This is a genomic window from Fibrobacter sp. UBA3629 (assembly GCF_002374005.1).
Taxonomy (GTDB): domain Bacteria; phylum Fibrobacterota; class Fibrobacteria; order Fibrobacterales; family Fibrobacteraceae; genus Fibrobacter.
Genome location: NZ_DFLC01000006.1, coordinates 1 through 57,671, shown reverse-complemented (window position 1 = coordinate 57,671; position 57,671 = coordinate 1). Strand labels below are relative to the sequence as shown.

The window sequence follows — 57,671 nt, the reverse complement described above, 5'->3', positions numbered from 1 at the left end:
TGGAATGTCGGTGTCGGTTTTAGCGGCTTCTTCAGCACGGAAGTTTGCATTCCCAATATTCCGGGCTCCTGCGATGACTACGGTGGAGACCTCTTCGGTGGCGCAATGGAGTTCGGTGGATCTTTGAACTACCACTTCAACAACAACCTCAGCTTGATTGCCGAAGCGAACATCGACATTCGCTTCTACATGGCCAACCTCGGTCGGTTCAGCATCTATGATAGCTATGGATATTCCTACGACAGCGACGTGACCTTGGATGCCTTTGTCTTTGGTCTCCAGGTTCCGGTGCTTGCCCGTTACAACTTCACCCCGACCATCTATGCCGAAGCCGGTCTGCAGTTGGAACTCAACCTCGGCACGGGCATCAGCTTCTCCGACGAAGACGGCACGGAAGTGACAGGCATGACGGAAGCGATGATGAAAGACAAGTGGATCTACAATTACTTCGATGCCCAGTCCTTCGTGGCTTCGATTGTCATCGGTGGCGGTACCACGATCGATGTCGGCAAGTTCTATACCGATGTTGGTGTCCGCGTCATCATCGACTTCCTGCCTTACATCAAGCTTGATGACATATTCACCAATTCTGGTTACGAAGAAAGCTCCGCCAAGTCCTGGCAGATCCAGTTCTACATGAACCCCTGGTTCAAGTAATCGGCTAACGATTCAGGAATTCGGCTCCGCTTCGGCGGGGCCTTTTCGTTTGCTGTTGCGATGGTTATTGCTGCAATAAAAAACACCCTCGCGAGGGCGAGGGTGTAAATATTTGCCTTGAAGCGGCCGCTTACTTCTTGTTCTTCTTGGGCGGGTGCGCGGCAATCTTCTTTGTGCCCTTGGCCTTGGCGGTTGCGGCCTTTGCAGCCTTCTCTTCGGCTTCGTAGACAGCCTGTGCCTGACGGAGAGCGTCGGTCGGGTCGATTTCGATGGCTTCGGAAGCTTCGTCCACGAGTTCGGCGAATTCGTCGTACCAGTCAGCGAAGATTTCCACTTCGAGGTGGTCGACGCCCGGAACTGTGAGGCGTGCACCGCAGGCTTCGCCGATGCGGTCGAGGAACTTCGCCATCTGCGGCTTCAACAGCGTGAGGTCGAGTCCGTCGAGGTCCTCGGGTTCAAAGTACACGGCGTCGACATCGCTGTCGTCGTCCTTCGCCTTCTTGCCCTTCTTGCACTTGCAGTCTTCGCCGCAGCACTTGCATTCCACGTTCTCGTTGCCGTAGAGCGCCATGTACTCTTCGTCGTCCATGCCGCTGTCGTAGTAGAACTCGTCGTCTTCGAGGTAGAGTTCTTCCACGAAGATTCCCTTTGCGCCGAGCGTCTTGGCCGCGGCAATGAATTCCTTGAGGTCGCCGCCGAAGTAGCGGGTCGATTCTGCTTCCTCGTTCAGGGTCTGGACGGGAATGGGGGAGAGCTTCTGCTTCTTGAGGTAGTCGCAGATTTCGTCAGTAATGGATTTCTGAATCTTAGCCATGGGGCCTCCTATACGTGATACTTCTTGAGGCTCGGGGCCTTTTCTTCGATAAGCTTCATGATGCGGGCGACAGCGTCGGCGCCGTTGGCCGTGTCCTTCACGCTCACGAGCGGCTGGAACAGCGGGCTGTTGAACAGCGTGCCGAGAGGAATCGGGTTCTTGCGGCAGAACGTGATGTCGATGAAGTCGCGTGCGTCCTTCTGCAGGTTGTGCGCCTTCTCCTTGTCGCCGGCCTGGAAAGCCTTGTAGAGTTCTACGAAGGTCTTCGTGGCCTCGGGGATGTTGCCCGAAGCGCTGATGAGGCCCGTGCCGCCCATTTCGAGGAGGTCGGCGAACAAGCCGTCTTCACCGCTCATCACGGCGAAGTCCTTGCCCTTCGTTTCCTTGATGACGCGCATCGTGTCTTCGTGGAATTTTTCGCCAAAGCCGAATTCAACAGCCTGCTTGAGGCCGATGATGTTCTTGTCTTCGGCAAGCTCGATGAGGGTGTCGGGATGCACGTAGCTGGAGGTGCGGCCCGGAACGTTGTAGATAACGATTTTGGCACCCGTCTCGCTGCTGAGCGTGCGGTAGTGCTTCAGGAGGCCTTCCTGCGGCGGGTTGTTGTAGTAGCCAGTCACGCAGAGGACTGCCACCGGGGCAATCTTCTGCACGTTCTCGATCATTTCGATGGATTCGCGGGTGCAGTTGGAACCGGCACCGGCAATCACGGGCACGCGGCCGTCCACGTAGTCGAGCGTAAACTTGATGACATCGAGGTGCTGCTGCGGAGAGACCGTCGCACTCTGACCCGTGGTCACGGCAGGGAGCACGCCACTTGCGCCGTTTGCAATCACGTCGTCGATCATCTGTCCCATCTTCTTGTAGTCGATGGAGTTGCGAAGGTTCTTGGGATCGTCGTTCTTGAGCGGGGTGAACAACGCGGGGAAAACACCGGTAAGTTGAGAAGCGTTAGTAATCTGCATAGTGCCTTAAATATACTAAAAGGCGAGAGTCGCGGCAAAAGCTATTTTGTTTTTGATATGGATGGCCGCGAAAAAAACTATATTTGTCGCCTGATTACAATAACGGGCTTTTGAACCATGAACGCAGAAATTGAGAAACGCCGCACTTTCGCCATCGTAAGCCACCCCGACGCGGGTAAGACCACCATCACCGAAAAGTTCCTGTGGTACGGGAACGTCATCCGCGAGGCGGGTCACGTTCGCGCCAAGGCGAACCGCAGCTACACCGTGAGTGACTGGATGAAGATCGAGCAGCAGCGCGGTATTTCGGTTTCGAGTTCCGTGTTGAACTTCCCGTTCGAAGGCTGCATGTTCAACCTCGTCGATACCCCGGGGCACCAGGACTTCTGTGAAGATACCTACCGCGCCCTGACCGCCGTGGATGCGGCCCTCGTGCTTATCGACAGCGTGAACGGCGTGGAAAAGCAGACCATCAAGCTCATGGACGTGTGCCGCATGCGCCACACCCCGATTATCACGTTCATCAACAAGATGGACCTCGATGGTCGCCATGTGCTCGACCTGCTCGACCAGATTGAAAACGTTCTGCACATCAAGACGGCTCCGTTTACGCTCCCGATTGGCGTGGGCAAGCTTTTCAAGGGCGTGTATTCCATCGCTGAGAATACGTTCCATACCTTCAACAAGGAAGAAGGCCATCAGGAAATCATCCAGATGGAAGGCCCGGACGATCCGCGCCTCGTGGAAATGTGCGGCGAGAACTGGGTAAACCAGTTCAAGGAAGAATACGAGATGGTCACGGGCGGCATGGACCCGTTCGACCACGAGAAGTTCCTGAAGGGCGAGATGTGCCCCGTGTTCTTCGGTTCTGCCGTGAACAACTTCGGTGTGCGCCAGTTGCTGAACGCTTTTGCGAAGCTCGCGCCGCCCCCGATGGTGCGCGAGACCGACAAGCGCCCCGTGAGCCCCGACGAGGATGCCTTCAGCGCATTTGTGTTCAAGATTCAGGCCAACATGGACCCCAAGCACCGCGATCGCACGGCCTTCCTGCGAATTTGTTCGGGAAGCTTTACCCGCGGGGAGAAGGTTTTTCACGTGCGTACCGGTCGCGAAATCCGCCTGGCCGCCCCGACGGCGTTCCTCGCGAAGGACAAGGAAGTCATCGACCACGCCTGGGCGGGCGACATCGTGGGTATCAACGACCCGGGACTGTTCCGCATCGGCGACACGCTCACGGACGGCGAGAAGATGAACTTCACGGGCATTCCTGACTTCGCTCCGGAACACTTCGCCCGCGTTACTTTGTTGAACCCGCTCAAGTCGAAGCAGATGGCGAAGGGCCTTGCCGAATTGAGCGAAGAAGGCGCAACGCAGTTGTACGAACCGCTCAAGTCCGCGATTCCGGTTATCGGCGTGGTGGGCGAGCTGCAGTTCGACGTGCTCAAGTTCCGCCTGCAGAGTGAATACGGCGCCGACGTCTCGCTGGACCGCGTGCCTGCCCACGGAATCCGCTGGGTTTCTGGCCCCGAGAAGGACGTGGGCAAGTTCGCCGAGGAATACGCGATGGACTGCATGATGGACAAGGAAAGGAACCTCGTGTGCCTCTTCCCGAACGAGTATCGTCTGAACCTCGCGATGAAGAACTACGAGAATTTGAAGTTTGCCGAGACGTCGCAGGGTTAACCCTTGCGGGTTCCGGTGGTCTAGAGCCGCTGTTCTTTACTATATTGTTGGGTGATTGGTTTAAATAAAGGAGTTCTCTATGAAATTGAGATTTTTTGCAGCGGGTGTAGCCGTTACGGCGGTTGCCCTGCTGTCTGGTTGTGCCGGAAGCGTAAATGCGACACGGTCGATTGAATATGCATCTGCCAATAAGGCGATTGCCGAGGAGGCGAAAGCGGATCCCGCACAGGTCGAATCGACAAATGCGAAACTCGATTCCGCAAAGGCCTTGCAGGCAAGTGGAGAAGACGAGCAGGCTGCCGCCCTTGCCGAACAGAGTGCCCTTGAATACAGGCTTGCCGTTGCGACGGCCGAGCGCGATGCGGCAAAGAAGGAAGATGAACGCGTCGAGAAGGAACTTCGTGGCGATGTCGAACGCAAGCTCATCTACCAGAACATCCTTGACCAGGAAACGAAAAAGGCGGAGGCGAAGTAATGAAGACAAGGAATCTGTTTGTTATTACTGCCCTGGTGGCATCCGCTTGCTTTGCTGCCGAAGAAGCCATGGCCGAGGCTCCTGCTGTTGAAGCCCCTGCGGCCGAAGCCCCCGCTGCAGAACCGAATGCCGTTGAGGCGTGCAAGGCGTCTATCGATGCGGCGTCCAAGGATGTTCCCGCAAATGCCGTTTCTGCAAAGTATTCTCTCGCAGCCGCAAAGGCTACTCTCGCCGACCTGGAAGCGGCGTTCAATGATGACCCCGAATCCGATGGCGTAAAGGCTCTTGCGAACAAATGCGACATGACGGCGAAAATTGCTGCGGTCCAGGCCGAAACGCAGGCTCTCCGCAACCATACCGCCGAGAACTGGGAAAAGCGTGCAGCGACAGCGCGCTCCATTGAAGCCATCCAGGAACAGATTGGCCAGGCCCGTAGTGGTAAGGTAAACGACCTCGAGGCTGAAAAGGCCAAGATGAAGGACCAGGAAGCCCGCCTCCAGGCCGAAATGCAGCAGAATCAGGAAAAGTTCCAGGCTGAAGCTGCCGCCAAGGAAGCCGCCCTCAAGGCTGCCAGCGAGCGCGAAGCCAATCTCCAGAAGCAGCAGGCTGCCTTGCAGCAACAGCTTGAAGCTGAGAAGAAGGCCCTTGCCGAGGAGCGCGCGAAGGCCGAAGCCCGCCAGGCCGAAGCCATGAACAAGCTGAACGAACTCCAGTCCAAGCTCATCCAGGTGACGAAGGACGCCCGTGGTATTATCCTTTCCATGTCCGACATCCTGTTCGACGTGAACAAGGCTTCCCTCAAGGCTGATCTCAAGACGAGCCTCGCGAAGGTGGCGGGAATCCTCTCCGTGTACCAGCAGTTCAATGTCTCCATCGAAGGTAACACGGACAACACGGGTTCTGCCGAGCATAACATGAAGCTCTCGCAGCAGCGTGCCGACAACGTGAAGAACTTCCTCGTGGAACAGGGCATCGACGCAGGCCGCCTTACCGCCAAGGGGCTCGGGATGACCATGCCCATTGCCGACAACAAGACGAAGGAAGGTCGCCAGAAGAATCGCCGCGTGGACCTCGTCATTCAGGACAAGGCCCTGCAGAATGCTGAACCTGTGGCTGAACCCGCCGCACCTGCTGAAGGTGCCGCTCCGGCCGCTGAACCTGCAAAGAAGTAAGGTTCCGTATGGCAAAGACAGTCACCGCCATGGAGGCGAGGCAAAACTTCGGCAACTTGCTGAACCAGGTCTCGCTCTCGCAAGAAGAAATCGTGATTGAACGTGCGGGCAAGCCGCTTGCGCGTCTCGTGAACGTTTCATCTTCGCGTTCCGGCGGTGAACTGGACTTTCGCGATATCGGCAAGCTCCCGAACGGCATCTGGGAGGAACGTTAGATCGCGGGCGTCTTGAAGCGACCCCTTGCCACGTAGCCCAAAACTTTGTATATTCTATGGCATGAGAAAGAACCTTAACCTTCGACTTCTACTTGGTATCGCGCACGGAGCGAGGTTTTAGGCTATTTCGTTTTAAATAGGAATTAACTTAAAGGGCCCGCTTCCGTGACGAAGCGGGTTCTTTTTTATGGCAAAATGCTATTTTTGAACAGGAAAAGGAACTTTGCGGCGCATGGAAGTCGGCAAGGAGATGAAAAATGAGCGAAAATAAGAACACGATTGAAAGACAACCTTTCTTTTACGATGTCACCCTGCGTGACGGCAACCAGGCGCTCCCGAAGCCCTGGAACAACGCCCAGAAGAAGGACGTATACCTGCAGCTCTTGAAGCTCGGCGTGCAGGGTGCCGAAGTCGGCTTCCCGGCTTCGAGCGAGATGGACTTTGAATCGTGCAAGGAACTTGCCCAGCTGACCGCCAAGATGGCTGAAGAAGGCGACGAAGTCGCAAAGCGCATCGTGGTTTCGGGCCTGGCCCGCTGTGTGGAAAGCGATATCCAGCGCTGCTGGGAAGCGGTGCAGTACGCTCCGCACCCGCGTATTCATACCTTCCTCGCCACAAGCCCGCTCTCGATGGAGTACGTGCTGCACCTGACCCCCGAACAGGTCAAGGAGAAGGCGGTGCATTGCGTGAAGTTTGCAAAGTCGCTCGTAGGTAGCAAGGGCGATGTGGAATTCAGCGCCGAGCATTTCGGTGACTGTCTCGAAAACATGGATTTCGTGATTGACGTGCTGAAGGCCGTGGTCGAAGCCGGTGCGACGACCATCAACCTGCCGAATACGGTGGAACGCTACCGTCCGTTCCTGTATGTGAACCAGATTAAGCAGGTGTACGAGGCGCTCCCGAAGGACGTCACGATTTCGGTGCACTGCCATAATGACCTTGGCATGGCGACGGCCGCCACCGTCGAAAGTTTCTTCGTGGGGGCAACCCAGCTGGAAGTCGCGCTGAACGGCTTGGGCGAACGCTGCGGCAACACGAATTTTTACGAAGTTGCGGTCGCGCTGCACAACTCCGGCGTACAGACCGGCCTGCACATGGAACGCATCTACGAGACGGCCATCTTGATTTCCCAGTGGTCCGGCATCAACATCTACAGCCGCGCCCCGCTGATTGGCGCCGAAGCCATCGTGCACCGTAGCGGCATCCACCAGGATGGCGCCTCCAAGACGAAGGACATGAAGAAGGGCGCCTACCGCCCGATCGACTACTCCATCATCGGCCGCCACCAGAACGACGCCCTGAGCTTCACGAGCCAGAGCGGCCGCACCGCCGTGTACGAGATTATCACGAAGTTCGGCTACAAGATGACGCTCGCCGAAGCCGCCGAACTGCAGCCGATCCTGAAGTCCTACAGCGAAAAGGAAGGCGAACTCAGCGCCGAGCGCGTGCTGGACGTGTTCCGCGAGCAGCGCGTGAACGTGAACGGCCGCCTGGTGTTCAACAACATCGAGGTTATCCCCGACGAGAACCGCTTCATTTTCCACTTCAAGAAGGACGGCGAACCGCTGGTGAGGTCCATTACGGCAGAAGGCCCGATCGAGGCCGCCCTCATGCTCATGCGCGAAATCGGCATGCCGGTGGAACTCGTGAAGTACCGCCAGCTTGTGGTACCTGAAAAGGACAAGTTGTGGGCTGGCCGCGGGCTTAGCCGCATGCTCCTGAAGGCGGGCGATGTTGAGGTCGAAGGCCGCGGCGTCAGTAGCGATACGCTCAAGGCCAACATGCGCGCCCTCTTCGGCGGCGTGAACCTCCTGTACAAGAAGGCCTAATTGTCATCCCCGCGAAGGCGGGGATCTTTTAAGAAAAGGAAATCCACATGCTCGAACAACTCAAGCGCCCGTTCAAGAAGCGCTACAACAAGTACCGCGGTAAGCTGGAAGGCTTTGTCGGGCCTGTCAGGGAATCGGCGTCGAAGTTGCTCGCGATGATCCCGAAGGGGGAGGCCTTCGCGGGTTCCGAAGATTTGGGCGAGGAATCCGGCGAAGCAACTCCGGGCAAGAAGCCCGGGCTGCTTGCCAAACTCAAGGATTTCAAGAAATCGCTGAAGGGACTTTCTGATTTCCAGAAGCTCATCCTGTTGACCATCGCGGTCGTGCTCCCTGCGGGCATCCTCATCGCGGTGGCGTTGGCTGGCTTCCTGCGCCGTAAGAAGTAGTTTTTTTTGTAAAGAGGAGGAGAAAAAATGAAGTCGGTTTCAAGGTTGTCTTCGTGGAAGTTGCTGGCCCTAGTCGGGGCTTTTGCTTGCACAATGCTTGTCGCTTGCGGAGACGATGGAAGCGATGTCTTCCTGACGCGCTCTGACACGGAGTCTTCGGATGTTTCGTCATCTTCCGCCCAATCATCCTCGTCTTCGGACAGGTATTCTTCGAGCGTGAGGTCTAGCAGCGCTCGCTCCAGCAGCAGTATAAGCGTGGCTTACGCGGAACCTTGTAGAGACGAGTACTTTGATGATTGCGAATACGGAACCCTGGTTGACGAACGTGATGGGCAATCCTACAAGACCGTAAAAATCGGTGACCAGTGGTGGATGGCCGAGAACTTGAATTTTGCCTACCTGCAGCCGACCGAAACTCGAGATTCCTCCAGTTTTTGCTACGATGACGATGCTTTGAATTGTGAAAAATATGGTCGCTTGTATTTATGGGGCGCAGCGATGGACAGTGCCGCTATTTATAGCGATGACGGCATAGGATGCGGGTATATTCACGATTGCAATCCCGCTGAGAGGGTGCAGGGTGTTTGCCCTCAGGGTTGGCATGTGCCTACAAGGGCTGAATTCATGGTTCTTTATGAATCCGTAGGCGGTTATGACGATAATGATGTTGCAAAGAAAAAATTGATGGCGGTCGATGAATGGCGCGACTGCGGTGCTGGGTGTACAGACTCCTACGGGTTCACTGTTCTGCCCGTAGGCTATTTCGATGAAAAGTATGAGGACTTGGGCAGCAATGCGCTTTTCTGGAGTTCTACTCCATATGATGAGGGGTCTTCTACTGATAACGCCTACTATATGTATGTCAATTTTTATATGGGTTTTGGTACTGCTGACAAAGATGATGCCAACTCTGCGAAATCGGTCCGTTGCTTAAAGGACTAAACTTGATGCTCTCTTCCCGTTTGCCTAAAGATCTTTCTCCGTCGCCGTTTTTTGTGTTCTGTCTAGCTATTTGTTCCATTGTCGGAATAAAGTAACGCTCAGTAGTGAACTTATTGTATATTTACGGAAAAAAGGAGGATTTTGTGAAAAAAAGTCTTTTGCTTCTTGGAACCGGCATCTTCTTGACGGCGCTTTTCTCCGCTTGCGGCGATAACGGTTCGTCTACGGATGTTGACGATTCGTCTTCCAGTGTCGCTGACGACAACGGATATTCGTCATCTTCCGTTTGGGCATGGGATACCCTTCCAGCGGCACTGCAATATATGGCAGATTCGCTACCCGAAATGAATCCGACGACGCCACCTTGCAAGACGGATAGCACGGATACTTGCGAATATGGATCCTTGACTGACGATCGTGATGGTCAAACTTACAAGACCGTAAAAATTGGTGACCAGGTCTGGATGGCGCAAAACCTGAACTTCGAAACGGGGAACAGCGTTTGCTTTGGAGACGCCGATTCCAATTGCGTTGAGTACGGGCGCTTCTATACATGGGCGGAGGCGATGGATAGCGCCGCCGTTTTCAGTACGAATGGTGAGGGTTGCGGGCATGAGCATGAATGTTCGCCGACTTACCCCGTACAGGGCATTTGCCCCGAAGGTTGGCATTTGCCTACAAGGGATGAATGGTGGATTTTGCTTCGAGCTGTGGTTGACACGAGTTTTAGAGGTAATCAGTTGGATACCGCAGGTTCCATGGCAGGAATGGTGTTAAAATCAACGAGTGGCTGGAACGCTAGCGAATATGGCGGATGGTACATCCCCTGTAATGATTCGATTTTTTGTTTTGTTCCTAGTGGAAACGGAACGGATGAATATGGGTTCACGGCATTGCCTGTAAGCAAACAGTCTTTGTTGGGGGAATGGGAATATGGTGATGATGCCTCCTTCTGGAGTTCTTCGGAGTCTGATGAAACTCCTGGTTGTGCTGGTGTAATGGGGCTGACAGGTGCGTATTTTAAGGCTTCGCTGTTCGACTCTAGAATGTATAATCGAAAGAGTATTCGTTGCCTTAAGGACTAGCTATTAATCACTTCCTATGCTTTCTTCCCGCTTGCCTAAAGATCTTTCCCCGTCGCCGTTCTTTGCCGAATTGGAACGCGCGAAGGCCGATGTGTGTGCGGAATGTGCAGGCTCAAACGCGCTCCCGTTTATCGACATGACGGTAAGCAGCCCGGTCAAGGCTGGCTTGCCGATAGACTTGAATGCGGCGGTGGAGGAGACGCGCAAGGATTTCGGTTGCTGGAATCCGGATGCGGCGGGGTGGAAGTCTGCACGCGAGGCGGTGGTGGAGTACTATCGCGAACGCGGCGGTAACTTTACCGCAGGCCAGATTATTCTGACTGCTAGTACGAGCGAAGCATACTCTGTTTTGTTCAAGACATTCTGCGATCCGGGCGATGTAATCCTCACGCCGATGCCGGGCTATCCGCTGCTCGATACGCTTGCCCAGCTGGAACATCTGGAATGTGCACCGTACTTTTTAAGTCTTAAACGGGAGAATAAAAAAAAGATCCCCGCCTGCGCGGGGATGACATCGGGCGTGGATTTTCGATTCATACTCGATACTGATAGCTTGCTGGCTGCGCCGGAAAAGGCGAAAATCCTGCTGCTCGTTTCGCCGCATAACCCGACGGGGCACTGCGTTTCCCGCGAAGAATGGAATGCGGCGGTTCGCTTTTGCGAAGAAAACGACATGATTCTTGTGGTGGACGAAGTCTTCGGTGATTACGGTTTTTCGCCGGAGGTCCGCCGTAGTTGGGAATATGTGTTTGGCGGAAAGAGAGATTCCCGCCTTCGCGGGAATGACTGTGGGCGAGAGTCTCTTTGGGATGCCGGTGGCGGCGACTTCATTAACCTTCCCGAAGACGGCCCCAAGTGCCCCATATTCTGGCTGAACGGCTTAAGCAAGGCCGTGGGTTCCCCGCAGCTCAAGCTCGGCTGGATGGCTTTCTACGCGCCCCGCGAACGCTTTGAAGAAATCCGCGCGGCACTCGAATTCGTGGAAGACGCCTACCTGAGCGTATCTGCCCCGGCACAGGCTCTCGGCTTCGCGCTCCTCAAGCAGTCCGCCGCCTACGAATCGCGCGTCAAGGGACGCCTTTTGCAGAACTGGCAGACCCTTCGTGAAGCCTTCCCGTCCAAGTACTGCCCCGAGGTCCTCGGCGGCTGGTATGCGGTTATCCGCCTGGGCGAAGACGACGAGGAACTCACACTCCGTTTACTCCGCGAAAAGCACGTGCTGGTGCAGCCCGGGTTCTTCTTCGACTTTGACGAAGATGGCTGGGTGGTTATCTCGCTCCTGCAGGAACCGGCGCTGTTTAAGGAAGCAGTAGCGAGGATGCGCTCGCTTGCGGATTCCTAGTACCTGAAAATTTGTATATTACACGCGGAAATTGAACAGGTCGTAACGTGGAAAAGAAAAAGATTTTGCTTATCAACTGGCGCGACATCAAGAACCCGGAAGCGGGTGGCGCCGAACTGTACTTTCACGAGATTTTCAAGCGCATCAACGCTCGCAACTATGAGGTGACTGTCCTTTCGCATAGCGTGAAGGGCCTGCCCGACGAAGAGGTGGTCGACGGCATGCGCACCATCCGCACGGGCAACAAGTTCCTGTTCAACTACACAGCGCACCGCTATGCCCGCAAGCACCAGCACGAATACGACCTCATCGTGGAGGACCTGAACAAGATTCCGTTCTTCACGCCGTGCAACACGAAGGTCAAGCGCCTCCACATGGTGATGCACTTTTTCCGCAAGTCGATTTTCCGCGAGACGTTCTTCCCGATGGCGCTGTACGTGTACTTGATGGAACGTGCGGTGGCGCTCTTCTACAAGGGCGAGAACTTCCTCGCGATTTCGCAGAGCACCGCCGACGAGATTGCCGACATGGGAATCAAGCCCAGGTGGACCGAGGTGGTGGAGCCGGGCATCGATACGGTGTACTTCCATCCGACACAACCCAAGGCTGACCCTCCGGTGATTTCTTACGTGGGCCGCCTCATGAAGTACAAGAACGCGCAGTTCGTGATCAACGCCATGCCGCGCCTCCGCGAACTGGTGCCGGGCGTCGTACTTGAGGTCGCGGGTGGCGGGGACTACCGCGCCGAACTCGAAAAGTTGGTCGATAAGCTTGGCGTGCGTGATTCCGTGAAGTTCCTCGGACGCGTATCCGAAGACGAAAAGCGCGACCTCCTGAGCCGCTCCTCCCTTTTCATAAACCCCTCGTTCAAGGAAGGCTGGGGCATCAACAACATCGAGGCGAACCTCTGCGGAACGATCTCGATGAGCAACAACGTCGCTGGCCTCAAGGATTCGGTGGTGGACGGCGTGACCGGCCTCCTGTACGAGAATGACGATCCCGAAGGCTTCTGCGAGAAGGCCGCGGCCGTTCTGCATGACAAGGCCCGCCTTGCCGAACTCGAAAAGAACGCCCGCGAGCGTGCCCTGACCATGAGTTGGGACGCAATGGCCGAAAAAATGGAAAAAGTTGTTGAAAAAGCGTTTGTATAACGTTTTTTGACACAAAATTTTGTTAAATTTCCGCCCGTGATTGCCCCCTGCGGTTCATCGCTGCGGCGAAAACCGCCCTGCTCCAGATTCCTGAGTCGGACTCAAGTCCGCTGGATAGGAGCCCCTGGCCGTCAAGCTTCCCTAGAAGCGCTATTAAGATGGCCCTAAACTACACACACTCGCAATCACCCCTACGGCGGGTCTTTTCCAGCCTTCCGTTGTGGCTTAACCCTTATTTATGAGGTGCCCAGATGGAAACATACATCGCAATTGCTCTGTCGCTCGTCGCAGTGATTCTGAGCATCGTTATCCTGACTAAGGTTAACAAGGTTCTCGACAATCTCCATACTCCGATTGTTAAAAAGCTCACCCCGGACATGAACTTGAAGCCGAATTCCCGTCGCCCCGTAAGCGCACAGGACATGGCTCAGCGCGGTGACCGCAACAACAAGGACCATGGCAAGGATCGTCAGAACAACAAGGAAGCTCGCGGTGACAAGCAGGCCCAGCCCGCCCAGAACCGTGACCGCAACGAACAGCGCTCCGACCGTGGCCCGCGCCGTGACCGCCGTGAAGGCCGTCCCGACCGTCCGCGTCGTGAATTCAACAAGCCGGCTGCCGAAGCCGCAGCTCCTGCCGAGGCCGTCCAGGCTCCGGCCGCCGAAACTGCCGCTCCCGTTGCAACCGAAGCCCGCCGTCCGCTCGCTCCGCGCATCCCGGTTGAAACTCCGGCTGCCCCTGCCGCTCCGGCTGTCGAAGCTCCTGTGGCCGCTCCCGCAGCCGCCGAAGCTCCGGTGATTGCCACTCCGACCGAGTTCGACCCGAACAAGGTCCGCTATGGCCGTCGCAACGTGATTAAGAAGCTCCCTGAGCTCGCTGACGAAGCATAATCGCGGTAGCCAAGCGCACAACAGGCGAAAAGCTTGAAAAAAGTCCCCTGGTCCTAGACCGGGGGATTTTTAGTTTGTGCGAAATACGGTGGTGTAGGCTACAGGCGCCTGCGGGCCTGCGCGTTAGAATTTTTCGTCGTAGCGGTCGCTGTAGCCGTCGTCGTAGCCGTCTTCATAATCGTCGTCGTCCGGGAATCCCGATTCGAGTTCCGTGAAGCTCGGTTCTTCGATGGAGACGACCTCCACCTCGAAGGTGAGGTCCTTGCCCGCAAAGGGGTGGTTCCCGTCTACGAGTACGGAATCGCGGTAGATTTCCTTGACGATGAAGATGCCGTCGCTTTCGTCGCTGTCGAGGTTGAGGTCTTCAACGAATTCGTCGGCGGTATCGGGCAACTGGAATTCGCGGATGTCGTTGTCCATGAACATCTCGAGCTCCATCCCGAGCCAGAGTTCACCCACGTCCTGGAGTTCTGCCTTGGGCACCTTCATGATGAGGTCGTCGCGGTAGGGGCCGTACCCGAGGTTTGCGGGAATGTCGACAGAAAACCTTTCTCCGAGCTTTCGACCGGCAAGAGCGGATTCGAGCCCCGGGATGATGTTGTTGTACCCGTGAATGTAGACAAAGGGGTAGGAGGCGGGAATTTCTTCGAGAATACGTCCCTTTTCCTTGAGTACATAGGCGATACTGACCTTTGTCCTGTCTTCGATAACTTCCATACGCGCGCAAATATAGATTTTTTTGCTACATTGCTGCCATGCTTTACGGAATTTGCTCTGACATTCATTCCAACGCGACGGCGTTCGAGGCGGTGCTTCAGTCCATGGAAGAAAACGGGGTCGAAAGGCGCGTCTGCCTGGGCGACCTGGTGGGCTACGGTGCAGACCCTGACGAATGTGTAAAACTCGCTCGCGAAAACATGGATATCTGCCTTATCGGAAATCACGATAGCGTGGCCATCAAGTACGAGTCGAGCGTCGGGTTCAACCCTTATGCGAAACAGGCAATCGACTGGACACAGGCGCACCTGAGCGAAGAATCGGCGGATTACTTGAAGGCGCTTCCTTATATCCGTGAAGAAAATGACATCACGTTCGTGCACGCCTCTCCGCTTTCGCCTGCGGACTGGGTCTACGTGACCGACCTCGAGGAGGCGCTTGAGGCGTTTGACCATTTTCGTGGCACCTACTGCTTTATTGGCCACACGCACAGCCCTGTGATTGTCGCGAGCCGCCCGATGGCCATCCCCAAGATTTTGGACGAGTACGAATACACCATCGTGAATACGGAGCGTTTGCTCGTAAACGTGGGAAGTGTCGGGCAACCGCGCGACCGCGACTGCCGCGCCTGCTGGTGCCTTCTCGATACCGAGACCAAGTGTGTGAGGCTCATCCGCGTAGAATACGATGTGTTCCAGACGCAGGAACGCATGCGCAAGGCGGGAATGCCGAGCTTCCTCATCGACCGTCTGAGCGTGGGTCGCTAGCTCCATGAAATGGGTCCTCGCTGTTTTCGGTAAGGCCGGTTCGCCGTTTATCGCCGACGAGGTTGAAAAATACGTGAAGCGCCTGCGCGGTGGCATGTTCCCGCTCGAGGTCGTGGAACTCAGGGAATCAAAACTCGATGACCGCGTGCAGTCGCTTGCGCAGGAGGCCGCGCTATTCGAGAAAAAGTTCCCGAAGTCGGAATACCGCCGCGTCATCCTTTCCGAAGAGGGCAAGCTTATGGATACGGTAAAGCTTTCGGACACGCTCCGTGACCGCTTCTCGGGCAATATCGTGTTCTTGATTGGGTCCGCCTACGGGATCGACGAGAGCCTGAAAAAGACGGCGGACCTGCTGTTGTCGCTTTCGCCTCTGACGTTCACGCACGACCATGCCCGTGTGATTATGGCAGAACAGCTCTACCGCGTGCAGATGGTGATGCAGAACCACCCGTACCATCACCGATGATACGGGCTTGATACACTTGCTACACTTTGATATTTTTATAAAACACTTCTGTTTTTTCTTGTAAACGAAAAAAGGCATTTTATAGGGTGAACGTTGGTTTCCACAATCTATATTGTGCTAAAAAAGAGGTTTACTATGGATTTTTCGAAGACTGCGGCTGCCCTGGCTCTCTCTGCCGCTTTTCTCGCTGCGCCCTCGATGGCGAAGAACGTGCTGAGCAACGGCGATATGGAATATGGAGACGGGGGCTGGTACCTGTGGAACAATCCCGACGGTCCGGCGAAGGTTGAGATGCAGCTTGCCAAGCCCGGCCTTGGATTCGACGGCTCGCAGGGCGTTAAGGTGGTGGTGAAGGATCTTCCTAAAATTTGGTGGGGACTCCAGCTGCAGCCGCCCCAGTGGCTGGCCGATTCAGCCTATTACACGCTCACCTTCAAGGCGAAGGGCAACATGCCTATCAATGCGGTGGTGCAGGGCGGGCCGCCCGACTATCGTCAAAAAGAAAGCGGGAGCTTCCAGCTTACCGACAAGTGGCAGACGTTCTCGATGACCTTCCTTGCCGACCAGAAGGGTTATGGCCTCAACAATGTGACGTTCCATGTAGGCCTGCAAAAGGGCTGGCTGCAGATGGACGATGTGGAAATCGAGAAGTCCGAGGCCATGGATACGGCCTGGTACAATAATGCGGAAACCCGCATCGACAGCCTGCGCAAGGCGGACTTCACGGTGAAGGCGGCTCCCGGTTCCCAGGTGTCCGTAAAGCTTGTCGAACATGCGTTCCCGTTCGGAACCGCCCTCAACATTACCACGAGCGACAAGAGTGACAGCATCGAGAACTGGTACAAGGGCGAAGCGAAAAAGCTCTTTTGGCATGCGGTGAGCGAGAACCAGTTCAAGTGGCCGGAATACGAACCCAAGAAGGGCAAGATTCTGAAGGACGAGATGTACCGCTACGTGGATTTCACCAGGGAAAACGGCTGGAAGCTGCGTGGACATGCGCTCATGTGGGGCCACCAGGGCTATGGTTTCGACAAGCACTACTCCAACCCCAAGAATGCGAAACAGTGCAAGGATTTCGCGAAGTTCCTCAAGGCCCGTATCGAGCGCGACCTCAAGGAATACAAGGGGAAAATTACGGAATATGACGTGTGGAACGAACCTCTGCATGAATCCTACACGTTCAATACTTGCGGCTGGGGCATCCTTGACAGTGCGTTTGTCTGGGCGCACCGTGCCGACCCGGACGCGAAACTCTACATCAACGAGTATAATGTCGTCGCGGCGGGGGAGACGGACCGCTACGTGAGCCTCATCAAGGGAATGCTCGCCCGTAAGGTCCCTGTCCATGGAATCGGCGTGCAGTGCCATTTTGGCCTGCGTCCGGTTGTGCCGGGTCTCATCAAGGAACGTCTCGACAAGCTTGCGAGCCTCGGGCTTCCGATCAAAGTGACCGAATTTGACGTAGGCGACTGGCAGGTAGGCATGAATGACCCCGAAGAAGTGCAGGCCGAAAAGTTCGAGACCTTCATCCGTACTGCGTTTAGCCACCCCGCTATCAACGGAATTGTGCTCTGGGGATTCTGGGACAACCGCCACTGGGTCAAGAACGGAGGCATCGTCGCCGCTGACGGTCGCGAAAAACCAGCCGCCAAGCGTGTCTATGACCTGTGGCACAAGGTGTGGACTACCGAGGCGACGGTGAAGGCCGGTGCGGACGGTGTCGCGAAGTTCCGCGGGTTCAAGGGCAGGTACAAGGTAACTGCCGACGGCAAGACGTTCGATTTGGAAGTGAAGTGACATCGCTTCATTTGCGGAAAAACTATATTGTGGGGCATGAAGCATCTTCCCGGCATTCTCTTTCTGCTCGCCATGCCCTGCTCGGTTTTCCTGTTTATCAAGGTTTCCGACAAGACTGGTTCCGATATCCTGGCCCTTGTTTCGGCGGTGGCGCTCTACGTTCTTGTCGGGCTCCTGGTTGCTTTTGTCATGAACCGTAAATCTTCGGACAAGGAGTAGCCATGTCTATCGAAGAACGTTCCACGCTTGTTTTTGCGACCGGGGTCGGCCGCGTCAAGGAAGAAAAGCCGAAGGTCGAGCGCCCGCAGGGCGACGGCGTCGTGCGCATTCAGTTAAAGCGCCTCGGGGGCGGCAAGATGGCAAGCGTCGTCTCCGGAATTCCGCTCGATGAAGACGAACTCAAGGATCTGGCGCGCGGTCTCAAGCAAAAATGCGGTGTCGGAGGCTCCGTGAAGGACTTCAACATCGAAATCCAGGGCGACAAACGTAATATTTTGAAAACAGAACTGGAGAAAAAGGGCTTTACGGTCAAGCTCTCCGGTGGCTAAACACGCTGTTTTTGCTCTGCTTTGCTCTTTTTCGGGGAAAGTTGTCTATATTTTATTCCTGTAAAGGAATTAAAAGATGACAAAGACCTTTTTAAAAGTTTGTGTTGCCCTGGCTGCGGTTGTCGCTGCGGCACAGGCACAACAATTCAGCTCGAAGTATTTTGACTGCTGGATGGAGAACGTCGCGCACGTGAATGCGGACGAAATCCAGCGCCTTGGAATCAAGACCTATGGCGATGCGTGGATTTGCGGTTGCTTCAATGTCGAGGATACCGAAGGCGAGGACTGGCAGGAGGGCGAAGTGCTCACGAAGGTGAACAAGGTCTGGGACCTGCCGCCGTTCGAAATTTATCCCTGCCGTGCGAAGGACTGTAGCGATACGAGCGAGACCTACAACAAGAGTCTCGACCTCTGCGTCGACCACCTGAACAACAGCAGCTTCAAGCTGTCCGACTTCAAGGATGGCGGCAAGGTCCATGATGCAATCGCTCAAAAATTCCCCGAGTCCAAGAAAAAGGCGAAGAAGGGGGAGGATTCCAATCTTACCGATTTCGGCAAGTATCTCGATGAACGCAAGGACCGTTCCGATAGCGTCCTCTGCTTTTTCCAGTATCATGAACGCCCGGGGACGGAACGTTTTCTGGACTGGGACAAGAAGGGGGTTTTCAGCATCTCCGGGCTCCCCGAAAAGCTGCTGCCCGAATCCATCGGGAGTTTCCCCGACTATAGCGATGTGCGCTGCAAGGACGGAAACGAATGGTCGGGATTCCTCGTGAACGGCTACATCGAGAACGTGATGCACGTGGATGCCGAAGGCAAGTTCCACGGCCGCGAGACGGGTTACGGCAACGACCTTACGCTCCCGGCGCGTCAGGGCAAGGATTTTGGCAAGGTCCTCTATACGGTGGACTATGTCCACGGAGTCAAGAACGGTACGGCCAAGTTCTACCGCTACAGCGCGATGGACAACCTTAGCGTGACCGACAAGAAACTCCATAAGAAGCTTGAAAAGTATTACTTCCTCCATCTCGAAGTGCCTTACCGCAAGGGCGCTGTACATGGCGTAGTCAACATGTTTTCGCACAAGGGCTTCCTCATGGCCGAAATCCCCTACTGGGATAACACGATTCATGGCAGGGTCGTGGTCCACTACCCGTTTGTCGAAGACGTGAAGGCGATTGAAGCTGCCGACAAGAAGGAACTGAAGCGCATTTCCAAGATCAAGAAGAAGAAAGACAAGGAAGAGGCCATGGAAGCCTTCAACAAGATGAAGGAAGAGCGCGAGAAAAACAAGCCCAAGGACAAGGTGACCATCGATTACAAGAAGGGCAAGCTCAATGGCCCGAACGACCTCGGATACTCCTTCGGCAACTACCGCGACGGTAAACTCGATGGCAAGTACATGACCTTTACCGTCAAGGAAACTTGCTATGAATGGATTCCGGTAAACGGGGTTGAGGGAATCGATCCCGAAACGACCAACAAGGTTTGCTTGACCGAGAAACAGGACAAAAAGAGCTGGGGCACGTTCCGCAACGGCGAACTCCAGGGCCTTATCGAATGTGCGAACGGAATCAAGGGCAAGGAGAACGTGGACTGCGACCACGCTTACTAGGCGGACTTTCGCCCCGATGACAAAACGGGCGCTTTTAGTTATATTTGTCGCGAACTTGAAAGACCGCAAGGCCTGAAGGTTGCATGCCTGGTTAGTTTAACAGGATAAAACGCGTCCCTCCTAAGGATGAGCTCCGCGTTCGAGTCGCGGACCGGGTATTACGCTGGTGGATGATTCCACCAGCGTTTTTGTTGTCATCCCCGCTATACGATACTTGGCAACTTGTTGCCATAGTAGAGTTATCCTCTTTGGGGAGAAGGCGGGCGGACAGCACTTAGAGCTATGCTCTTTAGTGCGCGTGGCCACCATGGTGGGGATCTCGCAAATTTTTTTTCTAACTTTACATCGTGAAGAAAGTTTATCTCGTTATCGTAGTTCTATTTGCTTTGTTGTTGCTGCTGCCGTTTACGGTGCAGACCGTTGTGGATTTGCGTGGCGATAAACGGTTTGTTTCTTTCGATATTTTCAAGGATGTTCTTTATACGCCGTTTGTGCGCGAGTCGCGCATGGAGATGCTTTCGGCAAGGCTCGATAGCACCTGGAGGACCGCCCGTGAATCCATTGCTGCTGGTTCGGAAACCGCGGACGCTTTGGAACCGGTCATCGGTGCGCTTTCGGATTTGGAGGCGGTCGCGCTGACCGTCAACGCGTATGCGTCGCTCGATACCGCGGAGGCGGGCTACAAGTTGCTCAAGCAGGCGGACACGCTGCTGGCAAGCCTCGAGGATGAGCCCGAAAGTTTCAAGGTCGTCGATTCGACTCTCAAGGCGGTGGTGGGCGAGTTCGGGCATTTCTCGGTTGTGCGGGCAATTTCGGGTGTCAAGCATTACGGCGTATGGACGAGCCGCTACCTGCGGGCTTTCGAGAAGAAGGTTGAAGACGAGAATGCGCTGGTGCTTGCGGTGCGCCCGCGTTACCAGCTCGCGGTGTGGAATATCTTTAACGATCCGGGCGAGAAGGTGGTTCTCGGTGCGGGGGAAGACCGCTGGCTATTCTACCGGCAGGACGTGGAATTCTTGGTGCAGCCGTCCCCGCTGGATGTGCGCAGTGCAAAACTGGATAACCCGATTACAGCGATTGAAAAATTCCGCGACCAGCTGAAGGCGAAGGGCGTGGAACTCCTGGTGGTGATTACTCCGGGCAAGCCGAGCATCTATCCCGAAAGGCTGACCGGCGCATCCCCGGTCGCAGGCTTTAACAGCACAGGCCACGGCAAGTCGATGCTCGATTCGCTCGCTCGCCTCGGGCTAAATACGGTGGACTTGTACACGCCGCTCCTTGCCGCGAAGGCTGGCGACGCAAAACTCGGGCCGCTCTACCTGAACGACGATACTCACTGGACTCCGCGCGGAGCTGAACTTGCGGCAGGCGTGATTGCGGGCAAGGTGCGCGAGATGGCGGACGCGGGCATCGTAGATATTGGCGAACCGTCTATGGAATACGTCGCATCTGATTCCGTTGCCGACCGCATGGGTGATATTGGCGAGATGAGCGGACTCAACAAGTTCGGCGTGTTCAAAGTGCAGAAGGTGATCGGGCATGTGGTTTCCGATTCTTCACATATCCCCTTCAAGGACGATTTCCGCAAGGCAAAGATTTTGATTCTCGGAGACAGTTTCAGCCGCATTTACCAGACCGATTCGCCGGTGAACGCCGGATGGATTGCGCACTTTGCGAAGAATATGAACCGCCCGGTAGCGAGCATTGTGAGCGATGGCGGCGCTTCGACCTTGGTGCGCGAGAAACTTGCCCGCAAGGCAGGCGTACTCAAGGGCAAGAAATTGTTAATTTGGGAATTCGTGGAACGCGACCTCCGCTTCGGTGCGGAAGGTTGGAAAGACGTGGAATTATAGAGGTCTTTATGGCAAGGCATGGAACCCCCACTCCGGGGCAGGCTATTCTGGAAGGTATCGAATGGCTCAAGATGGACAAGGCCGAATTCGCGCGCCGCATCGGGGTGCCGATGGAAACGCTTGAAGGCTTGATTGCGGGAACGGTGGAAATCACCCGCGAACTTGCCGAATCGCTCGAATCCGTGACGGGTAGCCCTGCGGCCTACTGGCGCATGCTTGCGTCTAAAGCAAAGAGGAATGCATAATGAATATTACCGATGCCGTTTCTTGTATGTGCGATCTCGCGATGGGCGAGGCGGAACAGTTTGACATTATCGCTTCGAATTCGCATTCCGAAGGCTTGTCCGTTTTCCAGGGGCAGGTGCAGAATACCGAAATTTCCGATTCCGTAGGGCTTGGCCTCCGCGTGATTAAGGATGGTCGCCCCGGCTACGCGCATACCGAACGCCTCACGAAAGAGGCGATTGCGCAGACCATCAGGGATGCCGTCTGTCATACGCAATGGACCGAGCCCGTGAATATCAAGCTTCCTTCGCCCGCCAAGATTCCAGAAGGAAACCCAAACTACAATCCTGCGCTCGAAAAGCTTTCGCTCGCAGAGCTCAAGGATTTCTGTATTGAACTGGAAAAGGAAACATTTGCACGTTCCAAGGAAATCGTGAACATCCCTTATCTGGGGGCGGACTTGAACCGCGAAATCTCGATAGTGGCGAACAGCAACGGACTTTTCTACACCGACAGGGATAATTCGGTTTCGGTCGGGGCGGGGGCTGTAGCCATACGCGACGGCATAAGCAAGCTTGGCAATTTCGTAAAGAGTAGCCGCGACTGGAACGAAATCTCGATGAAGGAAATCGCCGACAGGGCCGCGACATATGCAACGGAACTTTTCGGGGCAAAAAAGATAGAAGGCGGCAAGATTCCGGTCGTGTTCTCGGAACGTATTGCGGGACGCTTTATGAACATGTATGCGTCTCCGTTTATTGCGGAATCCATGCAGAAGGGAACTTCGCGCCTTGCGGACAAGGAGGGCTTGAAAATTGCTTCGGACAAGTTTTCTCTGTGGAGCGATCCGAATTCCGAAAACTTCTGCAACAAGGTCTACTTCGATTCCGAAGGCTCGCTCACGCGCCGTGTGGAAGTCGTGAAGAATGGTATTTTTAACGAGGCCCTCTACAATCTTGAAACCGCAGCCAAGGCGGGTCGGTCTTCGACCGGGAACGCTGCGCGCGGTTTTGGTTCCAAGATGGGCACGACTTTTTGGAACATGTTTGTCCCTGCGGGTGAGGCCTCGACGGCGGAACTTCTCAAGATGTTCCCGAAGTGCCTTCTGGTCGTGCGGCTCGAAGGTGGATCCGGCTGCAGCGCCGTTTCCGGCGAGCTCAGCATAGGGGCTCACGGGTTCTGGTGCGAAAATGGCGTCGTTCAGCATCCGGTTGACGGGGTGACGCTTTCCGGGAACTTCTTCGACATCATCCAGAATGTCGTTGGTGTCGGGAACGAGTATTATGACCGTTTCTCCGGAATCAAGGTCCCCGCTCTCGCCATTTCGGAACTGGCGGTTAGCTGCTAGATTATCGTTTTGGATTGTCGGTTTAATTTTTTAAATTTACTCTCGTATGCAAATTCTTGAAAGTATGGATTATTGGTTTTGGTCCCCGCTTCTTTTTTGGGTTGGGCTTTATTTCTGGTTTTATCGAGTTTCCTACCCGACTTATCTCAAGAAGCAGATGAAAAAGGGACACAAGTGGGCTTTCGTGCCCGAATGGAAGGGCTATTGGATTCCGCTGGATATCGTGTTTGGCGTGGTCGCGTCGGTCGCGTCCGTCATTCCCGTCGCATGGGCGCTGATGAAGCTGAGTGATTTGCTGTGGTTCTACGGCTTTGTTGCCGTTCCGCTGTTCTTTGCAATAGTGGCGGTTCTGAGCAATGTGGCGAAGAAGCGTACGGCACTGCTTTTCCAGTCTGCATATTTCCTTGAATACCGCAAGGTGCGCTACGAGACCGAGATCAAGGGCAATTTCCGCAGCGAGGCCGATGTCCACAACCGTACCATCTGGAGCTTTACCAAGAAGCTCAAGAATGCGGAAGCGCACGGACGTCTTTGGAAATATGTGAACGCCATGGCGAAAACCAAAAAGATTCCGCCCGACGTATATGCGGAGACCACCTATGTCTAAGAATATTTTGGACACGCTCGGAATGGGCGAGGAAGTTTTGGACGGGAAAAAGGCCTGGCAATATGCCGAGGAGATTTTGCTTCTCGTATCGAGGACGTTTGCGCTCAACATCAACGTGTTGAAGGGAAAACTCCACAAGAGCATCCTGCTTGCCTACCTTTACCTCCGCATTGCCGATACGGTGGAAGACGACCCCGACATGAACGCATCCGAGAAGGAAGAATTGCTCGGGCTGTTTGCCGACATTTTCCGCACTCCCGACTTGAAGGAGGAGGCTGTTATCGCATTCGAGGCGGCGCTCCCCGAAAGCTGGCGCAAGTCCGAACACCCCTACATGAACCTCTGTCTGCATACGCATGTGGTGGTGCCTCTGTTGAAGGAATTGCCGGAGGTCTATGCTGCTCCGGTCCGCGATGTCACTATCGAGATGTGCCGCGGCATGGCGAAGTTTGCCTTGCGTCAGGAGGCGGCGCTGAGCTCGGGATGGTTTACGCTCGAAAGTGTCGCCGATCTTGACGAATACTGCTACTATGTGGCGGGTATCGTCGGAAAGCTGCTCACGAACTTGTTCGCTGCGAATACGTGCCTCATCGGTGATGCGCGCAAGGCCGAGATGCAGAAGCTCGACGTGAGTTTCGGGCTTGCGCTCCAGGTCGCAAATATCGTGAAGGACTGCGTGGAGGATTCTGCACGTCGCGTGTGCTTTGTTCCCGAAGAAATCTGCCGCCGTCATGGCTTTGCGCATTCATACGAGATGTTTGTTGCTCCGGCCGGTGTTTCTGAGGAAGTGAGGGCTGATTTTGATGCACGCCGCGCTGCCGTGATGGGCGAACTTGTCAAGAAGGCGTGGAAGCATCTGGACGATGCGATTGCCTATACGAAGCTTGTGCCGAACTTGAAGATGCGCACGAGGCTCTTCTGCCTTTGGCCGCTGTTCATGGCTGCCGAAAACATGAAGCTCATTGGTGACGGCTCGGGGCTTTTCGTTTCTGACAAGAAGATGAAGATTTCGCGAGATACGGTGAAGAAGATTATCAAGTCTACTTCGACGCATTTTTATTCGGACGGGTGGATTGAAAAATCCTACAGCAACTTGAAGAAGGAGGCGGGCGTCTAGTCGCCCGGTGTATTGATGAAGTTCTATAACAAGTGGCCGTTCCATATTGGTGTAATCGTTTTTAGCATTGTGGCAGACCAGCTCACGAAACTGTGGGCGCTTGCCCGGTTCACGAACGAGACGGGTGCGCCGAACCATGATTTTATCAACGTGATTGGTGAATTTGTGCGCTTCCAGCTGGTCTTTAACAAGGGGGCCGCGTTCAGCAGCCGTCCGCAGGACTTGATGCCGTTCTTGCCTCCTTGGCTGTTCTTCTTGCTGATTTCGGTTGTCGCGACTGTTGTGCTTTTATGGTTTTACAAGTCCATCGACAAGCGCGACTGGATGAGTCGCTTGGGCGTGGTGATGATTCTCGGCGGAGCCGTCGGAAACTTCATCGACCGCATGCGCCTCGGCATGGTTGTCGATTTTATCGATTGCGACTTGCCCGACTTTATCATGACACGTTTCCCGACGTTCAACGTCGCGGATTCCTTCGTTACGGTAGGTGTTGCCATCGTGATTCTGTCGCCTGTTGTTTTGAAGAAACTGCATAAGCAGATCAAGGAAGAAAAGGAAATAGAGAAACAGAAACTTGCCGATTCCAAGGCGCCCGAAGCTAACCAGGAATCGCAGGTGTCTGATGCAACCGAGCCGAAGGATTAGGCATGAACTACCTCGTACAAGAAAAACATTCCGGCGAGCGCATCGACAAGTTCCTTGTCGGCGCAATGGAGAACGTTTCCCGTACCGACGTGCAGAAGTTGATTGCCGCGGGGGAGGTGAAAGTCGGCGGTGCTCCGGCTTCCAAGAATTTCCGCGTGGAGACCGGCATGGTCGTCGTCGTGGAAAAACTTATCGAGAAGCCTTCGAGTACGCTCGAACCCGAGGATATCCCGCTAGACATCGTGTACGAGGACGAGGACATTGTCGTGCTGAACAAGCCGCGCAACCTGGTGGTGCATCCGGGGAGCGGTGTGAGCAAGGGAACGCTTGCCGCAGGGCTCCTGCACCATTTCAAGGACAATCTCTCGGCAGTCAACGGCCCGCTTCGTCCAGGTATCGTGCACCGCCTGGACAAGGATACGCCGGGCCTCATGGTGGTGGCTAAAAACGACGCCGCCCACAGGCATTTGGCGCACCAGCTCGAAACCCGCACGCTGCACCGCACGTACAACGCCCTCGTGTGGGGCTGCCCGCGCGATTTGGAAGGCTGCATTGATGCCCCTATCGGGCGTAACCCGAAAAATCGCCTGAAGATGGCGGTGGTGAAGGGTGGCAGGGAAAGCCGTACGCATTTTGTTGCAAAGCAGTTCTTTGCGATTGCTACTTTGCTCGAACTGCAGCTCGAATCGGGCCGCACGCACCAGATTCGCGTGCATACCCGCTATACGGGCCACCCGGTGGTAGGCGACCCGCTGTATGACGGCCGCGAGGAAAGCTTGAATCGTGTGCCGCCCCTGATGAAGGAAATCGCGGAGAAAATGTTGGAAATAGCTCCGGCGCAGCTCCTGCAGGCGGTGAAGATTGAACTCATCCACCCGCGGACAGGCAAGAAGATGAAGTTCAAGGTTCCGATGGAAGAACCTTTCGCGAAGGTGCTGAAACTCCTGAAGAAGGAATGCCCGGCAGATGCGCCCGTGTTCGACGAGGAAGAAGGATTCCATGAGTTTGATGCGGACATCCGCTTTGACGAAGGTTTCGATGACGAACTCGATGAGGAATCGCTCGACAAGTTCGATGAATGCGTCTTCCCGGAGCTGAAGGAGCGTAAAACCCGCGCCCAGCGTCATGCAGAGAAGGCTGCTACGGCCGCGCAGCGCAGGGCGAAGGCCGCTGAACGCAAACTCATCAGGCAGATGAAGTCCGCGCGTCGTAAAGGGATTTCTGCCGAGGACTTCGTGGAACCCGGTTACGAACCCACGATTGACCCGGATTTGCTTTAGTTTTTAAGGTCTTGGACGATGACTGATTCATATTTCTTTATCGGTGTTGCGGGCGTGGGCATGAGTGCCATCGCGCAGTACTTGGCGGGCAAGGGCGTCGCGGTGAGCGGGTCCGACCGTCAGTTCGGTGAATTCCTTGCGGGCAAGTGCGAAAAGCCGCTCGTGATGGGTCAGCTCGAAGATTGCGGAATCAAGTGCTTTGCGCAGGACGGCTCGGGCATTGTCGCGGGCCTCTCTGCCGTGGTGGTGAGTACTGCCATTGAGGATACGAACCCCGACTTGAAGCGTGCGAAGGAACTCGGCGTCCCCGTGATGCACCGTAGCGAGATGCTCGCGAAGATTTCGAAGGAAGCCCGCACGATTGCGGTGAGCGGAACGAGCGGTAAAAGCACCGTGACCGCGATGATTTACCATATTCTGGAATACGCCGGACTCCAGCCCTCCGTGATGACGGGGGCGGGCCTCGTGAACCTGCAGGCGCAGGGCAAGATCGGTAACGCCGTGAGCGGCAAGGGCGAGTGGCTCGTGGTGGAAGCCGACGAGAGCGACGGAACCCTCGTGCGCTACGAGCCGGAAATCGGCCTGATTCTCAATGTGGACAAGGACCACAAGGAAATGGACGAACTGCAGGAAATCTTCCTTAAGTTCAGCCACAATATCCTGGACAACGGAAAAATTCTCATCGTGAACGATGCGCACCCGCTGGCAAAGAAGTTCAGCGCGGGTCGCGAATTCGATTTCGGGTTCGAGAACTACGTGGGCGTGCAGGGTACGGACTTCAAGACCGCGGGTACGCATATCAAGTTCCGCGTGCGCCATAAGGCGGAACTCGTGAATTTCGAGGTGCCGCTCCCGGGCAAGCACAACATGGAAAATGCGCTTGCGGCGACCGCCGCCGCGCTTCGCGCCGGAGTGTCGCTCCATACGTGTGCCGACGCGCTTGCAACGTTCCCGGGCGTGTTCCGCCGCCATCAGATTTTAGGAACGTTCAATGGCGTTACCCTCGTGGATGACTTCGCGCATAACCCGGCAAAGATTGCGGCAAGCATCAGGAGTGCGCAGGACTTTACCGAGGGCCGCGTGATTGCCTGGTTCCAACCGCACGGCTTTGGGCCCACGCGTTTTTTGCGGCATGACCTCGTGGAATTCATCGCGAAGACGCTCCGCCCGAAGGATTTTGACTTCGATCGCGACAACGACATGATGTTCTTCAGCGAGATCTACTATGCGGGCGGTACCGTCACGCGCGATATAAGTGCGGGCGACCTTGCAGACGACCTCTTGCTGAAGGGCTGCGAGGCCATCTACATCGAGAACCGTGACGAATGCGCGAAGAAGATGGTGGAATGCGCCCAGCCCGGCGACACCATCTTGCTGATGGGAGCTCGCGACCCGAGTTTGCAGGCGTATGCGCAATCGGTACAGAAACTCCTTGAAAACAAATAAAGATCCCCACCTTTCGTCCACAAAGTGGATAACTCAACTAGGGCAACAAGTTGCCAAGTTTCGTATAGCGGGGATGACATTCAATGAACTGAAGCTTTGGCGGCTCTTTTTTCGATTACAGTAAATTGAACTTGCCGCCGCCGAGATTCTGACAGACGCGGTTCCTTCCGTTTTCTTTAGCCTGATAGACCGCCTGGTCGGCGCGTTCGATGAGGCTTGCGACGGTGTCCCCGTCAACGCGTTCGGCAAAGCCGATGCTCACCGTAACAGGGATGACGTTTCCGTCGGGGAGCACCACGCTCATGTTTTCCATGTTGCTGCGGATGCGTTCGGCGATAACCTTCGCGTTTTCGGTCGTGGTTCCGGGGAGGAATACGGTAAATTCTTCGCCGCCGTAGCGCACGGGCATGTCGGAGGGGCGGAGGCTGTGCACTAGGGTCCTTGCTACAGAGATAAGCACCTGGTCACCGGCGAGGTGGCCGTAGGTGTCGTTCACGTTCTTGAAGTGGTCGACATCGATCATGAACGCGGTGAGCGAGAAGTTGCCAATGTTGCTGCGGTTGATTTCGCGCGTGTACATCTCTTCGAGCCAGCGGCGGTTGTGGAGCCCGGTCATGGGGTCGATTTTCGCGAATTCTTCCATGCAGCGGATGTGGTACTGTTCCTCGCAGACGACCTTGTTGTTGTTGCGGAGCCTCTGGCTCAGGATATGCAGGAAGTTCAGGCAAAGTTGGTGTGATGCGTGGACCATGACCGTTGCCACGTCTGCCGGGATGATAAGGAGCTTGCTTTTTTCCTTGGCGCTTACGGTTGCGCTAGGCTTGATGTCGTCGAAGATGGACATTTCCCCGGCGCAGTGTCCGGGTTTGATGGTGTCGGTGAATTCTCCGCCCTGGGATTCGAGCTTGACTTCGAGAAGGCCTTCCAGGAGGATAATCAGGCGTTGATTCTCGAGTTCCGGGTAGATGAGCTTGGTTCCCGGTTCGACAATTTCAGTCGAGCAGGAAAGGAGATAGCCCGCCAGTTTTTCGAACTGCACGTTCTTGAAGATATCCAGATTGTAGAAGGTATTTCTGGAAATGGGTAGTGTTTCGAGTTCGTCGTAGTTCATAGGATTATTATATATTTTATTTTGCGATATAGAATAGCATGGTATATAAAAATAGGCTTTAAATTGAAAAAAATACTTTTGAAATCGGCCCTGGTCGAGACGGAATGCGATAAAACGTCGCGAAAGGACATTGTTATAGGGGACGGGCGGTTCCTGAAAATAGCGGATGCGGCTGCTCCGGCAGATGCCGATGGGGCCGAAATTGTCGATTGCTCGCATTTTGCCGTGCTCCCGGCGTTTTACAACGGGCACACGCATGCGGCCATGACCCTTTTGCGCGGGTATGCCGATGATATGCCGCTCCAGAAGTGGCTGCAGGAATACATCTGGCCGTTCGAGGCCAAACTTACGGGTGACGATATCGACGTGGCTTGTCGACTTGCCCTTCTCGAGATGATTAAGTCGGGTACGGTTTTCTTTGCCGACATGTACTGGCATCGCGAACGTACCATCAAGGTTGTCGGGGAGATGGGCATACGTGCTGCAGTGGGCGTGACGTTTGCGGAATCTCTCATGTCGCCAGAAGCGATTGAGGGCAATTTCAAGTTCCTTGCCGCGCATACCGGTGAATCGGAACGCGTGCGCCTTGCGGTTGCCCCGCATTCCGTATACACAGTGGGCGAGACGCTGCTGAAGCGCTGTGCCGACTTTGCCCGTTCCGAAAATTTCATGGTCCATACGCACCTCTCCGAAACGAAAAAGGAACTGGAAGATTGCGAAAGGCAGTACGGGTGCAGTCCGGTCCGCCTGCTGGAACGTGCGGGAATGCTCGGTTCGAACCTCGCTGCGGCGCATTGCGTTCATCTCTCGGATGACGACATGAAGGCATTCGTGGATTCGGGCGCGACGGCGGTATTGAACCCGAATTCGAACTTGAAACTTGCAAGCGGTATCCCGCCGATTGACCGCCTGTTGCGTGCCGGTGCAAATGTCGCCCTCGGTACGGACGGCGATTCTTCGAACAACAACCTCGACATGCACGAGGAGATGAAGCTTGCGGCGTTGCTTGCGAAAGTGCAGGGCGGTGCCGAAACTTTGCCTGCGCACGACGCGCTTAGAATGGCGACGGTGAACTCTGCGCGCGCCTACGGGCTAATGGATGCCGGCGAAATCAAGGAAGGCTACCTCGCGGATTGCCTGCTGGTCGACCTGAAGAACGAGCGGATGGTGCCTGGTCACAACCTGGTAAGTAACTGGGTGTACGCTGCCGACAGCAGTTGCATCGATTCGGTTATCTGTAACGGAAAGTTCGTAATGCGTGGCCGCCACGTGGATGGCGAAGAAGAAATTGTGCGTGAAGCCGAAGCCTGTGCGAAACGGCTAGCCTATTAAGGCGTGCCGCTTACTTGTCCGCCTTTTCCTTGACCTTGGAAACGGCGGAGTCTTTTTTTGCGTCAATCTTCTTGACTAGGGAATCCTTCTTTTCTTCGATTGCCTTTACGGCGGCTTCCTTGGCCTGCTCTGCGGCCTGGACGGAGGATTCCTTGACCTTTTCGACGGCTTTGTTCGTTAATTCGTTGCTGAGCTTCTTTGCCCTTTCTTCGGCCATTCCCACGAGGTCAACTTCCTTGGACGAGAATCCGAACAATTCGATGTTCCTTTTGTAAAGGCTGTAGGCGATAGCGTCGTTGCGAGCCTCGCGCAGGTCGCCGGAAACGGGCAGGATGTGGAGGATGGTCAGCAATACGAAACAGATGAGCCATCCCTTGCATAAACCCAGGATGCCGCCAAGGATGCGGTTTGCTTTTCCGAGCGAGGTGTCCTTGATTTTTTTTTCGAAGAAATGCCCGACGACGAACAAGGTGAGAAACGGGATGAGGAACCCGAGGCAGATGCAGACAATCCTGACGGTGAAACTGCCGATTTGCAGGTTGGACGCAATGGTGTTTCCCAGGAGGTCGTACGAGAAATATGCGCCGGCGATGGCGGTGGCCCAGGCGAGCACGCGGAACAACCCTTTCAGGAAACCGCGCCACACACCGATGAGTGTCAAGACGAGAATGCAAATGAGGCTGAATATGTCAATCCAATTCATAGTGACCTTTAAGTTCTTTTAGATGCTTGAAATGAGCAAGAATGCGCCTGCTGTAACTGCGATGGAGGACAGTGCGGTAATCGCGATAATCAGTTTGGACCTGTTTGCATATGTTTCCGGCTCGATGGTTGTTTTTTCGCCCTTCATGGTGGAGTTGACCCAGTCGGCGAGGTAGGGGGTAAGGTCGCGCGGGTAAATTCGCATGATGCGGCTGAGCTCTGCGGCTGCGTCGGCTGCCGAAAGAGGCCTCTTGGAGGGCTTCTTTTCAAGAAGACGCGTGATGAGCTTTACCAGTTCCTTTGGTGTGTCCGGCGGGAAAGCCTTTTTGCCAATGACCATCCTGCGGATATTCTGGAATGTCTCGTTTAGCGACTGTCCGCGGAATACGTTCTCGCCAAGGAGCATCTCGCTTGCGATGATGCCCATGCTGAAAAGGTCAGAAGCGGGCGTGGCTTCGTCTCCGACGGTCTGTTCGGGACTCATGTAGGCGCCGGTGCCGATTTGCGAGCCTGCCATGGTGAGCGTCATGTCGTCTTCGTAGCGCTTGTCGACGTGTGCGACGCCGAAATCGAGCAGGCGGATTCGGCCGTCGCGGTCAATCATCATGTTCGCGGGTTTCAGGTCGCGGTGGACGATGCCCGCACGGTGCACGGCGCTCAATGCGAGGAATATCTCGTGGAGGATCGCCATCACGACCCATACGGGCGGACGCTTGCACACATCGAGGATTTCGCGCAGGTTCTTTCCCATCACGAATTCCATCGAAAGCGAAAGCTGGCCGTCGGCTTCTTTCCAGAGGGCGTAAGGAACGACGATGGCGGGGTGGTTGAGGTGGGCGAGGATGGTCGCCTCCTGCTGGAAGCGGTAGATGAAGGAATCCTGGTCCAGAAGCTTCGGGACCATCTGCTTCACGATGACCATGCGGTCGAGCGACTCGTCGTGACAGAGCCATACGTTTCCCATGGCTCCGTGCCCGAGCATCTGCGTCGGCGTGTAGCCTCCGATTCGCTTCGGCAATGCGTCCTTTGTCTTTTTTGCCACAGCCATCTTGTCTGCCCTACTTCTTGTCGTTCAGGTAAATCGTGTGGTGTTTCGTTTTCGGGTCGGGATTCGGGTAATCGAGGATGTAGTGTAGTCCGCGAGATTCCTTGCGGTGGAGCGCCGCAATCAGGATCATCTTCGAAACCTGGAGAGCGTTCAGGAATTCGATGAAGTAGAAGTTGTCCGTCTCCTTGTTCTTGACGGCGGCGTCCACGTCCTTTTCAAGCCCTTCGATAATTTTGAGTCCCTGGTTGAGTCCTGCGACGGTGCGGACGATTCCGCAGTGTGTCCACATTGTATCCTGGAGGATTTTTTTGCGCTTGTGCCAGTAGGCGCCCTTCGTGAAGGTGACGTGCTCTTTCTTGTTGGATTTTTTCACGTCGATCTTCGCATTGAGAAGTCCGCTTTCGAGGATGTTGTCGACGGCGCGGATGGCAAAGACGACGCTTTCGAGAAGCGAATTCGAGGCGAGACGGTTTGCGCCGTGGACGCCCGTCGCGGCGACTTCGCCGCAGGCGTACAGGCCCTTGATCTCGGTCCTCGACCAAGTATCGACCAGTACGCCTCCGCACATGTAATGTGCGGCGGGCACCACGGGAATCCACTCCTTCGTGATGTCGATGCCTGCGTCGAGGCACTTCGCGTAGATGTTCGGGAAGTGGCTCTTGATATCCTTCGGGGTGCGGCCCGAGAGGTCGATAAACATGTTGGGCTTGCCGAGCCGTTGCATCTCGCTGTGTATGGCGCGGGCCACGATGTCACGCGGCGCGAGCGAATGGAGCGGGTGCACCTGGTTCATGAATTCTTCGCCCTTGTAGTTCTTGAGGATGCCGCCGAATCCGCGCACCGCTTCCGAAATCAGGAAGGGCTTCTTGAGTTGCGGGGCGTAGAGGCTTGTCGGGTGGAACTGCATGAACTCGATATCCTGCAGGCCGGCGCCTGCACGGGCCGCAATCGCCATGCCGTCGCCACAGCTGTCGGGCGGGCAAACGGTGTACTGCCAGATACGGCCAGCACCGCCGGTCGAAAGGATGGAAGCCTTTGCAAGCAGGTCTTCGACAAGGCCCGTCTTCTGGTGGATGATCTTTGCACCCACGCAGCGCTTGTTCTTGCCTTCGCCCTTGCAGATGAGGTCCTTGATGTAGCAGTTCTCGATGTAATGGATGTTCTTGTGCTTGTGGAGCTCGGCGAGGAGCGCCCGCATGATTTCCTTGCCGGTGAGGTCCGCCGCATGCAAGATGCGGTGGTGGCTGTGGCCGCCTTCGAGGTGCAGGTCGAACTGTGTCTTGTCGGCGGGCGAGGGGGTGAACTGCACGCCCCACTTGACGAGTTGCTTGATGGTCGCGGGTCCGCTCTTGGTGAGGATGTTCACCGGCTCTTTTTTGCAGAGGCCGGCTCCCGCTTCGAGCGTGTCGTCAATATGGAACTTGAACTTGTCTGTCTTTTCGGTGACGGTCGCGATGCCGCCCTGTGCGTAGTTCGATGAACCATCCGGCTTTGCGCCCTTTGTTAAAATAACGACCGAGAGGCCTTTTTCTGCCGCGTGGATGGCGGCGGAGAGGCCGGAAATGCCGGCCCCGAGGACTAGAATATCGTACATGACCAAACTCCGTTGGTTGGTTTTATGTCCCAACGATAGAAAAAAAGAGCCTTCTTGATTATATATCGCATTTATTTGTTATATTTTGCCCCGACAAAAATTTCTATGGAGTCTAATCTATGTTAACGTGGATTAATGAAAAAGCTAAATGGGTCATCGTCATTTTCGCGGTGGGTATCGCTGTCGGTCTTCTTGCCATGGACCGCGTCCCCAAGACGGCGCAGAGCTATCCGATTGTGGAAGTGAACGGCCACAAGGTGTCTTCTGTCGAATTTGATACCCGTATCAAGATGATTCAGCAGAACCAGAATGGCGAACAGCATCTCGATGACGAACAGTATGCCCAGCTTCGTAATGATGTCCTTCGCTCTTTCGTCCGTCAGATCCTGCAGGACGAACAGATTGAAAAAGCCGGACTGGCAGCCTCGGTTGTTGAACTCAAGGCCGAATTCAAGAACAATTCCAATGCTGTCCGTAGCCGCTTGGTGCAGGAAGCCCAGTACCGTCTTGCCGCTATCCAGCAGCAGGCGACTTCCCAGGAAGACTTGATGCAGCGCAGCCAGGCCTACATCGCCAGTCTTCCCAAGTTCATGGTCGATACCGCGGCCACCAAGGAAGATTACGAAGCTTGGCTCGAAACTCCCGAAGCTTTCAAGTGGGGCTCGATGCTCCAGATTGAAGAAGAACTCAAGACCAAGAGCGTTCCGATGCGTCAACTTCAAGTGCTGGTCGGGGCTTCCGTCCATCCGACTTCGCTCGAAGCCAAGTGGTCGGCCAACCGCCGCCTGACCGATTTCGATGTTGATGTCGCTTTCGCTTCCAATAGCGATTTTGCCGTTGCCGACGATGTCGTCGATACCGCCATGGTGAAGGGCTACTTCAACGCTCACCAGGATAGCTTCTTTGTCGAAAACGATGCAGTGAAGTTCAATTACGTCGTGCTTCCTGTTGCGGCGACCGCCGGCGACGAGGAACGCATCCGCGAATACGCGATGACGATTTACTTCCAGCTTGCCGACACGTCCTCGACGGCTGATTTCGAAGAAATGGCCCGCATCTCTTCCGAGGACCCGGGCAGCGCAGCCAACGGCGGCATCCTGGAACAGCCCGCAGGCAAGGGTCTTTTCGTGCCTGAATTCGAGAAGGCCGCTCTCGCCCTTGATTCCGGTGCCATTTCCGAACCGGTCCGTTCCCAGTATGGCTACCACATCATCAAGAGCTTCGGCAAGACGACGGATTCTACCGGTGCCGTGACGGCCAAGGTCGGCCACATCCTCCTTGTCGTGAACGCATCCTCCGAAACGATTGACAGTCTCGAACGCATCCTGACGGGGATCAAGACCGAAGTCGATGCCGGAAAGGATTTTGCCGCTGCCGCCAAGGAACGCGGACTTGAAGTCAAGGAATCTGAATGGATTGGCCACAACGGAAGCATTTCCGCTGTCGGATACCTGAGGGGTCTTGTCTCGTATGCTTGGCCCAACGAAAACCTCCCGGACGAAAGCGGAATCGCTTCTCCGGTTCTCAAGAACAGCAAGTATGTCGCTTTGGCTGTGAAGGCTAAGGAACTCAAGGCTGGTGCCCGCGACCTGGATATGCATTTCGATGCTATCAAGAACAACCTGAAGGCCAAGAAGTCTGCCGCTGCCGCTGCCGCCTATCTCAACTCCGTTGCCGCCAAGGTGAAGGAATGGAAGGGCGCTGCCGATTCTACAAAGATCGAGAAGGTTAGCCTCCAGAACCAGAAGTCTTCTGCTGAAGGTTTCGTTCCCGGATTCGGTTATGCGAGCACGAACCTCTACAAGGTGCTCAATGGCCAGAAGGTTGGCGAATGGGGCCCGGTCATCGAAACGGAACTCGGTGCTGTCATGGTCCGCGTGAACAACAAGATCGAACCGGAAGCCTCCGCTGTCGAAACGGCCGTCAAGGACGAAGTTGAAAACAGCAGCCGTTTCGTCGGCATGACCGTGTTCAACGAGTTTGTCGGCAATCTCGAAAAGGGAACGCCTGTAGAGAGCAACCTGGACCTCTTCTACAAGGAATAAAAAAAATGCGTCGGCAGGTTCAAACCTGTTGACGCGGGTGTAGATTTTTTCTATACTTGTGCCGCTTGGCACACTTGCCCCTATCGTCTAGTGGCCCAGGACTCGGGATTCTCATTCCCGCAACAGCGGTTCGAGTCCGCTTGGGGGTACTAAAGAACTCATTTCGGTGAGTTCTTTATTTTTTTTTGTGTGAAAATGGTGCTTTTTTAAGTTATTTTATTTGCATGAAGAAGAAAGTGATAATTTTTGTGCTCTTGATGTCGACTGCGCTTTTTGCGGTTGAACCGATGCCGGACCTGGTGGACTCGCGAGACAAGCAGGTCTACAAGACGGTGCAGATAGGCGAACAGCGCTGGATGGCCGAGAATTTGCGCTTCAAGCTCAAGGGAACCGAATGCTACAACAAGCAGGAAGTAAATTGCGAGGAATACGGTCGCCTTTATACATGGGCGGCGGCGATGAGGCTTGTCGACTATTACAATTCCACATCCATTACCAAGCTTAAAAAGCGCGTGCACGACGTTTGCCCCGCGGGTTGGCATGTCCCGACCAACAAGGAATGGAAGAAGATGAAGTATTTTGTGGGCAAGACGGGAAAGAGCGACGGTGTGGGCATCAGCCTCAAGTCCAAGGATGGCTGGGACCGGGAATTGCGCCTGCCTTTCGGAAGCGACGAGTTTGGCTTCAATGCCCTGCCTGCCGGCGAAAAGTATTTCATCGGCGAGTTCATGGACAAGGGGGCGTCGGCCCAGTTCTGGGCGGCAACCGAGTACGATGCGGGCGGAGCTTATTTTTGGCGCTTGACATACGACTCCAAGTCATTCGACAAGGTTCTCGATACCAAGGACAACGCTGTTTCCGTCCGCTGCGTCGAAGATAAACTCTACAAGATCAAGGAGCCGCCTCCGCCTCCGGTTGTCGTGCAACCCGAGGTCATGAAGGTGCAGAACAGGGAAATTTACGCGATACATATCGGTGACCAGGTGTGGATGGCCAAGAATCTGGATGTGGATGTTCCGGGAAGCTTCTGCTATGGAGGCGATTCGGCGAACTGTGCGAAGTACGGCAGGCTCTACACCTGGGCTGCGGCGATGAAACTTTCGAACGACTACTCGGAATTGACTGCTCGCGATTCTGTCAAGCGCGTTCATCGAGGCGTGTGCCCTGTCGGCTGGCATGTGCCGAGCATCTATGATTTTGAGCGCCTGAATGCGTATATTCAGGACATAGATGACGCGGTGGCCGTGGGAACAAACCTCAAGGCGCGCGGTGTGTGGCCGGAAACGGAAAATTCGATGCCCGGTGAAAACGGGTTCGGTTTCAACGCGTTGCCGTCCGGTTTCTTGCCCGCTGTCTCTGCGTTTACCGGAAGGGATTCTGCAACCGGATTCTGGAGTACGGCCGAGAAGGATTCCGTGTCGGCCTTCTTCTGGTCGCTACGCTATGATGGCGACGACCTGTTGCGCGACAGTTCAGGAAAGGCAGCTGCCTTCCCGGTGCGCTGCGTGATGGATCCGCCCGGTATCGATGAAATTTACGACAGCACGGCGATTTACGATTCCCGCGACGAAAACCACTACAAGACGGTTCTCATCGGGAACAAGAGGTGGATGGCCGAGAACCTGCGCTTTGCCGCTCCCGGAAGCTTCTGCTACGAGGACAAGGATATTCGGTGCCGTAGCTACGGTAGGCTTTATCCGTGGCATGTGGCGATGAGACTTCCTGCCGACTTTATTGTTAATCCGGTCGAGGGTGCAATTCTGGAAGAACATCAGGGAATTTGCCCGGTTGGCTGGCATGTGCCTTCGCAGAAGGAATGGGACGAACTTGTCTCCAGTATCGCTCAGATTGGGAAGGGGAGTGTCGCTTCCGCGATGAAGATGCGCGAAGGCTGGGTCCGTGGCGGTGCGCCCATTACAGAAGTTTCTGGCTTTAACGCGATTCCTGCGGGGGCGCGCTACAGCGACGGCGAATTCATGGAACTCGGCTCCAGCGCCTATTTCTGGGAAGCGTCCGGCGGTGGGGACGTAGGCGCTGCCTACTGGAATCTCATCAACAGCAAGGATGAGCTGATGCGTGCGGAAGATTTCGAAGGCACGTCGTTTTCCCTGCGCTGCGTCCAGGATACGCCTAGGGAAGCCGCGAATGATTCGCTATTGCAGATGATGTCGCCGGAGCCTAACAAGCCTTGATGAAATAGCGAAACGGGCTTAGAATAAACTTAATTGACCGTTGGCGTCGGCGGCGGTCTTTTTGCTACCATTTTTTTCGACATTGGCGGAATCGGGGGTTTCGCCGCTATCGCCGCTATCGCCGCTATCGCTGTTCGCGATTTGTGCGAGGAGCCACGCCTCGTCGTGTACGGGAATCCCGAGTTCGTTTGCCTTGGTGAGCTTAGATCCGGCGGCTTCGCCCGCGAGGACCCAGCTCGTTTTCTTGCTTACGGAACCCGATACCTTGCCGCCGTTTTCTTCGATGAGCTTGCGGGCTTCGTCGCGGTCCATGCTTGGGAGCGTTCCGGTGATGACTGCGGTTTGCCCCTGGAAAAGCGTCTTCACGACGCCCTTGAATTCGGTGGGGCAGCCGAGCGCAATGAGTTCTTCGACCTCGTTGCGGTAGCGTTCGGTGTGGAAGAAGTCGTAGACGGATTTCCCGATGCGTTCGCCCACGTCCGTTACGTTTTGCAGGTCTTCGACGGTTGCGGCGCGGATTTTATCGAGCGTGCGGAAATGCTTGGCGAGATTCCTGGCGCTGGTGCGGCCCACGAAGCGGATGCCGAGGCCGTGCAACAGGTTTTCGAGGCTACGCTCCTTGGAGGCTGCGATGGCGTCGTAGACGTTCTTCGCACTCTTCTTGGCCATGCGTTCCTGCGATTCAAGGTCTTCGATGGTGAGGCGGTACAGGTCCGGAATGCGCTTGATTTTGCCCGTGGCAATCAGGCTTGCGATGAGGGCGGGGCCGAGGTTTTCGATGTTCATGGCCTCGCGGCTCACGAAATGTTCGAACAGGCATTGCACCTGCGCTGCACAGTGCATGTTTTCGCAGCGCAAAATCACTTCGTCGTCGATGTGGGTGAGCGGTTCTCCGCAAACGGGGCATTTTTCGGGTGCCTTTACGGGTTCGGCTCCGATAGGGCGGAGTTCCTTCTTGACGTCGGTGATTTTTGGGATGATTTCGCCGCCCTTCTCGACGCCGACGGTGTCGCCGTAATGCAGGTCCAGACGCGAGACCTCGTCGAAGTTGTGGAGGGTGGCGCGCTTGACGGTAGTGCCCGCGAGGCGCACGGGTGCAAGGTTCGCGACCGGCGTCACGGCCCCGGTGCGGCCCACCTGGAATTCCACGGAAAGGAGCGGTGTGTAAGCGCGCTCGGCCTTGAACTTGTAGGCGATGGCCCAGCGCGGGCTCTTGCTTGTGGTACCGAGGGCACGCTGCATGGCAAGGTCGTTCAGCTTTACGACCATGCCGTCAATTTCGAAAGGAAGGCTGTCGCGGCTCGCTCCAATCTGCTCCGAAATCTTCATGATTTCATCGGTGGTGTCGGCAGTCCAGTAGTCGTTGGTGTGGAATCCGAGGCGCTTGAGCTGCAGCAGGTTTTCTTCGTGGGTCTTGTTGTTGCTCTGCGGAATGTGGTAGGCAAAGAAGCGCATCGGGCGCGTCTTGCATTCGGCGACACTCTTGAGCTTGAGCGAACCCGAAACTGTGTTGCGCGGGTTCTGGAAAATTTTCTTGCCTTCCAAGATAAACTGCTCGTTCAGGCGTTCGAAAGCTTTGCGCTCCATGTAGACTTCGCCGCGTACCTCGAATGTGCCCTGCGGGATTTCGCTCGGGTCAATCTTCAGCTTCTTCGCGTCAAAGTATTCGGGAATGTCCGCAATCGTAAGCGCATTTAAAGTCACGTCGTCGCCCTGGGCGCCGTCGCCGCGGGTAGCCGCCTGTTTCAAGCGTCCGTTCTCGTACACGATGGAGAGCGAAACGCCGTCGATTTTCCGCTCGCAAATCCATTTAGCGCGCTTCTTGCCCCCCGCGTCATCCTGAGGAGCTGAATCCAGACTTGCGATTCCATCCTCTGCTGCCCTGACGAATTCCGCCATCTCTTCGGCGCTGTAAACGTTTGCGATGCTCAGCATCGGCACGGCGTGCGCGACCTTCGCGAAGTCGTTGGTGAGGTCGCTGCCCACGCGCTGGGTGAGTGAATCCTTTCCGCGCAGTTCCGGGTATTTCGCCTCGAGCGCTTCCATCTCCTTGAGCCCGAAGTCGAAATCCTGGTCGCTCATGGGGGAGTAGCCGTCCTTGTAGTAAAGTCGGCTTGCTTCTTCTAGCTGTTTTTTCAGCTCGAAATACCGGGTGAGGTCAATCTCTTTCTGGTCCATTTTTATTGTCTCTTTTCGTTTTAAATATAAAAAAGATGGGGGAAAATTATATTTTTTAAACAAACTATGCGAAAGATTTGCCTGCTGATTGTATTTCTTTGCGCTTTTGCCGCATGGGCGGACGATTACGTCGTCCTCTCGCCCAGTTTTGTACCGCAGGCGCTTTTGGCAAGGCAAATTGCTCCAGGAAGTTCGCGCATCTTTTCGTTCTCGACTTCTATTGGATCTTGTGATTACTGTAATATAACGGGGAATATCGTTAGCACTAGCGAGGATTTGCAAAGTCATTACTCGCGTGACAAGGTTGATGGGTCGAGCTTCCGCTTCGAAATGAACCTGGTCGATTTCAAATGGCCCAGAACAAAAAATACCGCGGGTGCGGAACATTGGGCCGGCCATCGTCTTGGTGGCGGATTGTTTTTGAATGCCTATTATTCTGCCCTTTTGAAAGTGGGTCTTTATCCCATGGTGGTTCAGTGGTTGGGCCCCCTTTATCTGGCGGCGACGTACGATCTGTCATACGGATGTTATTTTGGTTATGACGAAGATAATGCCATGACGACCGATGTCCATGAGAGTTTGCTTACGGGTAGCCTTAATGTCGGCGGCGGAACCATGGTGTTCATGAACAACCACGGCCTGGGCGTTGGACTCCATGGAGGACTCCGTCAGATGCACATTATCAATCCCGGTTCCCGCGTCTATACCGGTACCGACTACCGTACGGGGAGTCGTATAGATCCGGCCCTTCAGGATGGCTACCACGTCGAGGACTGGATTTATTACTATGGCATCGATTTTGTTGGCTATACAAACATCCCGTTGTTAAAAGAGTCTAACACCAAAAATCATCAGGGGTATATATTCTCTTTCGAAATGGGAACGCGTCCGGACGATAACCCGCTTATTTATTGGGCTTTTTCAATGAGTCTGCTCTTATGACGGTCGGATTGAAAAATAAGGCGGCCCTGTTGTTGCTCCTTTTGGTTGCTGCATGTCTTGCTGGTTGCAGTTCCGTGATGCGTCCGCCTCCCGCGGCGGCCTATATGGATAGCTATGCGAAAGATGGTGCGGTCGGAAGTTTCGGATTGTCATATTATGCGGGCGACCTGGAAAATGGCAGACACGAGAACAATTCCTACAGCCATTACAGCTATGCCGAGTGGTGGGGCGACGTGAACCTTGCCAGCTATATTAGCGGGGGCTATTTTACATTTGGGCTGGGTTACCAGACATTTTCTCCGTTCATGCAGATGGGTTTTGTCTCTCCCTATTTGGGGCTTACGGCTTGGAGCAACATGAACGCGATTGTCATACCCGCAATAAAATCCGATGAGCGCGGTGCGCTGTGGCGTTATTCCGGCGGCGGAATGGCGATAGAACAGATTCCGTTGAACGACAACTGGAAAATCGGTTTTACGGAACACCTTTCCAGGAACGGCCGCGAAGTCTATTATGTCGATGATGATTGCTTGTCGATTGATTGCAAAATTCCGGTTCCGCGGCCCCGCTTTTACACGGAAGTTGGCGGCGGATTCTATGTGTCAAAGAAAATTGGGAACGACAGCAGGGTTTCGTTGGAATTCCGCTACGGTCGCGACTTGGATGAAGACCGGAACCGCTTTGCTCTGACTTTGGATATCTGGTCATCCACCACGGCGACACTCGGCGGAAACGACGTGATGCGTTCGATGGCGAAAAAGAATGCCAAGAAAATGAGGGAAATTGATGCAGTATATGCCGACAGCTTGCGGGATGAAAATGGGAAAATCGATTCGCTGCATACCATCAAGCGTCAGTGGTTCCGGATTCCGGATTCCTCGAAAACCATGTCGCTTGCGGAACATCCGAGCGATTCCGTGACTGCGGTTACGTCCAAGGGAATCTGCTATGATGAAGGTTCCAGGAGTGTATGGCTCAAGCAGGATTACGGGAATACGGCCTACAGGGTGCCCGTCGATTCTTTCGATTATTGTCAACAGATGGAACGCAAGGTTCTTTTCTGGCCATCTTTGTTGGTCGGGACGTTGTCCTTCTTGCCTGGGGCTCTGGCTACCAATAGTGGTGTAGGGGGACTTATGATTGGCCTTGGAGTTTCTGTGGCTTATTGGGCCGTTTCGAATTTTGCACTTGATTCCGAAGACCTCGTGCCGAAGGTTTATCCGGAATTGTGTTCCGAAAAACATTCTAGGGAAAATGTTCTCGCTTGGCTGAAACAGTACCCTTGCCGAAGCGAAATGCAATCGCAGGAGGCGGGGAAATGAGAGTGAATGCGAAATTCCTCTTGCTGGCCTTGTGCGTCTTGATGCTTGCCGCATGTCTCGACGAAGGTGTTGCGCCCAGGGATATCCGCGGGGATAAAAAATACGATATACCGGTCTCCAGTTCGAGCGTTGCCTCGAGTTCTTTTGTGCCCCAGTCGTCGAGTTCCAAAGAATCCTTGTCGAGTTCCGAAGGAACTTCATCGAGTTCCCTTGAATCGTCTAGTTCTCAGCAATATACCGTCGGATATATTGCCCATGACGGTGATGCGGATTACAAGTTCACGTCCTTTATGGGGTTCACCTGGATTGCGAAAAACGAGGTCTCGGATTGCTACGATTTCTGGAGGTCCGACTGCGCGGATTCTCTGGGGGTCTGCTACGACATGGATGAGGAGAATTGCGCAGAGTACGGAAGGCTTTACACCTGGGCCGAGGCAATGCACCTGCCGGATTCGTGCAATTACACGCAGTGCGAATATTCGGAGAAGCAACGGAGCGTATGCTCCTCTGGCTACCATGTTGCGACCTACCAGGATTGGCAGAATTTGGACTTTGCGCTGGAAGAATCCTGGGATTTTGAGAGATTGTCCTATTATCTGAAATCTTCTGACGAGTGGAACGGCGTAAATCAGTTCGAACTTAATATATTGCCCGGCGGCTACCTGCAAGACGATGATCAGTTTGTGGGGCTAGGGGAGAAAACCCGGTTCTGGGCTCCGCATGATGGTGGTTTGTCGGGCTTTATGTTATTTGACAATTCGGATAGCGCGACTTTCGTAACCAAAACACCGCCGGGACTTGTTCGTGCCTATATCCGCTGCGTGCATGACTAGGAAAACGAGGGGGTATTCTCTCTTTTTCTTGTTTATTACGGAAATTGTAATAAACGCTATTTCTTTTACGTTTTTTGAAATTGAAAATTTGACTGAATTTTAGAATTTGGTTTCTATTTTACATTTTATTTCCGCTTTTTCAATAATTGGCGGGTTGTGCCGCAATTTGGCACGGTTTTTGCAAAGCCTTTTCGCAAAAATAGGAATAATGCGCGGATTTGAGAATGATTCGCAAATTTAGGAAAGGACGAGTATGAACGCTCAAGCACTTTACGATCCGGCCAACGAACACGACGCCTGCGGTGTCGGCCTGGTCGCCAATATTAATAATGTTGCCTCGCACCAGATTGTGCTACAGGGCATTACTGTTTTGAAGAGGCTCATGCACCGTGGTGCAGCTGGTGGAGACCCGGAAACCGGCGACGGTGCGGGTCTCTTGCTTTCGATGCCCCACAAGTTTTTCCGCAAGGTGAACCCGGAATTACCTGCCCGCTATGGTGTGGCGATGTTCTTTGTGGAGAATACGCTTGCGGCGGATGCCTTTGACGCGAAGATCAAGGAGATTGCCGCTGCCGAGGGTATGCCGGTGCTGAACTTCCGCGAGGTTCCGGTGAATCCCGAAAAGATCGGCCGCACTGCCCGCGAGACGTTGCCGCATATCCGCCAGGTGTTCTTTGACGGTTTCGCTTTTGAATCCGACGGCGCGTTCGATATTAAGTTGTATGTGGTTCGCCGCCTGATGGAAAAGGCCTGCAAGGGTCTTTACGTTTGCAGTTGCAGCCGCCGTAGCATTGTCTATAAGGGCCTGCTTCTGGCGAGCCAGATTGAGGGCTTCTACAAGGATTTGAACGATCTCGATTTCGAGAGCCCGATTGCCCTTGTTCACCAGCGTTATTCTACGAATACTTTCCCGACTTGGCCGCTGGCGCATCCGTTCCGCTACCTCGCTCATAACGGCGAAATCAATACCCTGCGCGGTAACCTCAACAGCCTGCGCGCCCGCGAGCCGCACCTGAAGAGCGAGATTATCGGCGACGATTTGCAGAAGCTTTTGCCGCTCGTTCCGGCGGGGCAGAGTGACTCGGCCAGCCTTGACAACATGTTTGAGCTCCTCGTCGCTGCGGGTCGTAGCCTTCCGCATGCGATGATGATGCTCATGCCTCAGGCCTGGGGTAAAAAACATTACCTGGGCCGCGATGTGCGTGGGTTCTTCGAATATGAATCTATGCTCATGGAACCGTGGGATGGCCCTGCCGCCGTGGCGTTCAGCGATGGCGTGAATGCGGGTGCGATTCTCGACCGCAACGGCCTTCGTCCGGCACGTTACACTCTGTGTAAGGACGGTCTTTTCGTGATGGCGTCCGAGACGGGCGTGCTTGATTTGCGCGATGACGAGGTGGAAGAAAAGGGCCGCCTCAAGCCCGGCGAAATCATTTATCTGGATTTGGAAAATCACCGCATCTTGAAAAATGCGGAGATGAAGGCGCAGGTGGCGAGAGCCAAGCCTTACCGCCGCTGGGTTGCCGAAAACAAGATGAGCGTTCGCGGGCTCTTTAGCGAAATCAATCCGTCCGATGTTCCCGAAGATATTCTGGTACAGCAGAAGCGCTTCGGCTATTCTGCCGAAGACCTCTCCATCATCTTGCAGCCCATGGCGAAGAACGGTGCAGAGCCGATTGGCTCCATGGGTAACGATGCCGCGCTGGCCGTGCTTTCGGACAAGCCGCAGCCGTTGTTCAACTACTTCAAGCAACTGTTCGCCCAGGTGACGAACCCGCCTATCGACCCGATTCGCGAAGAGCTGGTGATGAGCCTTACGACCTACATCGGGAACCACGGCAACATTCTGGAAGAGACTCCAGAGCAGGCACACCTTATCAAGATTCCGCGTCCGATTGTGACCGAAGACGAAATTCGCCGCTTTGAAAACATCGGCGACAAGGCGTTCAAGGCGAAGGTGCTCAAGATGCAGTTCCCGCTGGGCGGTGACGGTTCCGTGCTGGAAGCGGCACTCCGGAACCTCGCCGGCGATGCCGTGCGCGCTGTGCAGGACAACTACGACATCATCGTGCTTTCGGACAAGAATATTGACTGGGGCTACGTGCCTATACCTTCGCTCCTTGCGACGGCTTGCGTGAACCGAGCCTTGGTGGAAGCGGGTGTTCGCCCCGAAATCGGCCTGATCGTGCAGAGCGGCGAAGTGCGTGAGGTGATGCACTTTGCGTTGCTGCTCGGTTACGGTGCCACGGTCATCAACCCGTATCTCGCGTTTGAAAGTATTACCAACATGTGCCACAACGGCGACCTGGATGTGGACCCGGTGACGGCTGCTGCAAATTATGTAAAGGCTGTGGATAAGGGCCTGCTGAAGATTATGTCGAAGATGGGTATCTCCACGCTCCGCAGCTACCGCAGCGCCCAGATTTTCGAAGCCGTGGGCCTGAACCACGAACTCATCGAGAAGTTTTTGCCGGGTACCGCGAGCCGAATCGAAGGTATCGGCCTCGAAGAGATTGCCCGTGAAGTGGGCGAGCGTCAGAAGATTGCGTTTGCCGATGCAAGTAAGGTTTTGCAGTCTGGCGGCCAGTATGCATTCCGCAAGGAAGGCGAGAAGCACCTGTGGACTCCGCAGTCCCTTGCTGCGTTCCGCCAGGCGGTGCAGGGAGGTGATTACGAGAAGTTCAAGGTCTATAGCAAGCTGATTAACGACCAGTCCGAACGTCAGGCGACTTTGCGCGGGCTCTTCAAGTTCAAGGCTGCAACGCCGATTGATATTGGCGAAGTCGAATCTCGCGAATCTATCGTGAGACATTTTGTGGCTGGTGCCATGAGCCTGGGTTCCTTGAGCCCCGAAGCCCACGAGACTATTGCCATTGCCATGAACCGCATCGGTGCCATGAGCAACTGCGGTGAAGGTGGTGAAGACCCCGACCGCGATACTCCGGCTGCAAACGGCGATATCCGCAGTTCTGCGATTCGCCAGGTTGCCTCGGGCCGCTTTGGCGTGACCATTGACTACCTGCGCCATGCGAAGGATTTGCAAATCAAGATGGCCCAGGGCGCAAAGCCCGGTGAAGGTGGCCAGTTGCCGGCTCACAAGGTGAACGAGTTCGTGGCGCGTATCCGTCACAGCATCCCGAACGTGTCGCTGATTTCTCCGCCGCCGCATCACGACATTTACTCCATCGAAGACTTGGCGCAGTTGATTTACGACCTGCGCAATGCCAACCCGAAGGCCCGCGTTTCCGTGAAGCTCGTATCCGAAGTGGGCGTGGGTACGATTGCTGCGGGTGTGGCGAAGGCCCATGCCGACGTGGTGCTGATTTCCGGTCACGATGGCGGTACGGGCGCATCTCCGCTTACTTCCATCAAGCATGCGGGCCTCCCGTGGGAACTCGGTATTGCCGAAGCGGAACAGACGCTGGTGCTCAACGATCTGCGCGGGCGCATCAAGCTCCAGGTGGATGGCCAGCTCAAGACGGGCCGTGACGTTGTTGTTGCCGCTCTCCTCGGAGCCGAAGAATTCGGTTTTGCGACAAATCTGCTGGTAAGTCTCGGTTGCGTGATGGATCGCAAGTGCCATACGAACCAGTGCCCGATGGGTATCGCCACGCAGGATCCAGAATACCGCAAGCGCTTTGCGGGCAAGCCCGAATACGTGGAAAACTTCCTCTTCTTCATTGCCGACGAAGTCCGCGAAATCCTTGCAAGCCTTGGCCTGCGCTCGTTGGCAGAAGCCTGTGGCCGTAGCGACCTCCTGGAGCGCGACGAGGCGATTGCCTTCTACAAGGCTCACAACCTTGACTTCTCCAAGATTTTCGAGACCGTCAATGGCGGCATCAAGTCCTTCGACAAGAACTTCGTGAAGGAACCGCTTGAAAACTTTGACCGCCGTGAACTCCTGCCGTTCGTAGCCGACACTCTCAAGAGTGGCGCTTCGGTGGAACTTTGCACGGTGGTGCACAACGTTGACCGTACGGTGGGTACGGAACTTTCCGGCGAGGTGGATGAACACTTCGGTGTGAAGGGCCTCCCCGAAGATACCATCAAGATTCACCTGCAGGGTGTCGCGGGCCAGAGCTTCGGTGCATTCCTCGCTCCGGGTATTACGCTCGACCTCGAAGGCGAAGCCAACGACTTTATGGGCAAGGGCCTTTCGGGCGGTAAGATTATCGTGCGCCCGCCTAGCAATGCAAGTTTCAAGGCCGAAGACAACGTGATTGCGGGTAACGTCATCGGTTACGGCGGAACCTCGGGCAAGATCTTCATCAACGGTCTCGCTGGCGAACGCTTCGGTATCCGTAACTCGGGTATGCTCCTGGTGAGCGAAGGCGTGGGTGACCACGGCTGTGAATACATGACTGGCGGTAGGGTAGTGGTGCTCGGCCGCGTGGGCGTGAACTTCGCCGCAGGTATGACGGGTGGCTTTGCCTACGTGTACGACGAGACGGGTCACTTTGACCTAAGCTGCAACGTGGATTCTGCCGACCTCGAAAGCGTGCTCCCCGGTACCGAGAGCGAAAGCGAATTGCTCGATATCATCAACCAGCACGTTCAGGCGACGGATAGCGAGAAGGGCAAGCGCATTCTTGAGAACTGGAATAGCGAACGTCCGAAGTTCGTGAAGATATTCCCGGTGGATTACAGGAACGCTCTGCAAGCGAGGAATAAATAAGCCGTACGTCATTCCGGGCTTGACCTGGAATCTAGATGGCGGATCAAGTCCGCCATGACGTGTGAAGGATTTAAATACGGAAGTCTATTATGCAGCAAACTAACCGAATCGCAGACATCTACCGCCCTGTCGAAGAGCGTGTTAAGGATAACAACGAAGTCGAACGTAAGCTCACTTCGATAGAAATCATCGGCCAGGCGGGCCGCTGCCACACCTGTGGAATTCCGTTCTGCCATGGTGCGGGATGCCCCCTCGGTAACCTCGTTCCCGAATTCAATGCGGCCATTGCTGCAGGGAATGCGGAACGCGCTTACGATATCATCAGCAAGACGGCGTTCTTCCCGGAGTTTACGGGCCGTGTTTGCCCCGCGCTCTGCGAATCCGCCTGTACCGGCAATGTGCATAATGACCCGGTGATGGTGCGCCAGATTGAGAAGTTCATCATCGAGACTGCCTTCGAGGAAGGTCGCGTGGTGCTTCCGACGGCTGAACCCAACGGGAAGACTGCTGCCGTAATCGGTTCCGGTCCTTCGGGACTCTTTGCTGCCGAGGCTTTGCGCCGTAAGGGCTATGCGGTTACGGTTTACGAGAAGCACGAGAAGGCGGGCGGCTTGCTGCGCTACGGCATTCCGAACTGGAAACTGGACAAGTCCATTATCGACCGCCGCATCGCCTTGCTCGAAGCTGCCGGAATCACGTTTGTCTACAATACCGAAATCGGTAAGGACATCGCCGCAGAATATATTCACAAGAAATTTGACGAAGTATTCCTTGCGATTGGAACACCCAATGCCCGCGACTTGAAAATCCCGGGCCGTGAAGCCGAAGGAATTTTCCTTGCCCTCGATTTTCTGCACGGTGCCGAAATGCCGGACGAAAGCAATCCCGAAAAATTCAGTGCGAAGGACCGCAAGGTTTTGGTGATTGGCGGTGGCGATACGGGTAACGACTGCGTGGGCAAGGCCATTCGTGAAGGCTGCGAAAGCGTGCTGCAGGTGGAATTCATGCCCAAGCCGCCCGAGGAACGTTCCCCGTCTACGCCGTGGCCCGATTGGCCGTATATGCTGCGCACGAGCTATGCCCAGCACGAAGGCGGCGAACGCCGTTGGAATGTGTCTTCCAAGCAGTTCATTGTGAAGGACGGTCGCGTGGCAGGCGTAGAAGCGGTTCGCGTGGAATGGGAAATGTCCCCGCAGGGTCGCCCCCTCAAGCCTGCTGAAGTCCCGAATTCTACCGAGGTCATCGATACCGACCTGGTGGTGCTCGCCATGGGATTCACCGGTGTGTCTGCCGAGGGAATCGTGAACGACCTGGGCCTGCAACTCACCCCGCGAACAGCGATTATCGCTGACCCTGCCCGACATATTTATGCGGTGGGCGACTGCGCGAACGGCGCCTCCCTCGTGGTGCGTGCTATGGCCGACGCGAAGGCGAAAGTCGCGGCGCTGAAGTAATGGTTTACAGCTTGTCGTAATATAAACTGCGCGCAAAATTATGTTTGGATTTTACCGGTTCGCATGTGTTTCTCCGGTGTTGAAGGTGGCCGATACCGCCTGCAATACCGAAGAAATTATCAGGAGCGCGAAAATTGCTGCCTTTAACGGGGCGGCTTTTGTCGTTTTCCCGGAACTTTGCATTACGGGCTATACTTGCGGCGACTTGTTCCACCAGGAACTGCTTTTGCAGAACAGCACCCGCGCGTTGGTGCGGATTGCGGACGCCTTAAAAGAAAGCGGCGCCGTGATAGCGGTTGGCCTGCCTTTGCGCTTATTCGGAAGGCTGTATAACTGCGCCGCCTTTGTACAGCACGGGCGCGTTGTGGCGATTACGCCCAAGATTCACTTGCCGAACCAGCGCGAGTTCTACGAGAAACGGCATTTTTCGAGCGGGCGCGATTTGTTGCGCGGGGCATGTGGCGCTTCGGCAGGGAGTGCCGCGGGCGCTGTGACGTGCTTTATAGAAGGCGCAGGCGAAGTACCTATCACGAATTTCATCACCGTGAGCGGCCGCGCATCTGGCGGTCTGAATTGTACATCTAATAATCCGAATTGCGCATCTTGTAGCGATGGTTCCGAGGTCCGCGTGGGCGTGGAACTTTGCGAAGACTTGTGGACGCCGGCGCCACCCAGCGGGGAACTTGCTCTTGCGGGCGCGAACGTTATCGTGAATCTCTCTGCAAGCGATGCGCTGGTAGGCAAGCGCGACTACCGCAGGAACTTGGTGATGAACCAGTCGGCGCGTTGCATGGCGGCCTACGTGTACGCCTCCGCCGGAGTGCACGAATCTACGACGGACATGGTCTTCAGTGGCCATCTGATGATTGCAGAAAATGGGAGCATGCTCGCCGAAAGCAAGCCGTTCTCGCGGGAAACCGAAATCGTGTATGCCGAAGTGGACGTGGAACGACTGAATATGCAGCGCCTGAGCGAAGGCTCGTTCCAGGATTTTGACAGCCGTGCCATTATTGCGCGGGCGGCGACACTTGACTGCCTGCGTGGTTGCGATACGCTCCAGTACCGCTATGTTTCGCCGACGCCTTTTGTTCCCGGCTCACCTGAAACCCGCGATACATCTTGCACCGAGATTTTCAACATACAGTGTGCGGGGCTTGCCAAGCGCCTGGAGGCGACCCGAAGCAAGCGTGCGGTAATTGGCCTGAGTGGCGGCCTCGATTCTACGCTGGCGCTTCTTGTGGTTGCGGAAACGTTCATGCTGTTGAACCGTCCTGCCTGCGAGATTCTTGCGTTCACGATGCCCGGATTCGGGACAACGAATCGCACCAGGAACAATGCAGTTGAACTTGCGAAACTCCTGGGCGTGGAACTCCGCAGCGTCGATATCCGGAAGGCATGCCTCCAGCATTTTGCCGACATCGGGCACGACCCGCAAAAGCTCGACGTGACTTACGAGAACGTGCAGGCCCGCGAACGCACGCAGATTCTGATGGATATCGCGAACAGCGAAGGCGGAATTGTTATCGGCACGGGAGACCTCTCCGAAATTGCGCTCGGGTGGAGTACCTACAACGCCGATCACATGTCCATGTATGCGGTGAACTGCGATATTCCCAAGACGCTGGTGCGCCACATTGTGCGCTGGTATGCCGACCGCGCAATTCACAACCCGAGCGAAACCGGTGTGCATCTTGAAACCCGCGAAAAAGGCGCAGAACTTGCCGCAGTCCTCCGCGACATCCTCGATACGCCCGTCTCTCCGGAACTCTTGCCCGCCGATTCAAACGGCCAGATTGCTCAAAAGACGGAGAGCATTCTCGGTGCGTACGAACTGCACGACTTTTTCCTTTACCACTTTGCGAAATACGGAGCCTCTCCCGAAAAGCTCCGCTACCTCGCGAAATACGCATTTGCAAACAAGCATACTGACGAAGAAATCGGCAAGGCGCTTGCCGTCTTTATCAGGCGCTTCTTTACGCAGCAATTCAAGCGCAGTTGCATTCCCGACGGCCCGAAGGTCGGAACCATCTCGCTGTCGCCCCGTGCCGACTGGCGCATGCCCAGCGACGCGAGCGCTTCTGACTGGCTTTAATACGGTGCTTCTTGCTTAAAAAGCATAGAAAATCCCGGAGGCCGTAGCCTCCGGGACTTCTCTCTCTTTGGTGTAAACAATGTCTTAGCGGACCTGGAAACGGACCTGCTTCATGTTTGCGCCCTGGCGTACACGCACCAGGTAGGTTCCTGCCGGGAGCGTCTCGAGGGCAATCCCGTTGATACCCGATGCGAGCAGCATCTTCTTCTGCAGGCGGGAATTGCCGAGGATGTCGAATACGTCGATGCTCGTCTCGCCGCTGGCGGTCGACTGAAGCATGAGCGTGCGGTTTACGACGGACACGTTGAAGCGGTCGCTGTTCATGTCGAACGAGATGGCCGAAACGGAGGAAGAGCTTTCGGGAACATTGGCCTTGCAGGCGGTGTAGCTTGTGGGGTTGGAGGCAAGGTAGCCCTTGACCATATTGCCGGAAGTGGTGTACTGGAGCGAGTTTTTGGAGGAAGAACCTTCAAAGGCGGCGGTTCCTTCGCTTACTTTTGAAGCACTCCAGTTTGCCCACGAAAGCTGGTTCCCGTCCATCCAGTTTTGCCAGCTTGTATTGCGGCTCTGGTCCGGGTTGCCACCGCCGTCGGCATTGGCGGTACCCCATTCCGAAACGAATACGGAAAGACCGGCATCGATTGCCTGCTGTGCGTTGGCGCCTTCGCAAGGAGTGTTCCAGGACGTCTGCCCGCTCCAGCAGTGGGAATTGGCGTAATAGTGGAAGGTGTAGGCGATGTTTTCGCCGGAGACGGTATTGCCGATGGCCTCCTGCGGATTCTGGTCGTACTGCCTGTTGCCCACGAGAATCAGGTTGTCGGAATACTGACGGATAACGGGCACAATCTTTTCGGCGTAAGACTTAATCGTGCTCCAGGAAATGTCCTTGGGCTCGTTGAAAAGTTCAAAGATGACGTGGTCGTACTTGCCCCACTTCTGGGCCATTTCGGTAAAGAACTTGGTGGCGTTGCTCACCTCTTCGTTGGCCTGGTGCGAATGCCAGTCGATAATGACGTAGATGTCGTTTTCGATAGCGGCTTGCACGACGGTGTTCATGATGTTCGTCTGGAATTCGGGGTTGCTTGCGTAGCCGGTGATGTGCTTCGACTTGTCATCGCCGCAGCTTTCCGTGCCGTCGAGACAGCCCCACCAGTCGTCGCTGGTCGTTCCCATGGCGGCGCGCACAATCTGGATGTTCATGTCGCGAACCATGGTGGATATGCCTTCGGGAGTCCAAAATTCGGTCGCCTTGGGAACCATGCTCCAGTAAAGGCTCATGCCGCGTACCTGCACTTCCGCTCCGTCCTTCACGCCATCACAGCTGCCGTAGATACGGCCCTTGCCCTGCGCGTTCTTGCCGGTGACGAGCTGACCGTACTGGCTTACAGGCCCCACGCGGGTAGGGGTGATTGTTTGCGCGAAGGCCGCTGCGCTAAGGGCAGAGACCAGGGCGAGGGATGTGAAAATAGAATGCGACATGCAAACCTCCATACATTGTCTATAATATATCTGCATTTGCAGAATTTGGGCCAAAAAAACCAAAAAAAGGTGTTTACGCAAGAAAACGAGTGATTTTCCGCATATTTCTCAAAAAAAGATGTTTTTTTTAATAAAAACTTTTTATTATTAAAATGTTATTTGGGTCTGTGATGACTTTTTACGTGACGATAAATGTCCTCTGCTCCATCATAATCGTAATCATGATTGTTATGATGAAGTTTGGGGTTATGCATGAGACTGAGCAGAAGATATTCTTCAATCTCTGCGTCCAATGCCTTTTGTTCTTTTTCCTGGATGTTTTCTGGGTCCTGCTGGACGGTGCTGGTTTTGCTGGGGCTAGAACGTTAAACCTGTGCGTGAATGCGGCCTATTTTTCACAGCTAGGAATATTGTGTTTCTTTTGGAGTCGGTATTCCTTCTTCCTTGCCGAGTATAGGATTCGTTCGACCGATCTGCGCATCCTTTATTGTTCTCCACTGTTTATCAATGTCGCGATGTCTGTCGCCTCTATTTGGACGGGCTGGTTTTTCAATGTCGATGCGGATGGGCGCTACCATCGCGGCGACATCCTCTTTATCAATGTCCTGCTGGTATTCCTCTACCTCCTGACATCGTTCTTTGTGGCCTTTTTCATGGTTAAGCGCAAGAAGAACGTGGTAAAGAAAAACCGCCTTTATGCAGTGTCTGCGCTCGGCGTCATCCCTTTTTTGACCGAAATCCTTCAAATACAGCTTCCTGGTCTCTCCATCATTTGTGCGGGAACGACGATTGGCCTTATTGTGGTCTTTGTCGAAATCCAGAAGGAGATGATTTCCATCGATCCTCTTACGAAGCTTAATAACCGTAACCAGGCGAGCCTCTATTTGGATGCCCGTTTCAAACAGACGGTGCCCGGCAAGCGGCTTTACCAGTTCGTGATGGACCTTGACAAGTTTAAGCAGATCAACGACCATTATGGCCACATAGAAGGTGACCGGGCCCTTTTGGCGGTTGCCAATGTCCTTAAAGAAGTTTGCGGCCCGAGGGGGCATTTTATATCGAGATTTGGCGGTGACGAATTTGTCGTTTTCGCGAATCTTTCTACGGACACGGCGGCGAAGGCACTTTGCGAAACTATTTCGGCAAGGCTTGCCGAGGAGTCTAGTGGATTCCCCTTTAAGTTGTCGATGAGTTTTGGTTTTGCTTTCCGGAATGCGGGCGAAAGCGAGCAGGAACTGTTTGCCAGGGCGGATTCTGCCCTCTACGAAGCCAAGACGGCGAGGGAGGCCGGCTAGTATGTACCTGATGGGTTATGCCGAAATCATCCTCTTCTGCATCGCGGTTGTGCTGGTGATGCTCCTGGCGCTTCGATCCAGCATGAGCCGATTGGCAAACCGGAATATTCTCTCGCGCCTTTTTTTGCTGGTAATCTTTTCTCTCGTCCTGAATCTTGTAACGAAATGCCTTGCCGGAACCGATTTCCGGTGGAGCAATGCTTTGAATTCGATACTCAGCTGCGTCTACCTGGTATCCTGCCTCTGGGTGATTTTCATGAGCTGGAGGTTCGTTGGATACACGATGGAACTGGACTTTTGGAACAATCGTCGAAAGCTTCTTCTGTATGCAATTCCGAGTTTTGTTGGGTCCGCCTTCTCGATTGTTAGCATCTGGACAGGATGGGTATTCTACATCGGGAATGGGACTATCTATACGCGCGGCCCGCTGTTCGTTGTTTATGTCATTTGTTGTTACCTGTACTTGGTGTGGATGAGCCTCGTTGCGGGGCGTCGCATCTTCATGAAACGCTATTACGCAGACAGGTTGCTCTATTTGTCCCTTTCGTCCTTTGGGGCGTTCCCGATAATCGGGGTGCTGGTGCAGGTCCTCTATCCCGACATTCCGGGGGCGGCATCAGCCATGGTGCTTTCCATGCTTCTTGCGTTCCTTACGACGCAGTCGCGCATGATTTCTACGGATCCGCTAACAAAGCTCAACAACAGGAGCCAGCTGAATGCGTTCCTGGATACTAAGCTCAGACAGCCAACTTCGGACAAGGGACTCTACTTCTTTGTGCTGGACATTGACAATTTCAAGTCGATCAACGACAATTTTGGTCACATGGAAGGTGACCGAGCTCTTAATTTAGTTGCAAAAATTTTGAAAAAGACGTGCGGCCCGAAGGGGTGCTTCATCTCCCGTTTTGGTGGCGATGAGTTTAACCTCGTGGCTACGCTCGGTGGTCGCGAAACTCCGGCAGATATCTATGCCCCGATTCGAGAGGCGCTTGCCTTGGAATCTGAATCTCTGCCCTACAATCTTTCGATGAGCATCGGTTATGCCGAATGCCTCGGCAATGGCGAGATGCTTCCCGACCTTTTCGCCCGAGCCGACGAGATGCTTTACGCCGAGAAGAAGGCGAAGAAGCAAAAGAAGGAAGAGTAGGCTTTCTTGCGAATAAATAAAACCCTTTGACGGATGTCTAAGGGTTTTGGGTAAAAGGGTGAAGTGTCCCGGGTGTCTAAACGTCGCCCACTTCGCCGGTCTTGACGAAATTCCGCACAGCTCTTGTGATGCGCATGCTGCAGAAATTAGGCCCGCACATGCTGCAGAAGTGGCTTGCCTTCGCCTGGCTGCCGGGGAGCGTCTTGTCGTGGAATTCCATCGCCTTCTCGGGGTCGAGCGATAGCGCGAACTGGTCGTTCCAGCGGAAGTCGAAGCGGGCGCGCGAAAGGGCGTCGTCGCGGAACTGCGCTGCGAAATGGCCCTTTGCAAGGTCGGCCGCATGGGCGGCGAGCTTGTAGGTGACCACACCTGCGCGCACGTCGTCGCGGTCGGGGAGCCCGAGGTGTTCCTTGGGCGTCACGTAGCAGAGCATGGCGGTGCCGTACCAGCCGATTTGTGCCGCGCCGATGGCTGACGTAATGTGGTCGTAGCCGGGTGCGATATCGGTGGTGAGGGGGCCGAGCGTGTAGAACGGGGCGCCGTGGCACTTTTCGAGCTGGCGGGCCATGTTGTCCTGAATCTTGTGCATGGGTACGTGACCCGGGCCTTCGATAATCACCTGCACGCCGTATTCCCAGGCAATCTTCGTGAGTTCGCCGAGCGTGTCCAGTTCACCGAACTGGGCCGCGTCGTTGGCATCGGCTAGGCTTCCCGGACGCAGACCATCGCCCAAAGAAACGGCAACGTCGTAAGCGGCGAGAATCTCGCAGATTTCGCGGAAATGCGTGTACAAGAAGTTCTGCTGGTGGTGGCGCATCTGCCAGAGGGCAAGAATAGAACCGCCGCGGCTCACGATACCCGTGGTGCGCTTGGCGGTAAGCGGAATGTGTTCCAGCAAGAGGCCCGCGTGGATAGTGAAGTAGTCCACGCCCTGTTCCGCCTGCTCGATGAGCGTGTCGCGGTACAGTTCCCACGTGAGTTCTTCGGCCTTGCCGTTCACCTTCTCGAGCGCCTGGTAGATAGGCACCGTGCCGATAGGGACGGGACTGTTGCGGATAATCCATTCGCGCGTCTCGTGGATGTGCTTTCCGGTGGAAAGATCCATCACGGTGTCGGCGCCCCAGCGCACGGACCAGGCCATCTTTTCGACTTCTTCTTCGATAGAAGAGGTGATGGCGGAGTTGCCGATGTTGCTGTTGATTTTCGTGAGGAAGCGGTTGCCGATAATCATCGGTTCGCATTCCGGGTGGTTGATGTTCCCCGGCAGAATTGCACGGCCCGCGGCGATTTCGTCGCGCACGAATTCCGGTGTAATGGGAGAGCCTTCAATCTTGATTTTGCCCTGGGCCATGAGTTCGTCAAGGCGCTGGTTTTCGCGGATGGCCACGTATTCCATTTCCTTGGTGACGATTCCCTTGCGGGCATAGTCGAGCTGCGTCAGGTGGTGCCCGGCCTTCGCGCGGAGCGGGTGGTGTTCCGCATTAAAGCGCAGGTGGTCGAGTTCGTGGTTTGCGCGGCGGGCGCGGCCATAAGCGGACGTCATGTCGTCCAGCTGTTCGGCGTCGCCACGTTCCATAATCCACGATTCACGGAAACGCTCGATGCCCTTCGTCACGTCGAGCTTGGCGTCTACATCGCTGTAAGGGCCGCTCGTGTCGTACACGGGAACCACCGGCGTTTCGGGGTCCTCGGTCAAAATTTCGCGCATTCCCACGCGGATGTCCGGGTACATTTTTCCCGGAACATACACCTTGCGGGAATTCATAAAAGGTTTAAGGAGAGAATCCATTACTTTCCTTTTCTTACTTCACGCCAATCAGAGACAAATCGCGCACGGCACCCTTGTCGGCAGACGATGCCATGGCGGCGTATGCCTGCAGAGCCTTGGACACGACGCGGTCTCTATTCTCAGGCTGCCATGCCTTGGCACCGCGGGCTTCCATTTCCTTGCGGCGGGCGGCCAGCTCTTCGTCGGTGAGCTGCACGTTGATGCTGCGGTTCGGAATGTCGATTTCGATGACGTCGCCCGTGTGCACGAGGCCGATGTTACCCTTGTTGGCGGCTTCCGGAGAAGCGTGGCCGATGGAGAGACCGCTCGTACCGCCGGAGAAGCGTCCGTCGGTAAGGAGGGCGCAGGACTTGCCGAGGTGACGGCTCTTGAGGTAGCTGGTCGGGTAGAGCATTTCCTGCATG

At 55.1% G+C, this 57,671-nt stretch carries 48 protein-coding genes and 2 tRNA genes (1 of these 50 running past the window's edge); 39 read left to right on the top strand and 11 right to left on the bottom strand.

Going from position 1 to position 57,671, the window contains the following annotated elements; translation table 11 throughout:
• Positions 1–657, top strand: partial view of a hypothetical protein gene (locus B2310_RS01445; RefSeq protein WP_290728166.1) — the 3' portion only. It extends 273 nt beyond the left edge of the window; 657 of the gene's 930 nt are visible here — the last part of the coding sequence; its start codon lies beyond the left edge, outside the window; its stop codon occupies positions 655–657.
• A 130-nt stretch (positions 658–787) separates the two neighbouring features.
• On the opposite strand, the gene B2310_RS01440 is transcribed toward B2310_RS01445, so the two are convergent.
• Both B2310_RS01440 and dapA read right to left on the bottom strand, forming a co-directional pair.
• Positions 788–1,471, bottom strand: coding sequence for a hypothetical protein (locus B2310_RS01440; RefSeq protein WP_290728164.1), 684 nt, complete (start codon positions 1,469–1,471; stop codon positions 788–790).
• Positions 1,472–1,479: 8 nt separating this feature from the next.
• Positions 1,480–2,436: a 4-hydroxy-tetrahydrodipicolinate synthase gene (gene dapA / locus B2310_RS01435; protein WP_088638771.1), complete on the bottom strand. Its 957-nt coding sequence runs from the start codon at positions 2,434–2,436 to the stop codon at positions 1,480–1,482.
• Between the two features lie 117 nt (positions 2,437–2,553).
• Here dapA and B2310_RS01430 point away from each other — a divergent pair, with 117 nt between their 5' ends.
• The 11 genes from B2310_RS01430 (at position 2,554) to B2310_RS01380 (ending at position 13,606) form a co-directional block, all read left to right on the top strand.
• Positions 2,554–4,119: a peptide chain release factor 3 gene (locus tag B2310_RS01430; protein WP_173381494.1), complete on the top strand. Its 1,566-nt coding sequence runs from the start codon at positions 2,554–2,556 to the stop codon at positions 4,117–4,119.
• Positions 4,120–4,198: 79 nt separating this feature from the next.
• The gene (locus B2310_RS01425) at positions 4,199–4,594 is read left to right on the top strand and encodes a hypothetical protein (RefSeq protein ID WP_173381495.1); all 396 of its coding nucleotides are present in this window, start codon (positions 4,199–4,201) and stop codon (positions 4,592–4,594) included.
• Positions 4,594–5,766, top strand: coding sequence for an OmpA family protein (locus B2310_RS01420; RefSeq protein ID WP_290728161.1), 1,173 nt, complete (start codon positions 4,594–4,596; stop codon positions 5,764–5,766). The genes B2310_RS01425 and B2310_RS01420 overlap by 1 nt, the downstream gene beginning before the upstream one ends.
• 8 nt (positions 5,767–5,774) lie before the next feature.
• Positions 5,775–5,981: a type II toxin-antitoxin system Phd/YefM family antitoxin gene (locus B2310_RS01415; protein WP_290727138.1), complete on the top strand. Its 207-nt coding sequence runs from the start codon at positions 5,775–5,777 to the stop codon at positions 5,979–5,981.
• A 257-nt stretch (positions 5,982–6,238) separates the two neighbouring features.
• Positions 6,239–7,810, top strand: a complete 1,572-nt coding sequence (leuA2, locus tag B2310_RS01410) for a 2-isopropylmalate synthase LeuA2 (protein ID WP_290728159.1) — start codon at positions 6,239–6,241, stop codon at positions 7,808–7,810.
• A gap of 47 nt (positions 7,811–7,857) precedes the next feature.
• Entirely contained in the window at positions 7,858–8,196 is a 339-nt protein-coding gene (locus B2310_RS01405) for a hypothetical protein (RefSeq protein ID WP_290728157.1), read from the top strand.
• Positions 8,197–8,223: 27 nt separating this feature from the next.
• Positions 8,224–9,138 carry a fibrobacter succinogenes major paralogous domain-containing protein gene (locus B2310_RS01400; protein WP_290728155.1) on the top strand — a complete coding sequence of 305 codons (915 nt, stop codon included), beginning with the start codon at positions 8,224–8,226 and terminating at the stop codon, positions 9,136–9,138.
• A 143-nt stretch (positions 9,139–9,281) separates the two neighbouring features.
• Complete coding sequence (locus B2310_RS01395) at positions 9,282–10,223, top strand: fibrobacter succinogenes major paralogous domain-containing protein (protein WP_290728153.1); 942 nt, start codon at positions 9,282–9,284, stop codon at positions 10,221–10,223.
• A gap of 31 nt (positions 10,224–10,254) precedes the next feature.
• A complete protein-coding gene (locus B2310_RS01390; RefSeq protein ID WP_290728151.1) occupies positions 10,255–11,565 on the top strand; it encodes a pyridoxal phosphate-dependent aminotransferase in 1,311 nt (436 codons plus the stop codon).
• 47 nt (positions 11,566–11,612) lie between these two features.
• On the top strand, positions 11,613–12,716 hold the full coding sequence (locus B2310_RS01385) for a glycosyltransferase family 4 protein (RefSeq protein ID WP_290728149.1): 1,104 nt from the start codon (positions 11,613–11,615) through the stop codon (positions 12,714–12,716).
• A 251-nt stretch (positions 12,717–12,967) separates the two neighbouring features.
• On the top strand, positions 12,968–13,606 hold the full coding sequence (locus tag B2310_RS01380; protein WP_290728147.1) for a hypothetical protein: 639 nt from the start codon (positions 12,968–12,970) through the stop codon (positions 13,604–13,606).
• 123 nt (positions 13,607–13,729) lie between these two features.
• Here the strand turns inward: B2310_RS01380 and B2310_RS01375 are convergent, their stop codons facing one another.
• Positions 13,730–14,323 carry an FKBP-type peptidyl-prolyl cis-trans isomerase gene (locus B2310_RS01375; RefSeq protein WP_290727145.1) on the bottom strand — a complete coding sequence of 198 codons (594 nt, stop codon included), beginning with the start codon at positions 14,321–14,323 and terminating at the stop codon, positions 13,730–13,732.
• A gap of 38 nt (positions 14,324–14,361) precedes the next feature.
• On the opposite strand from B2310_RS01375, the gene B2310_RS01370 reads away from it, so the two are divergent.
• The 15 genes from B2310_RS01370 to B2310_RS01300 all read left to right on the top strand — a co-directional run bounded on the left by B2310_RS01370 (position 14,362) and on the right by B2310_RS01300 (position 28,037).
• Complete coding sequence (locus tag B2310_RS01370; RefSeq protein WP_173365448.1) at positions 14,362–15,090, top strand: metallophosphoesterase family protein; 729 nt, start codon at positions 14,362–14,364, stop codon at positions 15,088–15,090.
• A gap of 4 nt (positions 15,091–15,094) precedes the next feature.
• Complete coding sequence (locus tag B2310_RS01365; protein WP_290728145.1) at positions 15,095–15,556, top strand: 23S rRNA (pseudouridine(1915)-N(3))-methyltransferase RlmH; 462 nt, start codon at positions 15,095–15,097, stop codon at positions 15,554–15,556.
• Positions 15,557–15,691: 135 nt separating this feature from the next.
• Positions 15,692–17,353 (top strand): endo-1,4-beta-xylanase, encoded by a 1,662-nt coding sequence (locus tag B2310_RS01360; protein ID WP_290728143.1) that lies wholly within the window; start codon positions 15,692–15,694, stop codon positions 17,351–17,353.
• A gap of 36 nt (positions 17,354–17,389) precedes the next feature.
• Entirely contained in the window at positions 17,390–17,572 is a 183-nt protein-coding gene (locus tag B2310_RS01355) for a hypothetical protein (RefSeq protein WP_173365451.1), read from the top strand.
• A 2-nt stretch (positions 17,573–17,574) separates the two neighbouring features.
• On the top strand, positions 17,575–17,901 hold the full coding sequence (locus tag B2310_RS01350) for a stress response translation initiation inhibitor YciH (RefSeq protein WP_290727149.1): 327 nt from the start codon (positions 17,575–17,577) through the stop codon (positions 17,899–17,901).
• Between the two features lie 76 nt (positions 17,902–17,977).
• Positions 17,978–19,516: a hypothetical protein gene (locus B2310_RS01345; RefSeq protein ID WP_290728141.1), complete on the top strand. Its 1,539-nt coding sequence runs from the start codon at positions 17,978–17,980 to the stop codon at positions 19,514–19,516.
• A gap of 85 nt (positions 19,517–19,601) precedes the next feature.
• Positions 19,602–19,674 (top strand) — tRNA-Arg (locus B2310_RS01340).
• 189 nt (positions 19,675–19,863) lie between these two features.
• On the top strand, positions 19,864–21,369 hold the full coding sequence (locus tag B2310_RS01335) for an alginate O-acetyltransferase AlgX-related protein (protein WP_290728139.1): 1,506 nt from the start codon (positions 19,864–19,866) through the stop codon (positions 21,367–21,369).
• An 8-nt stretch (positions 21,370–21,377) separates the two neighbouring features.
• Positions 21,378–21,614 (top strand): helix-turn-helix transcriptional regulator, encoded by a 237-nt coding sequence (locus tag B2310_RS01330; RefSeq protein ID WP_173365455.1) that lies wholly within the window; start codon positions 21,378–21,380, stop codon positions 21,612–21,614.
• Complete coding sequence (locus B2310_RS01325) at positions 21,614–22,942, top strand: TldD/PmbA family protein (RefSeq protein ID WP_290728137.1); 1,329 nt, start codon at positions 21,614–21,616, stop codon at positions 22,940–22,942. The genes B2310_RS01330 and B2310_RS01325 overlap by 1 nt, the downstream gene beginning before the upstream one ends.
• A 157-nt stretch (positions 22,943–23,099) precedes the next feature.
• A complete protein-coding gene (locus tag B2310_RS01320; RefSeq protein ID WP_290728135.1) occupies positions 23,100–23,549 on the top strand; it encodes a hypothetical protein in 450 nt (149 codons plus the stop codon).
• Positions 23,542–24,666, top strand: a complete 1,125-nt coding sequence (locus B2310_RS01315) for a squalene/phytoene synthase family protein (RefSeq protein WP_290728133.1) — start codon at positions 23,542–23,544, stop codon at positions 24,664–24,666. Before B2310_RS01320 ends, B2310_RS01315 begins: the two co-directional genes overlap by 8 nt.
• Positions 24,667–24,681: 15 nt before the next feature.
• On the top strand, positions 24,682–25,311 hold the full coding sequence (gene lspA / locus B2310_RS01310) for a signal peptidase II (protein ID WP_290728132.1): 630 nt from the start codon (positions 24,682–24,684) through the stop codon (positions 25,309–25,311).
• A gap of 2 nt (positions 25,312–25,313) precedes the next feature.
• Positions 25,314–26,591, top strand: a complete 1,278-nt coding sequence (locus B2310_RS01305) for an RluA family pseudouridine synthase (RefSeq protein WP_290728130.1) — start codon at positions 25,314–25,316, stop codon at positions 26,589–26,591.
• Between the two features lie 18 nt (positions 26,592–26,609).
• Positions 26,610–28,037: a UDP-N-acetylmuramate--L-alanine ligase gene (locus B2310_RS01300; RefSeq protein ID WP_290727159.1), complete on the top strand. Its 1,428-nt coding sequence runs from the start codon at positions 26,610–26,612 to the stop codon at positions 28,035–28,037.
• A 115-nt stretch (positions 28,038–28,152) separates the two neighbouring features.
• Here the strand turns inward: B2310_RS01300 and B2310_RS01295 are convergent, their stop codons facing one another.
• Positions 28,153–29,148, bottom strand: a complete 996-nt coding sequence (locus B2310_RS01295) for a diguanylate cyclase (RefSeq protein ID WP_290728128.1) — start codon at positions 29,146–29,148, stop codon at positions 28,153–28,155.
• A gap of 78 nt (positions 29,149–29,226) precedes the next feature.
• Between B2310_RS01295 and B2310_RS01290 the strand changes: the two genes are divergently transcribed.
• A complete protein-coding gene (locus B2310_RS01290; protein WP_290728126.1) occupies positions 29,227–30,480 on the top strand; it encodes an amidohydrolase in 1,254 nt (417 codons plus the stop codon).
• Positions 30,481–30,490: 10 nt separating this feature from the next.
• Here the strand turns inward: B2310_RS01290 and B2310_RS01285 are convergent, their stop codons facing one another.
• From B2310_RS01285 to nadB, 3 genes are read right to left on the bottom strand one after another with little or no spacing between them, the layout of a single operon-like run.
• Positions 30,491–31,183, bottom strand: a complete 693-nt coding sequence (locus B2310_RS01285; RefSeq protein ID WP_173381512.1) for a CvpA family protein — start codon at positions 31,181–31,183, stop codon at positions 30,491–30,493.
• 18 nt (positions 31,184–31,201) lie between these two features.
• Positions 31,202–32,224, bottom strand: coding sequence for a serine/threonine-protein kinase (locus B2310_RS01280; protein WP_290728124.1), 1,023 nt, complete (start codon positions 32,222–32,224; stop codon positions 31,202–31,204).
• A gap of 16 nt (positions 32,225–32,240) precedes the next feature.
• A complete protein-coding gene (gene nadB, locus B2310_RS01275; RefSeq protein ID WP_290728122.1) occupies positions 32,241–33,824 on the bottom strand; it encodes an L-aspartate oxidase in 1,584 nt (527 codons plus the stop codon).
• Positions 33,825–33,943: 119 nt separating this feature from the next.
• Here nadB and B2310_RS01270 point away from each other — a divergent pair, with 119 nt between their 5' ends.
• The 3 genes from B2310_RS01270 to B2310_RS01260 all read left to right on the top strand — a co-directional run bounded on the left by B2310_RS01270 (position 33,944) and on the right by B2310_RS01260 (position 38,061).
• Positions 33,944–35,869: a peptidylprolyl isomerase gene (locus B2310_RS01270; protein ID WP_290728120.1), complete on the top strand. Its 1,926-nt coding sequence runs from the start codon at positions 33,944–33,946 to the stop codon at positions 35,867–35,869.
• A gap of 76 nt (positions 35,870–35,945) precedes the next feature.
• A tRNA-Glu gene (locus tag B2310_RS01265) sits at positions 35,946–36,018 on the top strand.
• A gap of 75 nt (positions 36,019–36,093) precedes the next feature.
• The gene (locus B2310_RS01260) at positions 36,094–38,061 is read left to right on the top strand and encodes an FISUMP domain-containing protein (protein ID WP_290728118.1); all 1,968 of its coding nucleotides are present in this window, start codon (positions 36,094–36,096) and stop codon (positions 38,059–38,061) included.
• Positions 38,062–38,079: 18 nt separating this feature from the next.
• Here B2310_RS01260 and ligA read toward each other — a convergent pair whose 3' ends face one another.
• Positions 38,080–40,239: an NAD-dependent DNA ligase LigA gene (gene ligA, locus B2310_RS01255; protein WP_290728116.1), complete on the bottom strand. Its 2,160-nt coding sequence runs from the start codon at positions 40,237–40,239 to the stop codon at positions 38,080–38,082.
• A gap of 66 nt (positions 40,240–40,305) precedes the next feature.
• Between ligA and B2310_RS01250 the strand changes: the two genes are divergently transcribed.
• The 6 genes from B2310_RS01250 to B2310_RS01225 all read left to right on the top strand — a co-directional run bounded on the left by B2310_RS01250 (position 40,306) and on the right by B2310_RS01225 (position 51,557).
• Positions 40,306–41,181, top strand: a complete 876-nt coding sequence (locus tag B2310_RS01250; RefSeq protein WP_290728114.1) for a hypothetical protein — start codon at positions 40,306–40,308, stop codon at positions 41,179–41,181.
• Positions 41,178–42,503: a hypothetical protein gene (locus tag B2310_RS01245; protein ID WP_290728112.1), complete on the top strand. Its 1,326-nt coding sequence runs from the start codon at positions 41,178–41,180 to the stop codon at positions 42,501–42,503. Before B2310_RS01250 ends, B2310_RS01245 begins: the two co-directional genes overlap by 4 nt.
• Positions 42,500–43,336 carry an FISUMP domain-containing protein gene (locus tag B2310_RS01240; protein ID WP_290728111.1) on the top strand — a complete coding sequence of 279 codons (837 nt, stop codon included), beginning with the start codon at positions 42,500–42,502 and terminating at the stop codon, positions 43,334–43,336. The genes B2310_RS01245 and B2310_RS01240 overlap by 4 nt, the downstream gene beginning before the upstream one ends.
• A gap of 253 nt (positions 43,337–43,589) precedes the next feature.
• Entirely contained in the window at positions 43,590–48,011 is a 4,422-nt protein-coding gene (gene gltB, locus B2310_RS01235; RefSeq protein ID WP_290728109.1) for a glutamate synthase large subunit, read from the top strand.
• A gap of 89 nt (positions 48,012–48,100) precedes the next feature.
• Complete coding sequence (locus tag B2310_RS01230) at positions 48,101–49,465, top strand: glutamate synthase subunit beta (RefSeq protein ID WP_290728107.1); 1,365 nt, start codon at positions 48,101–48,103, stop codon at positions 49,463–49,465.
• A gap of 40 nt (positions 49,466–49,505) precedes the next feature.
• Complete coding sequence (locus B2310_RS01225; RefSeq protein ID WP_290728105.1) at positions 49,506–51,557, top strand: NAD(+) synthase; 2,052 nt, start codon at positions 49,506–49,508, stop codon at positions 51,555–51,557.
• An 84-nt stretch (positions 51,558–51,641) separates the two neighbouring features.
• Here B2310_RS01225 and B2310_RS01220 read toward each other — a convergent pair whose 3' ends face one another.
• Positions 51,642–53,036: a cellulase family glycosylhydrolase gene (locus tag B2310_RS01220; RefSeq protein ID WP_290728102.1), complete on the bottom strand. Its 1,395-nt coding sequence runs from the start codon at positions 53,034–53,036 to the stop codon at positions 51,642–51,644.
• Between the two features lie 515 nt (positions 53,037–53,551).
• On the opposite strand from B2310_RS01220, the gene B2310_RS01215 reads away from it, so the two are divergent.
• Both B2310_RS01215 and B2310_RS01210 read left to right on the top strand, forming a co-directional pair.
• A complete protein-coding gene (locus tag B2310_RS01215) occupies positions 53,552–54,331 on the top strand; it encodes a GGDEF domain-containing protein (protein WP_290728100.1) in 780 nt (259 codons plus the stop codon).
• Position 54,332: 1 nt separating this feature from the next.
• Positions 54,333–55,478, top strand: a complete 1,146-nt coding sequence (locus tag B2310_RS01210; protein ID WP_290728098.1) for a GGDEF domain-containing protein — start codon at positions 54,333–54,335, stop codon at positions 55,476–55,478.
• Positions 55,479–55,554: 76 nt separating this feature from the next.
• On the opposite strand, the gene thiC is transcribed toward B2310_RS01210, so the two are convergent.
• Together thiC and B2310_RS01200 are read right to left on the bottom strand one after the other, a co-directional pair.
• Positions 55,555–57,243, bottom strand: coding sequence for a phosphomethylpyrimidine synthase ThiC (gene thiC, locus B2310_RS01205; RefSeq protein ID WP_290728096.1), 1,689 nt, complete (start codon positions 57,241–57,243; stop codon positions 55,555–55,557).
• 37 nt (positions 57,244–57,280) lie between these two features.
• Positions 57,281–57,671, bottom strand: a 391-nt coding sequence (locus B2310_RS01200; protein ID WP_290728094.1) for a dihydroxy-acid dehydratase, incomplete at its 5' end; no start/stop codon positions are given.

Bases quoted from the DNA above. Each gene is read 5' to 3' on its own strand.
- B2310_RS01440 (WP_290728164.1), bottom strand. From the start codon at position 1,471: ATGGCTAAGATTCAGAAATCCATTACTGACGAAATCTGCGACTACCTC.
- dapA (WP_088638771.1), bottom strand. From the start codon at position 2,436: ATGCAGATTACTAACGCTTCTCAACTTACCGGTGTTTTCCCCGCGTTG.
- B2310_RS01430 (WP_173381494.1), top strand. From the start codon at position 2,554: ATGAACGCAGAAATTGAGAAACGCCGCACTTTCGCCATCGTAAGCCAC.
- B2310_RS01425 (WP_173381495.1), top strand. From the start codon at position 4,199: ATGAAATTGAGATTTTTTGCAGCGGGTGTAGCCGTTACGGCGGTTGCC.
- B2310_RS01420 (WP_290728161.1), top strand. From the start codon at position 4,594: ATGAAGACAAGGAATCTGTTTGTTATTACTGCCCTGGTGGCATCCGCT.
- B2310_RS01415 (WP_290727138.1), top strand. From the start codon at position 5,775: ATGGCAAAGACAGTCACCGCCATGGAGGCGAGGCAAAACTTCGGCAAC.
- leuA2 (WP_290728159.1), top strand. From the start codon at position 6,239: ATGAGCGAAAATAAGAACACGATTGAAAGACAACCTTTCTTTTACGAT.
- B2310_RS01405 (WP_290728157.1), top strand. From the start codon at position 7,858: ATGCTCGAACAACTCAAGCGCCCGTTCAAGAAGCGCTACAACAAGTAC.
- B2310_RS01400 (WP_290728155.1), top strand. From the start codon at position 8,224: ATGAAGTCGGTTTCAAGGTTGTCTTCGTGGAAGTTGCTGGCCCTAGTC.
- B2310_RS01380 (WP_290728147.1), top strand. From the start codon at position 12,968: ATGGAAACATACATCGCAATTGCTCTGTCGCTCGTCGCAGTGATTCTG.
- B2310_RS01375 (WP_290727145.1), bottom strand. From the start codon at position 14,323: ATGGAAGTTATCGAAGACAGGACAAAGGTCAGTATCGCCTATGTACTC.
- B2310_RS01370 (WP_173365448.1), top strand. From the start codon at position 14,362: ATGCTTTACGGAATTTGCTCTGACATTCATTCCAACGCGACGGCGTTC.
- B2310_RS01365 (WP_290728145.1), top strand. From the start codon at position 15,095: ATGAAATGGGTCCTCGCTGTTTTCGGTAAGGCCGGTTCGCCGTTTATC.
- B2310_RS01360 (WP_290728143.1), top strand. From the start codon at position 15,692: ATGGATTTTTCGAAGACTGCGGCTGCCCTGGCTCTCTCTGCCGCTTTT.
- B2310_RS01355 (WP_173365451.1), top strand. From the start codon at position 17,390: ATGAAGCATCTTCCCGGCATTCTCTTTCTGCTCGCCATGCCCTGCTCG.
- B2310_RS01350 (WP_290727149.1), top strand. From the start codon at position 17,575: ATGTCTATCGAAGAACGTTCCACGCTTGTTTTTGCGACCGGGGTCGGC.
- B2310_RS01345 (WP_290728141.1), top strand. From the start codon at position 17,978: ATGACAAAGACCTTTTTAAAAGTTTGTGTTGCCCTGGCTGCGGTTGTC.
- B2310_RS01330 (WP_173365455.1), top strand. From the start codon at position 21,378: ATGGCAAGGCATGGAACCCCCACTCCGGGGCAGGCTATTCTGGAAGGT.
- B2310_RS01325 (WP_290728137.1), top strand. From the start codon at position 21,614: ATGAATATTACCGATGCCGTTTCTTGTATGTGCGATCTCGCGATGGGC.
- B2310_RS01320 (WP_290728135.1), top strand. From the start codon at position 23,100: ATGAAAAAGGGACACAAGTGGGCTTTCGTGCCCGAATGGAAGGGCTAT.
- B2310_RS01315 (WP_290728133.1), top strand. From the start codon at position 23,542: ATGTCTAAGAATATTTTGGACACGCTCGGAATGGGCGAGGAAGTTTTG.
- lspA (WP_290728132.1), top strand. From the start codon at position 24,682: ATGAAGTTCTATAACAAGTGGCCGTTCCATATTGGTGTAATCGTTTTT.
- B2310_RS01305 (WP_290728130.1), top strand. From the start codon at position 25,314: ATGAACTACCTCGTACAAGAAAAACATTCCGGCGAGCGCATCGACAAG.
- B2310_RS01300 (WP_290727159.1), top strand. From the start codon at position 26,610: ATGACTGATTCATATTTCTTTATCGGTGTTGCGGGCGTGGGCATGAGT.
- B2310_RS01295 (WP_290728128.1), bottom strand. From the start codon at position 29,148: ATGAACTACGACGAACTCGAAACACTACCCATTTCCAGAAATACCTTC.
- B2310_RS01285 (WP_173381512.1), bottom strand. From the start codon at position 31,183: ATGAATTGGATTGACATATTCAGCCTCATTTGCATTCTCGTCTTGACA.
- nadB (WP_290728122.1), bottom strand. From the start codon at position 33,824: ATGTACGATATTCTAGTCCTCGGGGCCGGCATTTCCGGCCTCTCCGCC.
- B2310_RS01270 (WP_290728120.1), top strand. From the start codon at position 33,944: ATGTTAACGTGGATTAATGAAAAAGCTAAATGGGTCATCGTCATTTTC.
- B2310_RS01260 (WP_290728118.1), top strand. From the start codon at position 36,094: ATGAAGAAGAAAGTGATAATTTTTGTGCTCTTGATGTCGACTGCGCTT.
- ligA (WP_290728116.1), bottom strand. From the start codon at position 40,239: ATGGACCAGAAAGAGATTGACCTCACCCGGTATTTCGAGCTGAAAAAA.
- B2310_RS01250 (WP_290728114.1), top strand. From the start codon at position 40,306: ATGCGAAAGATTTGCCTGCTGATTGTATTTCTTTGCGCTTTTGCCGCA.
- B2310_RS01245 (WP_290728112.1), top strand. From the start codon at position 41,178: ATGACGGTCGGATTGAAAAATAAGGCGGCCCTGTTGTTGCTCCTTTTG.
- B2310_RS01240 (WP_290728111.1), top strand. From the start codon at position 42,500: ATGAGAGTGAATGCGAAATTCCTCTTGCTGGCCTTGTGCGTCTTGATG.
- gltB (WP_290728109.1), top strand. From the start codon at position 43,590: ATGAACGCTCAAGCACTTTACGATCCGGCCAACGAACACGACGCCTGC.
- B2310_RS01230 (WP_290728107.1), top strand. From the start codon at position 48,101: ATGCAGCAAACTAACCGAATCGCAGACATCTACCGCCCTGTCGAAGAG.
- B2310_RS01225 (WP_290728105.1), top strand. From the start codon at position 49,506: ATGTTTGGATTTTACCGGTTCGCATGTGTTTCTCCGGTGTTGAAGGTG.
- B2310_RS01220 (WP_290728102.1), bottom strand. From the start codon at position 53,036: ATGTCGCATTCTATTTTCACATCCCTCGCCCTGGTCTCTGCCCTTAGC.
- B2310_RS01215 (WP_290728100.1), top strand. From the start codon at position 53,552: ATGTCTGTCGCCTCTATTTGGACGGGCTGGTTTTTCAATGTCGATGCG.
- B2310_RS01210 (WP_290728098.1), top strand. From the start codon at position 54,333: ATGTACCTGATGGGTTATGCCGAAATCATCCTCTTCTGCATCGCGGTT.
- thiC (WP_290728096.1), bottom strand. From the start codon at position 57,243: ATGAATTCCCGCAAGGTGTATGTTCCGGGAAAAATGTACCCGGACATC.